This window comes from Bacillus sp. ISL-7, from assembly GCF_018613065.1.
The window spans coordinates 1-50,759 of the sequence record NZ_JAGGQW010000082.1; the positions used below are offsets into that span (position 1 = coordinate 1).

General features: G+C 39.5%; 44 protein-coding genes, 17 tRNA genes, 2 rRNA genes and 1 other annotated feature. Of the genes, 53 read left to right on the plus strand and 10 right to left on the minus strand.

Annotated features, from left to right (window positions below; all coding sequences use genetic code 11):
- The 22 genes from J7E66_RS28000 to J7E66_RS28105 form a co-directional block, all read left to right on the plus strand.
- Positions 1-141: ribosomal RNA gene (locus tag J7E66_RS28000) — 23S ribosomal RNA — on the plus strand; the annotation flags it as partial.
- Between the two features lie 125 nt (positions 142-266).
- A 5S ribosomal RNA gene (rrf, locus tag J7E66_RS28005) occupies positions 267-383 on the plus strand.
- Positions 384-397: 14 nt separating this feature from the next.
- Positions 398-472 (plus strand) — tRNA-Asn (locus J7E66_RS28010).
- 27 nt (positions 473-499) lie between these two features.
- Positions 500-572: transfer RNA gene (locus J7E66_RS28015), tRNA-Thr, on the plus strand.
- A 20-nt stretch (positions 573-592) separates the two neighbouring features.
- Positions 593-667 (plus strand) — tRNA-Glu (locus J7E66_RS28020).
- A 41-nt stretch (positions 668-708) separates the two neighbouring features.
- A tRNA-Val gene (locus tag J7E66_RS28025) sits at positions 709-784 on the plus strand.
- Between the two features lie 176 nt (positions 785-960).
- Positions 961-1,033 (plus strand) — tRNA-Thr (locus tag J7E66_RS28030).
- 22 nt (positions 1,034-1,055) lie between these two features.
- Positions 1,056-1,140: transfer RNA gene (locus J7E66_RS28035), tRNA-Tyr, on the plus strand.
- 49 nt (positions 1,141-1,189) lie between these two features.
- Positions 1,190-1,264, plus strand: a tRNA-Gln gene (locus tag J7E66_RS28040).
- A 2-nt stretch (positions 1,265-1,266) separates the two neighbouring features.
- Positions 1,267-1,339: transfer RNA gene (locus tag J7E66_RS28045), tRNA-Lys, on the plus strand.
- A gap of 620 nt (positions 1,340-1,959) precedes the next feature.
- On the plus strand, positions 1,960-2,856 hold the full coding sequence (rocF, locus tag J7E66_RS28050) for an arginase (RefSeq protein WP_215006353.1): 897 nt from the start codon (positions 1,960-1,962) through the stop codon (positions 2,854-2,856).
- A gap of 278 nt (positions 2,857-3,134) precedes the next feature.
- Positions 3,135-3,698 (plus strand): RNA polymerase sigma factor SigW, encoded by a 564-nt coding sequence (sigW, locus tag J7E66_RS28055; RefSeq protein WP_215006356.1) that lies wholly within the window; start codon positions 3,135-3,137, stop codon positions 3,696-3,698.
- Between the two features lie 18 nt (positions 3,699-3,716).
- Complete coding sequence (locus tag J7E66_RS28060; protein WP_215006359.1) at positions 3,717-4,343, plus strand: anti-sigma factor family protein; 627 nt, start codon at positions 3,717-3,719, stop codon at positions 4,341-4,343.
- 130 nt (positions 4,344-4,473) lie between these two features.
- The gene (cdaA, locus tag J7E66_RS28065) at positions 4,474-5,301 is read left to right on the plus strand and encodes a diadenylate cyclase CdaA (RefSeq protein ID WP_168241545.1); all 828 of its coding nucleotides are present in this window, start codon (positions 4,474-4,476) and stop codon (positions 5,299-5,301) included.
- The gene (locus J7E66_RS28070) at positions 5,294-6,523 is read left to right on the plus strand and encodes a CdaR family protein (RefSeq protein WP_215006362.1); all 1,230 of its coding nucleotides are present in this window, start codon (positions 5,294-5,296) and stop codon (positions 6,521-6,523) included. Before cdaA ends, J7E66_RS28070 begins: the two co-directional genes overlap by 8 nt.
- Positions 6,524-6,561: 38 nt before the next feature.
- Positions 6,562-7,914, plus strand: a complete 1,353-nt coding sequence (gene glmM / locus J7E66_RS28075; RefSeq protein ID WP_215006365.1) for a phosphoglucosamine mutase — start codon at positions 6,562-6,564, stop codon at positions 7,912-7,914.
- A 468-nt stretch (positions 7,915-8,382) separates the two neighbouring features.
- Complete coding sequence (glmS, locus tag J7E66_RS28080) at positions 8,383-10,185, plus strand: glutamine--fructose-6-phosphate transaminase (isomerizing) (protein WP_215006368.1); 1,803 nt, start codon at positions 8,383-8,385, stop codon at positions 10,183-10,185.
- A gap of 208 nt (positions 10,186-10,393) precedes the next feature.
- The gene (locus J7E66_RS28085; protein WP_215006371.1) at positions 10,394-11,809 is read left to right on the plus strand and encodes a PTS mannitol transporter subunit IIBC; all 1,416 of its coding nucleotides are present in this window, start codon (positions 10,394-10,396) and stop codon (positions 11,807-11,809) included.
- Between the two features lie 225 nt (positions 11,810-12,034).
- Positions 12,035-14,158 (plus strand): BglG family transcription antiterminator, encoded by a 2,124-nt coding sequence (locus J7E66_RS28090; protein ID WP_215006375.1) that lies wholly within the window; start codon positions 12,035-12,037, stop codon positions 14,156-14,158.
- A gap of 2 nt (positions 14,159-14,160) precedes the next feature.
- Positions 14,161-14,598 (plus strand): PTS mannitol transporter subunit IIA, encoded by a 438-nt coding sequence (locus tag J7E66_RS28095; RefSeq protein WP_215006377.1) that lies wholly within the window; start codon positions 14,161-14,163, stop codon positions 14,596-14,598.
- Between the two features lies 1 nt (position 14,599).
- Positions 14,600-15,757, plus strand: a complete 1,158-nt coding sequence (locus J7E66_RS28100) for a mannitol-1-phosphate 5-dehydrogenase (protein WP_215006380.1) — start codon at positions 14,600-14,602, stop codon at positions 15,755-15,757.
- A 201-nt stretch (positions 15,758-15,958) separates the two neighbouring features.
- The gene (locus J7E66_RS28105) at positions 15,959-16,876 is read left to right on the plus strand and encodes a class I SAM-dependent methyltransferase (RefSeq protein ID WP_215006383.1); all 918 of its coding nucleotides are present in this window, start codon (positions 15,959-15,961) and stop codon (positions 16,874-16,876) included.
- Between the two features lie 61 nt (positions 16,877-16,937).
- Here J7E66_RS28105 and J7E66_RS28110 read toward each other — a convergent pair whose 3' ends face one another.
- The 3 genes from J7E66_RS28110 to J7E66_RS28120 all read right to left on the minus strand — a co-directional run bounded on the left by J7E66_RS28110 (position 16,938) and on the right by J7E66_RS28120 (position 20,374).
- Positions 16,938-18,188 carry an ATP-binding protein gene (locus tag J7E66_RS28110; protein WP_215006386.1) on the minus strand — a complete coding sequence of 417 codons (1,251 nt, stop codon included), beginning with the start codon at positions 18,186-18,188 and terminating at the stop codon, positions 16,938-16,940.
- 205 nt (positions 18,189-18,393) lie between these two features.
- Complete coding sequence (locus tag J7E66_RS28115) at positions 18,394-18,882, minus strand: CcdC protein domain-containing protein (RefSeq protein WP_215006457.1); 489 nt, start codon at positions 18,880-18,882, stop codon at positions 18,394-18,396.
- A 589-nt stretch (positions 18,883-19,471) separates the two neighbouring features.
- Positions 19,472-20,374, minus strand: a complete 903-nt coding sequence (locus J7E66_RS28120; protein ID WP_215006389.1) for a nuclease-related domain-containing protein — start codon at positions 20,372-20,374, stop codon at positions 19,472-19,474.
- A 190-nt stretch (positions 20,375-20,564) separates the two neighbouring features.
- Between J7E66_RS28120 and J7E66_RS28125 the strand changes: the two genes are divergently transcribed.
- The 4 genes from J7E66_RS28125 (at position 20,565) to J7E66_RS28140 (ending at position 23,832) form a co-directional block, all read left to right on the plus strand.
- Positions 20,565-21,542 carry an ABC transporter ATP-binding protein gene (locus J7E66_RS28125; protein WP_215006392.1) on the plus strand — a complete coding sequence of 326 codons (978 nt, stop codon included), beginning with the start codon at positions 20,565-20,567 and terminating at the stop codon, positions 21,540-21,542.
- Positions 21,539-22,342: an ABC transporter permease gene (locus J7E66_RS28130; protein WP_215006395.1), complete on the plus strand. Its 804-nt coding sequence runs from the start codon at positions 21,539-21,541 to the stop codon at positions 22,340-22,342. The genes J7E66_RS28125 and J7E66_RS28130 overlap by 4 nt, the downstream gene beginning before the upstream one ends.
- Positions 22,343-22,348: 6 nt before the next feature.
- Positions 22,349-23,131 carry an ABC transporter permease gene (locus tag J7E66_RS28135; protein WP_215006398.1) on the plus strand — a complete coding sequence of 261 codons (783 nt, stop codon included), beginning with the start codon at positions 22,349-22,351 and terminating at the stop codon, positions 23,129-23,131.
- Positions 23,132-23,259: 128 nt separating this feature from the next.
- Complete coding sequence (locus tag J7E66_RS28140) at positions 23,260-23,832, plus strand: TetR/AcrR family transcriptional regulator (RefSeq protein ID WP_215006401.1); 573 nt, start codon at positions 23,260-23,262, stop codon at positions 23,830-23,832.
- A gap of 72 nt (positions 23,833-23,904) precedes the next feature.
- Here J7E66_RS28140 and J7E66_RS28145 read toward each other — a convergent pair whose 3' ends face one another.
- On the minus strand, positions 23,905-24,180 hold the full coding sequence (locus J7E66_RS28145) for a hypothetical protein (RefSeq protein ID WP_215006403.1): 276 nt from the start codon (positions 24,178-24,180) through the stop codon (positions 23,905-23,907).
- Between the two features lie 186 nt (positions 24,181-24,366).
- Positions 24,367-24,624, minus strand: a complete 258-nt coding sequence (locus J7E66_RS28150; RefSeq protein WP_168241563.1) for an alpha/beta-type small acid-soluble spore protein — start codon at positions 24,622-24,624, stop codon at positions 24,367-24,369.
- Between the two features lie 103 nt (positions 24,625-24,727).
- Positions 24,728-24,939: a binding site (T-box leader), on the plus strand.
- 55 nt (positions 24,940-24,994) lie between these two features.
- On the opposite strand from J7E66_RS28150, the gene argS reads away from it, so the two are divergent.
- From argS to J7E66_RS28170, 4 genes are all read left to right on the plus strand, one after another.
- On the plus strand, positions 24,995-26,689 hold the full coding sequence (argS, locus tag J7E66_RS28155; RefSeq protein WP_215006406.1) for an arginine--tRNA ligase: 1,695 nt from the start codon (positions 24,995-24,997) through the stop codon (positions 26,687-26,689).
- Positions 26,690-26,752: 63 nt separating this feature from the next.
- Positions 26,753-27,217 carry a DinB family protein gene (locus J7E66_RS28160; RefSeq protein ID WP_215006409.1) on the plus strand — a complete coding sequence of 155 codons (465 nt, stop codon included), beginning with the start codon at positions 26,753-26,755 and terminating at the stop codon, positions 27,215-27,217.
- 275 nt (positions 27,218-27,492) lie between these two features.
- A complete protein-coding gene (locus J7E66_RS28165; protein WP_215006458.1) occupies positions 27,493-29,319 on the plus strand; it encodes an APC family permease in 1,827 nt (608 codons plus the stop codon).
- Between the two features lie 15 nt (positions 29,320-29,334).
- Positions 29,335-29,664, plus strand: coding sequence for a hypothetical protein (locus tag J7E66_RS28170; RefSeq protein WP_215006412.1), 330 nt, complete (start codon positions 29,335-29,337; stop codon positions 29,662-29,664).
- On the opposite strand, the gene uptA is transcribed toward J7E66_RS28170, so the two are convergent.
- Together uptA and mgtE are read right to left on the minus strand one after the other, a co-directional pair.
- Positions 29,661-30,254 (minus strand): undecaprenyl phosphate transporter UptA, encoded by a 594-nt coding sequence (gene uptA / locus J7E66_RS28175; RefSeq protein WP_251033179.1) that lies wholly within the window; start codon positions 30,252-30,254, stop codon positions 29,661-29,663. The two genes, J7E66_RS28170 and uptA, sit on opposite strands and share 4 nt — an antisense overlap.
- A 170-nt stretch (positions 30,255-30,424) precedes the next feature.
- A complete protein-coding gene (mgtE, locus tag J7E66_RS28180; RefSeq protein WP_215006415.1) occupies positions 30,425-31,783 on the minus strand; it encodes a magnesium transporter in 1,359 nt (452 codons plus the stop codon).
- A 229-nt stretch (positions 31,784-32,012) separates the two neighbouring features.
- On the opposite strand from mgtE, the gene J7E66_RS28185 reads away from it, so the two are divergent.
- Positions 32,013-32,789 carry a hypothetical protein gene (locus tag J7E66_RS28185; RefSeq protein ID WP_215006418.1) on the plus strand — a complete coding sequence of 259 codons (777 nt, stop codon included), beginning with the start codon at positions 32,013-32,015 and terminating at the stop codon, positions 32,787-32,789.
- Between the two features lie 70 nt (positions 32,790-32,859).
- Here the strand turns inward: J7E66_RS28185 and J7E66_RS28190 are convergent, their stop codons facing one another.
- Positions 32,860-33,528 carry a sulfite exporter TauE/SafE family protein gene (locus tag J7E66_RS28190; protein WP_215006420.1) on the minus strand — a complete coding sequence of 223 codons (669 nt, stop codon included), beginning with the start codon at positions 33,526-33,528 and terminating at the stop codon, positions 32,860-32,862.
- A 224-nt stretch (positions 33,529-33,752) separates the two neighbouring features.
- Between J7E66_RS28190 and J7E66_RS28195 the strand changes: the two genes are divergently transcribed.
- The 6 genes from J7E66_RS28195 (at position 33,753) to J7E66_RS28220 (ending at position 41,456) form a co-directional block, all read left to right on the plus strand.
- Positions 33,753-34,826 carry a D-alanine--D-alanine ligase gene (locus J7E66_RS28195; RefSeq protein ID WP_215006424.1) on the plus strand — a complete coding sequence of 358 codons (1,074 nt, stop codon included), beginning with the start codon at positions 33,753-33,755 and terminating at the stop codon, positions 34,824-34,826.
- A 103-nt stretch (positions 34,827-34,929) separates the two neighbouring features.
- Positions 34,930-36,309, plus strand: a complete 1,380-nt coding sequence (locus J7E66_RS28200) for a UDP-N-acetylmuramoyl-tripeptide--D-alanyl-D-alanine ligase (RefSeq protein WP_215006427.1) — start codon at positions 34,930-34,932, stop codon at positions 36,307-36,309.
- A 591-nt stretch (positions 36,310-36,900) separates the two neighbouring features.
- Entirely contained in the window at positions 36,901-38,397 is a 1,497-nt protein-coding gene (gene cshA, locus J7E66_RS28205) for a degradosome RNA helicase CshA (protein WP_215006430.1), read from the plus strand.
- A gap of 91 nt (positions 38,398-38,488) precedes the next feature.
- The gene (uvsE, locus tag J7E66_RS28210; protein WP_215006433.1) at positions 38,489-39,454 is read left to right on the plus strand and encodes a UV DNA damage repair endonuclease UvsE; all 966 of its coding nucleotides are present in this window, start codon (positions 38,489-38,491) and stop codon (positions 39,452-39,454) included.
- Between the two features lie 72 nt (positions 39,455-39,526).
- Positions 39,527-40,003, plus strand: coding sequence for a PH domain-containing protein (locus J7E66_RS28215; protein WP_215006436.1), 477 nt, complete (start codon positions 39,527-39,529; stop codon positions 40,001-40,003).
- Positions 39,993-41,456, plus strand: coding sequence for a PH domain-containing protein (locus J7E66_RS28220; protein ID WP_251033181.1), 1,464 nt, complete (start codon positions 39,993-39,995; stop codon positions 41,454-41,456). Before J7E66_RS28215 ends, J7E66_RS28220 begins: the two co-directional genes overlap by 11 nt.
- Positions 41,457-41,667: 211 nt before the next feature.
- Here J7E66_RS28220 and J7E66_RS28225 read toward each other — a convergent pair whose 3' ends face one another.
- Positions 41,668-42,393, minus strand: a complete 726-nt coding sequence (locus tag J7E66_RS28225) for a rhomboid family intramembrane serine protease (RefSeq protein WP_215006439.1) — start codon at positions 42,391-42,393, stop codon at positions 41,668-41,670.
- A gap of 104 nt (positions 42,394-42,497) precedes the next feature.
- Here J7E66_RS28225 and acpS point away from each other — a divergent pair, with 104 nt between their 5' ends.
- From acpS to J7E66_RS28255, 6 genes are all read left to right on the plus strand, one after another.
- Positions 42,498-42,848, plus strand: coding sequence for a holo-ACP synthase (gene acpS / locus J7E66_RS28230; protein ID WP_215006442.1), 351 nt, complete (start codon positions 42,498-42,500; stop codon positions 42,846-42,848).
- A gap of 194 nt (positions 42,849-43,042) precedes the next feature.
- Positions 43,043-44,056, plus strand: a complete 1,014-nt coding sequence (locus J7E66_RS28235) for a LolA family protein (protein ID WP_215006445.1) — start codon at positions 43,043-43,045, stop codon at positions 44,054-44,056.
- 123 nt (positions 44,057-44,179) lie between these two features.
- Entirely contained in the window at positions 44,180-45,343 is a 1,164-nt protein-coding gene (gene alr / locus J7E66_RS28240) for an alanine racemase (RefSeq protein WP_215006448.1), read from the plus strand.
- 271 nt (positions 45,344-45,614) lie between these two features.
- Complete coding sequence (locus J7E66_RS28245; protein WP_066097189.1) at positions 45,615-45,896, plus strand: CopG family ribbon-helix-helix protein; 282 nt, start codon at positions 45,615-45,617, stop codon at positions 45,894-45,896.
- A gap of 4 nt (positions 45,897-45,900) precedes the next feature.
- Positions 45,901-46,251 carry a type II toxin-antitoxin system endoribonuclease NdoA gene (gene ndoA, locus J7E66_RS28250; protein WP_007083556.1) on the plus strand — a complete coding sequence of 117 codons (351 nt, stop codon included), beginning with the start codon at positions 45,901-45,903 and terminating at the stop codon, positions 46,249-46,251.
- 183 nt (positions 46,252-46,434) lie between these two features.
- Entirely contained in the window at positions 46,435-48,609 is a 2,175-nt protein-coding gene (locus J7E66_RS28255) for a Tex family protein (protein ID WP_308162617.1), read from the plus strand.
- Between the two features lie 249 nt (positions 48,610-48,858).
- On the opposite strand, the gene cmpA is transcribed toward J7E66_RS28255, so the two are convergent.
- Positions 48,859-48,972: a cortex morphogenetic protein CmpA gene (gene cmpA / locus J7E66_RS28260; RefSeq protein WP_088085061.1), complete on the minus strand. Its 114-nt coding sequence runs from the start codon at positions 48,970-48,972 to the stop codon at positions 48,859-48,861.
- A 95-nt stretch (positions 48,973-49,067) separates the two neighbouring features.
- Here cmpA and J7E66_RS28265 point away from each other — a divergent pair, with 95 nt between their 5' ends.
- The 10 genes from J7E66_RS28265 (at position 49,068) to J7E66_RS28310 (ending at position 50,614) form a co-directional block, all read left to right on the plus strand.
- Entirely contained in the window at positions 49,068-49,541 is a 474-nt protein-coding gene (locus J7E66_RS28265) for a SprT family protein (protein ID WP_215006455.1), read from the plus strand.
- Positions 49,542-49,663: 122 nt separating this feature from the next.
- Positions 49,664-49,738: transfer RNA gene (locus J7E66_RS28270), tRNA-Asn, on the plus strand.
- Positions 49,739-49,741: 3 nt separating this feature from the next.
- Positions 49,742-49,832: transfer RNA gene (locus J7E66_RS28275), tRNA-Ser, on the plus strand.
- Positions 49,833-49,843: 11 nt separating this feature from the next.
- Positions 49,844-49,915, plus strand: a tRNA-Glu gene (locus J7E66_RS28280).
- Positions 49,916-49,976: 61 nt separating this feature from the next.
- Positions 49,977-50,051 (plus strand) — tRNA-Gln (locus J7E66_RS28285).
- 24 nt (positions 50,052-50,075) lie between these two features.
- Positions 50,076-50,160: transfer RNA gene (locus tag J7E66_RS28290), tRNA-Leu, on the plus strand.
- 61 nt (positions 50,161-50,221) lie between these two features.
- Positions 50,222-50,307: transfer RNA gene (locus J7E66_RS28295), tRNA-Leu, on the plus strand.
- Between the two features lie 60 nt (positions 50,308-50,367).
- A tRNA-Arg gene (locus tag J7E66_RS28300) sits at positions 50,368-50,441 on the plus strand.
- A 6-nt stretch (positions 50,442-50,447) separates the two neighbouring features.
- A tRNA-Pro gene (locus tag J7E66_RS28305) sits at positions 50,448-50,524 on the plus strand.
- A 16-nt stretch (positions 50,525-50,540) separates the two neighbouring features.
- A tRNA-Gly gene (locus J7E66_RS28310) sits at positions 50,541-50,614 on the plus strand.
- The last annotated feature ends 145 nt before the right edge of the window (positions 50,615-50,759 follow it).

A 50,759-nucleotide genomic window follows, 5' to 3' on the forward strand; every position in this document is an offset into this window, starting at 1 on the left:
GCATGAAGCCCCCCTCAAGATGAGATTTCCCATAGCGCAAGCTAGTAAGAACCCTGAAAGATGATCAGGTTGATAGGTCAGAGGTGGAAGCGTGGTAACATGTGGAGCTGACTGATACTAATCGTTCGAGGACTTAACCAATTTTTAAGGCAACTCAGTTTTTACAAACTTCTTCTGCATTATCTAGTTTTGAGGGAATGAAAAAAATAATTTTCCTCTTGAAAAATTTCAAAAAGATATTATAATAAATAATGTCTTGAAAATAGTCTGGCAGTAATGGCGAGAAGGTCACACCCGTTCCCATACCGAACACGGAAGTTAAGCTTCTCAGCGCCGATGGTAGTTGGGACACGCGTCCCTGTGAGAGTAGGACGCTGCCAGGCTGAAATATTATTGTTCCGCAGTAGCTCAGTGGTAGAGCTATCGGCTGTTAACCGATCGGTCGTAGGTTCGAGTCCTACCTGCGGAGCCATTTTTATGTAAACTTATATATAGCTATGCTTCCATAGCTCAGTAGGTAGAGCACTTCCATGGTAAGGAAGAGGTCAGCGGTTCGAGCCCGCTTGGAAGCTTTCCTATTTTTTAATAGTATGGCCCCTTGGTCAAGCGGTTAAGACACCTCCCTTTCACGGAGGTAACACGGGTTCGAGTCCCGTAGGGGTCACCAAAGTTTTTTATGCACAAGCGTAAAATAACTTTCATTGCTGTGGAGGATTAGCTCAGCTGGGAGAGCATCTGCCTTACAAGCAGAGGGTCGGCGGTTCGAGCCCGTCATCCTCCACCATAATATAATTATGTTAACTACATGCCGGGGTAGCTCAATTGGTAGAGCACGACCGAATAAACTCCTTGAATAAACTTCAGCATACTGACCGAGTTGCTGCTTGCATAAGCTTTCTGAGGTCAGGATGACGGCAACGAAGTCATCGTGTTCAAATTTAATATTTTTTCAAACTACATGCCGGGGTAGCTCAATTGGTAGAGCAACTGACTTGTAATCAGTAGGTTGGGGGTTCAAGTCCTCTCGCCGGCACTGCTTTTTTAAATTTTAATATGGAGGGGTAGCGAAGTGGCTAAACGCGGCGGACTGTAAATCCGCTCCCTCCGGGTTCGGCGGTTCGAATCCGTCCCCCTCCACCATTAATATTTTTAAAAAAGTTGGACATACTAGATAATATTACATCTCTATTGGGCTATAGCCAAGCGGTAAGGCATCGCACTTTGACTGCGACATGCGTTGGTTCAAATCCAGCTAGCCCAGCCAGAGAGCCATTAGCTCAGTTGGTAGAGCATCTGACTTTTAATCAGAGGGTCGAAGGTTCGAGTCCTTCATGGCTCATATAGTAACAGCCAGGAACTTTGGAGAAATCTCCAAGGTTCTTTTTTTATGGAAAAGAAAAAAGTGTCGTGATTGGCGGCAAAAATTTATGAAATAAGTATCAAAGTGTCGTCAATAGGGGCGATTGGCGGCAAAAATTTATGAAAAAAGCAATAAAGTGTCGCCAATAAGGGCTATTGGCGGCAAAAATTTATGAAATAAGCATCAAAGTGTCGCCAATAAGGGCTATTGGCGGCAAAAATTTATGAAATAAGCATCAAAGTGTCGCCAATAAGGGCGATTGGCACCAAAAATTGATGAAAAAAGCAATAAAGTGTCGTCAATAAGGGCTATTGGCGGCAAAAATGCATGAAAAAAGCAATAAAGTATCGCCAATAAGGGCTATTGGCGACAAAAATTCATGAAATAACAATCAAACTCTCGCCAATCATATCTGCGAAGTTTGAATTCGATAGTCAAAATGGAACCGAACTTACATTTTTTCTTAAATGTAAATCCCTGCCTTAAACCAACCAATGGTCTAAGGTTTTTTATCGTATATATATACATAATTTTGTCGAGTTGAGTCATTGGTATGAAAGCGGTTAAAATAGATACATAAAAGGGTAGGAGGAATTAATATGAGTAAGCTTTCAATTATTGGAATGCCGATGGATTTAGGTCAAATGCGACGAGGGGTAGATATGGGGCCAAGTGCTATCCGTTATGCTGGGATGGTTGAACGACTTAAGCCACTATTTGATGAAATACATGATCTAGGTGATATTCCAATTGGCAGACCTGAAGTTGTGGTGGATAAAGAATCTAATTTGCGGAATCTTGATTTAGTTGCTGAGAAAAGTGCTTTGTTAGCTGAAAAAGTAGATGCTGCTGTCGAGTCAGGTGCGTTTCCGCTTGTCCTTGGCGGGGATCATAGTATTGCTATTGGTACTTTAGCAGGTGTCTCTAAACATTATAAAAATCTTGGTGTCATTTGGTATGACGCACATGGCGATCTAAATACGGCTGAGACAAGCCCTACTGGTAATATCCATGGAATGCCACTAGCCGTAAGTATCGGGTTAGGGCACAGCTTGTTAACCGAGATAGGTGGATATGGTCCTAAAGTTAAACCTGAAAATGTAGTCATTATTGGTGCAAGAGCGCTGGATGATGGAGAAAAAGATTTAATAAAGGAAATAGGAATCAAAGTTTACACAATGCATGAAATTGACCGGATGGGGATGGCCAAAGTAATGGAAGAAACCATCGCATACCTGAAAGAAAAGACAGATGGTGTCCACCTTTCACTTGATTTAGATGGCCTAGACCCAAATGATGCTCCTGGCGTTGGAACACCAGTTATGGGTGGAATCAGCTACCGGGAAAGTCATCTTGCTATGGAGATGTTAGAAGAAGCAAAAATCATTACATCAGCAGAATTTGTAGAAGTAAATCCCATTTTAGATGAAAAAAATAAAACTGCTAAAGTGGCAGTTGAATTGATGGGCTCATTATTCGGAGAAAAATTATTATAATAAATAAATAAATAAATAAATAAGTAAAGCTGCATTTCGTAAGGAAACGGGCCAACCTGTTCTTCTAGCGTGATGCAGCTTTTTTCTATTTTCTTCTTGTCAAAGAATTAAAACCGTGTCAATTTATCTCCTTCATAAAATCTTTAAACTAATTAGTAAGCTCTTTTAGTATATTTTTGTTAATATTAAAGGTATTGAGAAGTTTTTTCGTGTAAAACGAAACTTTTTTGCTAACGATTCGTATTATCGGATAGCAGCAATGGAGCTGAGGTAACGTAATGGATGCAATTGTAAAAAAGAGAATAAAACAAGTAATCAAAGGGGACCAAGATGCCTTTGGTGAAATCGTTGAAATATATAAAAACAGTATTTATCAACTATGTTTCCGGATGCTTGGAAATCGTCATGAAGCTGAGGATATGGCACAGGAAGCTTTTATTCGTGCTTATGTGAATATCAAAACCTTTAATCAAGACTTGAAATTTTCAACTTGGCTTTTTCGGATAGCAACCAATCTGTGTATTGACCGAATGCGAAAAAAGAAACCGGATCATTATTTAGATGCAGAGGTTGCAGGGGCAGAAGGATTAACAATGTATTCGCAGATCCCTTCGAACACACCGCTGCCAGAGTCAGAAGTAGAAAGCTTAGAGCTGCAGGATACGGTCCAGAAAGAGATATTAAAACTTCCCGATAAATATCGGACAGCCATCGTATTAAAATATATTGAAGAGTTTTCCTTAAATGAAATTAGCGAAATTCTTGATTTACCACTTGGAACGGTTAAAACAAGGATTCACCGTGGCCGGGAAGCGTTAAGACAACAATTAAGATATGTGTGATAAGAGGTGAAACTGTTAATGTGTCCAGAACAAATCATCGAACTAATGCATGAATACTTAGATGAAGAAATTACACCTGATCAAGAACGAATATTAAGAGAACACCTCCAAAACTGCAAAGAATGCGAGGCTATATTTAATGAGCTAAATAAGACGATCGCTTTTGTAAAGAGTGTGTCACATATGCAGGTACCGGATGACTTTACAGCCAAAGTGTTGTCTCGTTTACCAAAAGAGAAACGAAAGATTTGGATGCAGCGTTGGTTGAAAAACCATCCTTTGCTTGCAGCTGCCTCTTTATTTCTCATATTAATGATGGGAAGCGTATTTTCTACTTGGAATCAAGATCGAGAATTTTCTGTATCAAAGCAAAAAAACTTAATAGTTAAAAATAATACGGTTATTGTACCTAAAGGTGAGACGGTCAAGGGCGATGTCATTGTTCGAAATGGGACATTAGAAATTGAAGGTGAAGTCCAAGGTGATGTGACAGTTATCAATGGTGAAAAATATTTGGCCTCTGCAGGACATGTAACAGGGCAGATTGAAGAGGTAAATGAAGTGTTCGATTGGATTTGGTATCATATTAAAAAGACCGTACAAGATGTGGTTCAAATATTGGAAGACCAACCAGAAACCAAATAAAAAAACAAATCACTCTGACCGGGTGATTTGTTTTTTTACCCAGATACATATAATAGATACAAGTGGTATTTATGGTATAATAAATAGGTTGTAATTTATTTGTGCTAAAGAAAATTACGGAGGAAGAACAATGCCGTTTGCTGATTTCGAACTATGGAAGTATTTAGCTAGTATTGTTGATATTGTCCTCGTATGGTATGTCATTTACAAGCTGATCAATGTGATTAGAGGAACGAAGGCCGTTCAATTACTAAAAGGCATTCTCGTTATTCTTCTAGTCAGAGTTGTCAGTGAGTTTCTAGGCTTCCAAACATTAAGTTGGATGATGGAACAGGCGATAACATACGGGTTTCTTGCGATTATTATTATATTTCAGCCAGAACTTAGAAGAGCCCTTGAGCAATTAGGCAGGGGGAAGTTCTTTTCAAGAAGCAGTAATCTGGATGATGAAGATCCGGAAAAAACAGTTGAGGCAATTGTTAAGGCAACTGATTATATGGCAAAGCGCCGTATTGGGGCGTTAATCTCGATCGAGAGAGAAACGGGAATGGGCGATTACATAGAAACGGGGATCCAGCTAAATTCCAATATTTCTTCTGAATTGTTGATTAATATTTTTATCCCAAATACACCGCTCCATGATGGTGCGGTAATCATCCAAAAAAATAATGTCGCAGCAGCCGCATGCTATCTGCCGTTATCCGAAAGCCCATTTATTTCTAAGGAGCTGGGAACCAGACATCGGGCTGCATTAGGAATAAGTGAAGTGACAGATAGTGTCACTGTCATCGTTTCTGAAGAGACAGGTCATATTTCCCTTACAAAGAACGGGGAGCTTCACCGAGCGATTAATACAGAGCAACTGAAAGAATTACTTACGAGTGAATTGTTCATTCATTTGAAAACAAAACAAGCTTCTTCAGCTCGTTGGAACTGGAGGGGGAAAAATAATGGATAAATTGATGGATAATCCTTGGTTTATTAAAATTCTTGCCTTGTTGTTAGCGGTACTTTTATATTCTTCTGTACCACATACAGGTAAAAAAATAACGGATGTGAATGTGCCAGGAGAGCAATCAACAGAAACCATTACCAATATTCCTGTAAAGGTTTATTATGATACGGAAAATCTAGTGGTGTCAGGAATTCCAGCCACGGTTGATATCACTTTAAAAGGACCTATAACGCACATTCAGTCTGCCAAAGCGTTGAAAAATTTTGAGGTTTACGTAGATTTATCAAAAGCCAAAATTGGGAAACAGAAAGTAAAATTAAAAGTAAGAGACCTGTCGGATAAATTGAGTGCGACTGTGAAACCAGCTAGTGTAACTGTATCTGTTCAGGAAAAAATCACAAAGGAATTTAAAGTTGAGGCAGAATTTAATGCGAGTCAAATAGAAGCGGGTTATTCTGCAGGACAACCCGTTGTCGAGCCAAATAAAGTGAAGATTACAGGTGCCAAAAGTGTCATCGATCGGATTACGTATGTAAAGGCTGCCCTTGAGGAAAAAGGTCAACTGAAAGAAACCATTTCAGAAGAGGCTCATGTCCAGGTTCTTGATAAAGATCTAAATAAGTTGAATGTAGTGGTGGATCCGGAAACGGTAGAAATCACGATACCAATAAAAAGCAACAGTAAGACTGTACCGATAAAAATTGTTAGAAATGGTACTGCCCCAGAAGGTGTGACGATTGAATCGATTGATATCGATGAAAAAGAGGCAACAATCACAGGGGATGAAGATGTTCTTAAAAAAACGGATAATGTCCGTGTTGAGGTTGATCTCAGTAAAATTACCGATAACACCACCCTTACATTGCCTGTCATTATTTCTAATGGAATTACAAAGGTTACCCCGCAAATCGTAAAAGCAACCGTTGTGGTCAAAAAACAAGAAGAAAAAACAGTTTCGGATGTACCGTTAAACATTCAAGGATTATCCGAAGAATATAAGGCCACGATTAACGATCCAGGAAATCAAATGATAAATATACTTATTAATGGTCCCTCTTCGGCAGTTAGCAGCATTAGGCCTGAGGACTTCAAAGTCTTTATTGATTTGTCTGGCCTTGTAGAAGGGGATCATATAGTGGACATTCACGTGGAAGGACCTTCGGCTGTAAAGTGGAAACCTACTAAATCATCAGCGAAAATTACGATCGAAAAAAATAATGCCTAATATCTAGCAATACACAAGTTGAAGGAGAGATTTTTAAAATGGGAAAATATTTCGGGACCGACGGGGTACGTGGAGTAGCAAATAGCGAATTAACACCTGAGTTGGCCTTTAAATTAGGCCGTTATGGCGGATATGTTTTAACAAAGGATAAAGATCGTCCCAAAGTACTCATCGGACGGGATACGCGTATATCTGGCCATATGTTAGAAGGAGCCCTTGTGGCTGGGTTATTATCCATTGGAGCCGAAGTTATGCGTTTAGGAGTTATATCTACTCCAGGTGTTTCATATTTAACCAAAGCTTTAGGTGCCCAAGCAGGGGTCATGATTTCTGCTTCTCATAATCCAGTGGCTGATAACGGCATTAAATTTTTTGGTCCCGATGGCTTTAAGCTTTCCGATGAGCAGGAATTAGAAATCGAGACGCTCATCGATTTACCAGAAGATCAACTGCCTCGACCAGTGGGTTCGGAACTTGGTCAAGTCATGGATTATTTCGAGGGCGGTCAGAAGTATCTCCAATATTTGAAAAATAGTGTGGATGAAGATTTTACAGGAATCCATATTGCCTTAGATTGTGCACACGGGGCAACGTCGTCTCTAGCGGCACACTTATTTGCCGATTTAGATGCGGACCTATCAACAATGGGCGCCTCTCCCAATGGCTTAAATATCAATGCAGGAGTGGGCTCAACTCATCCTGAAGCACTAGCAGCCTTAGTCAAAGAAAAAGGTGCCGATGTAGGTCTCTCCTTTGACGGTGATGGCGACCGTTTGATTGCGATTGATGAAAATGGAACAATTGTTGATGGGGACCAAATCATGTACATTTGCGGCAAATATATGAAAGAGCAAGGCCGCTTAAAGCATGGGACGATCGTGTCAACCGTTATGAGTAATCTCGGCTTCTATAAAGCACTTGAGGCACATGGGATCCATAGTGTACCGACAGCGGTAGGTGACCGTTATGTTGTTGAAGAAATGAAGAAAAATGGGTTTAATCTGGGCGGCGAACAATCAGGCCATATTATTTTCTTAGACTATAACACCACAGGTGACGGTTTATTATCAGGCCTGCAATTAGTCAATATTATGAAGGCAACTGGGAAGCCTCTTTCTGAGTTGGCTGGTGAAATGAAAAAATTCCCGCAAAAGCTTGTCAATGTGAGAGTAACCGATAAACATCATGTAACCGATAATGCAAAGGTAAAAGAGGTTATTGAGCAAGTTGAAGCTAAAATGGCAGGAAACGGAAGAATTCTTGTCCGACCATCAGGAACGGAACCGCTTGTTCGCGTCATGGCAGAGGCACCGACAGAAGAGCTTTGTGAATCTTATGTGAACAGGATTGTAGCAGTTGTCAAAGAAGAAATGGAATTAAAGGAAGAATAAAACCCATATATATGCATAAAGGAACGATCTGCTTCCTTTATGCATATTTTATTATGTATTGTTTAGTAATATATATATTCCAGGTATTAGTTGACGTAACATACCTAATCGTGTAGTATAAAGTTGCTTTGTTTCATAAAGCACTTTTTTACCAATTTTATCTAGAAAGGTGGGCTGAAGAGAGAGTTACTTTTTTTAAAAAAGCGCCTGAACTACCCAATGTGGTTGGGTTAGTTGACGAGGAGGAGGTTTATCGAATGTTCGGCGGATACCTCCCGGTTGAACGTGCACAACCGAAAATTTCTTCTTTAAAACACAGAGGCAACTCTGTGCACAAAGAGACGAAAATGCACATACTAATTAGTAATGTTTCAACAGGTATAGACAGATACCTAAAAAAACAGAGATAAGGGGGCAAGCATAAGCCTCCAAAGCATTCTTGCCCCCTATATCAGGGAGGAATAGAAAATGTGTGGAATTGTTGGATATATTGGAAATAATGATACAAAAGAAATCTTATTAAAAGGCTTAGAAAAGCTTGAATATAGAGGCTATGATTCTGCCGGAATCGCTGTTAAGAATGAAAATGGGGTTCATGTTTTTAAAGAAAAAGGCCGGATTGCTGATTTACGTAGCATTGTTGATATGGGCGTCTTAGCTAACATCGGGATTGGTCATACGCGTTGGGCGACACACGGAGTACCAAGCAAGATAAATTCCCATCCACATCAAAGTACGTCAGGCCGGTTCACACTTGTTCATAATGGGGTAATCGAGAACTATGACCTTTTAAAGCGTGAATATTTAGCAGATGTCAAATTCACCAGTGAAACTGACACTGAAGTCATTGTTCAGATGATTGAGTTGTTTGTCAATGAAGGATTAGTGGTTTTAGAAGCATTCCGTAAAACACTAAGTTTATTACATGGGTCATATGCTCTTGCCTTATTAGATGCACAAGACAATGAAACCATTTATGTTGCGAAAAACAAAAGCCCCCTTTTAGTTGGATTAGGCAGCGACTTTAATGTTGTTGCAAGTGATGCAATGGCTATGCTTCAAGTAACGAATCAGTACCTAGAATTAATGGACAAAGAAATCGTCCTTGTTTCAAAGGATGAAGTCATTATTCAAAATCTTAACGGGGAAATCATTACCCGGAAGCCATATACAGCGGAACTTGATGCAAGTGACATCGAAAAGGGCACATATCCTTACTATATGTTAAAAGAAATCGATGAACAGCCGCTTGTATTACGGAAGATTATCCAAACCTATCAAAATGAACAAGGGGAATTAACAATTGACCCTGAAATCATTTCTGCGATGAATGCTTCTGATCGTGTCTATATTATTGCAGCTGGAACTTCTTATCATGCCGGTCTTGTTGGAAAGCAGTTCATTGAAACGATTGCAAAAGTTCCTGTGGAAGTTCATATTGCTAGTGAATTTGTCTACAATATGCCGCTTCTAACAAAGAATCCGTTGTTCATTTTCATTTCTCAAAGTGGGGAAACGGCTGACAGTCGTGCGGTTCTCGTAAAAGTAAAAGAAATGGGTTATCCAACGTTAACGATCACCAATGTTCCGGGTTCAACACTTTCTCGTGAAGCAGATTATACACTTTTGCTGCATGCTGGTCCTGAAATTGCTGTTGCTTCTTCCAAAGCATATACAGCACAACTTGCTGTGTTAGCCATTTTAGCTGAAGTTACAGCAAAGAGCCAAAAAATCAGTGTTGATTTTGATTTAGTCCATGAACTTGGAATTATTGCGAACGCGATGGAAGTTCTTTGTGACTCAAAAGAATTAATTGAGCACATTTCAAGAGAATTTTTATCAGTTACACGTAATGCTTTCTTTATTGGCCGTGGTGTCGACTATTATGTAGTCTTAGAAGGTGCCTTGAAGCTGAAGGAAATTTCTTACATTCAAGCAGAAGGTTTTGCTGGTGGGGAATTAAAGCACGGCACCATTGCATTAATTGAAGAAGGAACGCCAGTATTCGCACTTGCAACCCAAGGAAGTGTAAACTTAAGTATCCGTGGAAATGTGAAAGAGGTTGCTGCTCGTGGAGCAAACACTTGTATCATTTCAATGAAGGGATTAGAAATGGACGAAGATAGCTTCGTCATTCCGGAAGTACATGAATTATTAACACCACTTATCTCTGTCATACCTATGCAATTAATTGCTTATTACGCAGCTCTGCACCGTGATTGCGACGTTGATAAACCGCGTAATCTAGCTAAATCAGTAACGGTTGAGTAATCGTAAATAAGTATTTCAAAATCGAAGAGAGATCAGGCATCTGGCCCTGGTTCTACTTCGATTTTTTTTGTTTTTTAAAGGATTATCAATGTTGTCAACAATCACAATGACAAATTGTATTTTTGTAAAAATAGAAATGTTCCTGTAAACGCTTTATTCTTAAGATAGAAAGTTCAACAATATTAGATAAAGAGGGGGACAAAAGATAATGAATGAAAAAGTTAACGATAAATCAGATGTTAAAGTTAAAATACAAAAGTTCGGTAGTTATTTAAGTGGTATGGTCATGCCGAATATAGGTGCCTTTATTGCTTGGGGGCTAATCACTGCGTTATTTATTCCAACTGGTTGGTTGCCAAATGAAGATTTGGCAAAATTAGTAGGGCCAATGATCACGTTCTTACTGCCACTATTAATTGGTTTCACCGGTGGTAAAATGGTTTATGACATCCGTGGTGGAGTCGTTGGTGCGACTGCAACAATGGGGGTCATCGTTGGTACGGATATCCCAATGTTCCTAGGAGCCATGATTATGGGGCCGATCGGGGGATACCTAATTAAGAAATTTGATCAGCTGCTTCATGGAAAAATCAAATCAGGTTTTGAAATGTTAGTAAATAACTTCTCTGCTGGTATTCTAGGTGGCCTTTTAACATTAGTGGCATACAAAGGTGTTGGACCAGTTGTTGAAGCATTGAGTAAGGTTTTAGCTTCAGGTGTTCAATTTATTGTCGAACATAACATGTTACCATTAGCAAACATCTTTATTGAACCAGCAAAAGTACTATTTTTAAATAATGCAATTAACCATGGTATTTTAAGCCCATTAGGGATTGAACAAGCTACTAAAGCAGGAAAATCTATTCTTTTCTTACTAGAATCAAACCCTGGCCCGGGCTTAGGGATCCTATTAGCCTTTATGATCTTTGGTAAAGGCTCAGCGAAACAAACAGCTCCAGGTGCGGTAATCATCCACTTCTTAGGTGGTATTCATGAAATTTACTTCCCATACATTTTAATGAAGCCGATGCTTCTTCTAGCTGCTATGGCTGGAGGTGTAAGTGGAGTATTTACATTTAACATTTTCAATGCGGGTCTTGTAGCAGCCCCGTCACCAGGTAGTATCTTCGCTCTTATGGCGATGACACCGAGAGGAAATTACTTCGGAGTATTAGCAGGTGTGTTAGTAGCAACAGCCGTTTCCTTCGCGGTTGCAGCATTAATCTTGAAAACTAGTAAGGCAACTGATGAGGATTTAACATCTGCAACAGCAAAGATGGAAGAAATAAAAGGCAAGAAAAGCGCTGTTTCTTCAGTGCTAGCTAGTCAAAAACCTATTAATTCAGAATCAGTTAATAAAGTTGTCTTTGCTTGTGATGCTGGAATGGGATCAAGTGCGATGGGTGCATCTATTTTAAGGAACAAAATGAAGAAAGCCGGTATCGATGTCACTGTAATAAATACAGCGATTAATAATTTACCAAGTGATGCAGATGTAGTCGTAACCCATAAGGATTTAACGGATCGTGCAAAAGCGAAGCTTCCAAATGCAAACCATATTTCAGTAGAAAATTTCTTAAATAGTCCACGGTATGATGAATTAGCTGAAGCTTTAAAGAAATAACACGACAAATGCCTAGCCGAAGTGCTAGGTTTTTGTTTGTTTAAAGATAAACGGGCACTTCCGCTTTTAAATTTTGTCAACAATCCATATGACTAACTTGGATTATCCTCTTGTTGTATAAAGGTTATTGTCGGATTAATATTAAATTGTGAGTATTAATTATAATTTTGGCAACAACCTATGATTGGGGGACGAGGATTAAAATACTTTACACGGAGTGAGATCATGTATATTTCCGTAAGAGAAAGACAAATTCTTGAAATCTTGTTAACTGAAACAGACGAGATGACCGTGAAAGAACTCGCAGATCAAATTGGGGTGAGCGGCAGAACCGTTCATCGCGATTTAAAGAATATAGAAGATATTTTAAAAGATTATGAACTTTCCTTGCAAAAAAAGTCAGGTGTGGGCGTTCAAATTAGGGGAAGCAAAGATAAAATAAGCGAGCTTGAATTATTTTTATTTAATCTTTTTCATACAGAATATACACCAGATGAAAGACAAACGATAATTTTGTGTGCATTATTGGAATCGAATGGACCGGTAAAGCTTTTAGGTCTAGCCAATGATTTAAATGTGACTATAGCTACGATAAGTGCTGATTTAACGAAATTAGAAGAGAGGTTACAAACGTTTGGATTAGCGCTGATTCGCAGAAGAGGTTATGGGGTTGAGATTGAAGGCCACGAAGGTGCGAAAAGAAGAGCGATGAGTAATCTGATTACTGAGTATCTCGATGAGTCAGAAATCCTTTCACTAGCAAGAGAAAATATTCAAAAGCGGTCCAATCAGCAAATCAATACGATTTCTGAGAGGCTTCTTGGACTGGTAGAAAAGAAAAAGCTGCTCACCGTTGAAAAAATTGTTGAATCGACTATTCAGGATTTACCTTTTAAAATGGCTGATAGTGCCTATATCGGTTTGGTCGTTCATTTGGCCTTAGCGGTAGAACGGATCCAAAAAGGTGAAGGGATTAAGAGAAACCAGTCCTATCTGGAGAATCAACAATCATCTAAGGAATATAAATATGCTGAAAAAATTGTGGCCCAATTGGAGCAAGTGTTTCAAATTAAAATTCCAGAGGCAGAAGTGGCGTATATTACTATGCACTTAAAGGGTGCTAAGCTCAGACATGATAATGAATATTTAATCGAGGATTCGAGTTTACAGGTAGCCATTAAAACAAGGAATTTAATTGAAATGGTTGGGAAACGTGTAGGGATAGAGCTAACAGGTAATCGTTCGCTATTTGAAGGATTGGTTGTTCATTTGAAACCAGCCCTCTATCGAATTAAACAAAAGATGGGGATAAGTAATCCATTATTAGATAAAATAAAGCGGGATTATGCGGAGTTATTTTCTATTATCAAACAAGCGGTTGAACAAGTGTTTCACGAGTTTTATGTTCCTGATGAGGAGATTGGTTATCTCGTCATGCACTTTGGTGCGGCGATCTTAGCCAACAAGGAGATTGTTCAATTAAAAACACTGGTTATTTGTTCAAGCGGCATTGGCACCTCAAAGATGCTGGCGACGAGATTACAGCAGGAGTTCTCAGAGCTTAAGCTAATTGAAAATGTTTCGGTCATGGAATTCAAAAAAATGAAAACGGATAACTATCAATTAATTATCTCGACGATCCCGATTCCTGATTATCATTTGGATTATATCTTAGTAAGCCCGATCTTAAATAAAGATGAAATTGAAAAGATCCGCTCTTTTATTAATAAACAGATTATTATTAATGGATCAGAACAGAATTTTTCGATCCCTTCTATTGATAATTTAAGTAAGAAAAAGGCAAATGTGTTAATCGAAGAGATGCAAAGCATTCAAGGGTATGCCCAGACGATCGCGGCAATCTTGGAAGGATTTGAATTAAAGAAAATAAATGATAGTGAAACTGATGCTGAGATTATAAAACTAGCTAGCAAAGAATTATTTGCTAACCAAAAGATTAATAATATTGAAGCGGTTGTTGATGCAATCCTCGAGAGAGAAAAACTCGGGGGCTTAGGTATTCCAGATACATCAATGGCATTATTCCATGCACGGTCACCGCATGTAATGACACCAACCTTCACAATCTATTTGACTCAAAAACCGATTGAAGTTGTTGGAATGGATCAAAAGGTAATGGAAATAAAGTCAATTTTATTAATGCTATCACCCCAGGAAACAGCTGAGAGCTCATTAGAAGTCTTGAGTTACCTGAGCTCGTTGTTAATTGAGAGTGAAGAAAGTATTTCCTTGTTTCAATCGGATCAACAGGAAGAAATACTAGCCTATTTAACAGCAAGATTTGATCAATTTATGACGGAGAAATTAAACAATATAAGGAGTGTTTAAATATGTCAAAAGCAATCTTAGCAAAAGAAAATATACTATTAAATGTATCGGTTGGGTCAAAGGAACAAGCGATTAGATTAACTGGAAGCATTCTTGTGGAAAAAGGGTATGTAGCTGCAGACTATATTGAAAAAATGCTTGAAAGAGAAGCGCTAACTTCTACGTATATGGGGAATTTTGTCGCCATTCCCCATGGCACCGAAGATTCGAAGTCATTTGTGAAGGAATCAGGTATTTCTTTCATTCAGGTTCCGCAAGGTGTTGACTTTGGAAATGGAAATATCGTTAAGCTGTTAATTGGAATTGCCGGTAAGAACAATGAACATCTTGATATTTTATCTAGTATAGCGATTGTTTGCTCGGAAGAAGAGAATATCGAAAAACTAGTTGCTGCAAAATCCGCCGAAGAGATTTTATCGATTTTTGAAGAGGTGAATTAATATGCTCGCTATTCACTTTGGCGCCGGAAATATTGGCCGTGGCTTTATTGGAAATCTATTATATCATTCAGGCTATGAAACGTGCTTTGTTGATGTAAATCGTGAAATTGTCGACTTACTTAATGAAAAGAACGAATACCGTGTGGTTCTTGCGGAACCGTCGCAAGAGGAAGTTGTGATCAAAAACGTAAGGGCGATAAATAGTGCGCTTAACCCTGAACTAGTCATCGAGGCAATTGCGGAAGCAGATCTTGTAACGACGGCAATCGGACCAAACATTTTACCGTTTATAGCGAATTTGTTGGCAGATGGTCTACGGAAGCGGTTGGAACGAACCGATAAGCCGCTTAATATTATCGCTTGTGAAAACATGATTGGCGGCACGTCGTTTTTAAAAGAAAAGATTTATGAAACGTTATCAGCCGATGAAATTTCTCTATTTGATATATGCTTTGGATTCCCTGATTCTGCTGTTGACCGAATTGTTCCGAATCAAGTTAATGAAGATAGGCTAATGGTTAAGGTTGAGCCCTTTTATGAGTGGGTGGTCGAAGAGCCAAAAATTATTGGCGAGAAGCCGCCTGTTAACGGAATAACGTATGTTCAGGAATTAGTTCCCTTTATTGAACGCAAGCTTTTCACCGTGAATACAGGTCATGCCCTAGCTGCTTACTTTGGCTATCATTTTGGCGTGGAAACGATTAATAGTGCGATGGCAAATACGCAAATCAAAGAGTTAGTGGAAGGTGCGCTAAAAGAGAGCGGAGCGTTTTTAGTAAAGAAATACGGTTTTAACGAAGAAGATCATCACACATACATTCAAAAGATTATTGGGCGCTTCTCAAATGATTATATTGTAGATGAAGTCACACGAGTAGGACGTTCGCCAATTCGCAAGCTAGGGCCCAATGATCGTCTCGTTAGCCCTGCTAGACAATATGCAGAAGTGTTCGCGACAGAACCGATATTTCTTCTGAAGGGAATTGCAGCGGCACTTCTTTACGATGTTCAAAGTGATGAGGAAGCAGTACAAGTCCAATCGACCATCCGTGAACAAAGCTTAGAAGCGGCGATTGAGAAGTACACCGAGCTTGATTCAACATCTATTTTGTTTAAAGGGATAGTGGAGCAATATCAACGATTGAATGCTGAAAACTAAGTTTTGTAAAACGAACGGTGCCTAACACTGTTCTTTTTTTATTTTTTTTATTAATGAAATAAAAATTTATTGACTTTTTATTAGAAGTATGATAAAATATTTATTTATTGACACATACATATATCTATCATAAAATAAACTCCTAGCAGACACTGCCAGGAGTTTTTCTGTTTTAAAAAGAATTTTGAAGGGGGAACTTATTTGGAAACTAGGAAGGAAAGTTTAACTGCGTTAGTTAGTTCTTTTGCAAGAGGATATCATTCATCCGCCAGCAGAGAGCCGATTTTCAATGATTTTGTCGCACATTCGCTTTTAAAAGAAGAAGAAAAACAGTTAATCGCCACTAATTGGGCTAACGCGATTGCCTTCTTTGATCAGGAAAAAAGCGAAACATTGGAAACGTTTGATGATAAACTGCACTGGGTGATGAGCAACCAGACCATTCCACAATTAGTCAGTCGGGCAAGGTATACAGAAGATGGACTCAAGGCAGCAATCCAGCGTGGTTTTAAACAATATGTCATCCTCGGTGCAGGTTTCGATACCTTTGCTTTAAGGCAAGATAGGCTGCCGGAAGACTTTGTTATTTACGAAGTCGATCACCCTGCAACTCAAGCTTTTAAAATAAATCGGCTAGAGGAATTAGGCATTGAAATCCCCAAAAATATAAGGTTTGTTCCGGTAGATTTTAAAAATGACTCCCTTCATGATGGATTGAAGAAAAGCGGCTATGATGAACAAAAATATACTTACTTTAGTTTGTTGGGCGTTGTAATGTACCTAGATAAAAAGGATTTCTATCAACTTCTATCTTCTGTTTCGGAAATGTCTGTAAACGGAAGCTCATTCATCTTTGACTACCTCGATGATACTGCTTTTGATGACAGTATTGCCTCTAAGAATCTAACCCAAAAGCGACAAATTACTGCACATACAGGTGAACCAATGGTTACGGGCTTTGACCCATTTGAACTCGATAGGGAGCTGCAGGATTGTAATATGTTACTCTATGAAAATCTTTCTCCTGCTAATATCGAGGATATGTATTTTAAGGGAAGAGAAGATGGATTACACGCCTTCGACCATTTTCATTTTGCGCATTTAGTTGTTCATAAATAACAGGAATCTTTAGACACCGTTCATTTGTTATGAACGGTGTCTTTTTACTTTGGCTCATATGTTATTCATTTCTTAAAGGGAGAACAATTTTCACAGTGGTACCTTTATTAGTTTCACTTCCATACTCAATTGCCCCGTTCAATTCCCGGATGATTTTGTTGGTAACCATGCTCCCTAATCCGGTCCCTTTCGTTTTTGTGGTATAAAAGGGCAATCCAATCTGCTTTAACTGTTCTGGTGTCATTCCGCTTCCGTTGTCTTTGATTCGGATTTCAACAGTATTTTTGAAGTGGTTAGCATGTAACTCAATCTTAATTCTTCCCCGATTGGATATCGATTCTATCCCATTTTTGATCACATTCATGATCGCTTGCTTTAAATGGGCCTCATCTCCATTTACATAAAATGGTTCAATATTTTCATAGTCGATGATGACATTTGAATAGGAGGCAAGAGGCCTCATTAATTGAACGCAGTCACTCATCACATCATTGATGGGGATAATTGCCAACTGAAAAGGTTCAGGCTTGGCAACTTTCAAATAGTTTGTAATTATACTGTTGGTCCGATCTAGTTCTTCCATAATTAGAGGCGAAAATTTTTTTAATTGCTCATCGTTCGTATCTCTACTTATAAATTGGATAAATCCTCTAATGGTTGCGAGAGGGTTTCTAATTTCATGCGCAATTGAGGCGGTAAGTTGGCCCACCATCGTCAATTTATCAACATAAACCATTTCCTCAAATTGCTTATTAATTTTTATCAAGTTTTCAATCACAAAGATCAGGGCCATAACCGTAATATATAAGGCAATAAAGTAAATCAAATAAAAAGATAGACTTAAAAAATTGATTCTAAAATATAGAATCGTAATATAAATAATAAGATAGCAAACAACGACCATTGTTCCTGCCACAAGCTTAGAAGGTGATTTATGAAAAAATCTCCGAAAAGCAAGGGCACATAAGAAGGCGACAATGGATACCAAGATGCCGATCGCTAGGAATTTTCCACCGATAAAATAGCGGACAAGGCATGCACTTACTAAAACGATGCCCCCGGGTAACCAACCCCCATACAGAGTGAGGATCAGAATGGAGCACATCCTTAAATCAAAATGGGTTGCCCCCAAGGTTTCAATCGGATAAAACATACAAAAAAGCGTTCCTAAGGAACCAATCAAACCATAAATCACTTTTTGTTTTAAAGCATTAGGAACTTTCGTTTGAAAGGGAAAAAATAAGTTGGCATTAAATGTAAAAGATAATAAGATCGTGATGTTAACTAACAGTGGTTTGATTAGAGTAATCAAGAAACTTCCTCCAAAATCATAAATGATATGTTTCCACATTTATCCTTCCCTGCGGACTGATAAACTTTCCGCACAAAAACATCTACTATGAATAATACCTCAAATCTGTAAGGCATGTAACCCACTTAACCGATAATGAAGTGCTCGTACAAAAAAAAGCCCCTCTCTCTGTAAAAAAGTAGAAAGAAGAGCTTTTATATTATAATCATCTATTTTCCGCTGGTCGATTGCCTGCATGTAATTTGCGAAATTTAATATAGCTTCCAATTCGCCAAACGCAGATATATAGAAAAGCAATTGTCATCGTTAGCACTGTAAACTCGATGTAATCCATACTTTTGAAATACTGACTTAACGCGATGCGAATGACAATGATGGCGATGATTACATACTTAAACGTTTTATTTGGCTTTGAATAAATCAATCCATCTTCGCGAATCTCATATGATGTTTGAGTTAGCATAATCGCTCCAAACAATGTGCCGAGTAGACCAGCAATCAGCATTTCCCAATAGGCGGGCAGATGAAAGGGCTCACCTGGAATGTGCAGCAACTGACTGATACTAAACGAAAACATGACCAATACAAATAAAACAGGAGAGATAATACCGAAACCGCCCCTTTTGATTGGACCCTTTCTTCCCTTCATTTTGAAAAAAAGAACAAGACCAATCATGACGAGGACAATTACCATAATTATAATTATTTTCAATTTGCTTCAATCCCTTTCGGAAGACATATAAATAATATTTTTATTGTATTGTTATCATAAGGGAAAAAGACCTATGTTCGGTAGTGGGAAATTTCATGCTTTTTAGTATGAGATTGTTCATGATTCTATGAAGAGCCTCGTGTTAGGTAAACAGAGAAGGGATGAGGACATGGATTGGCGACAAAAATCGGTGAGGGGAAGGGAAAAAAGAATCCAATAAAGGCTATTGGCTACAAAAATCGGTGAGGGGAAGGGAAAAAAGAATCCAATAAAGGCCTTTGGCGACAAAAATCGATGAGAAGAAGGGAAAAAAGAATCCAATAGAGGCTATTGGCTACAAAGATCGGTGAGGAGAAAGGAAAAAAGAATCCAATAGAGGCTATTGGCGACAAAAATCGGTGGGAAGAAGGGAAAAAGAATCCAATAGAGTTATTGACCATAAAATACAAATAGGAAAAGGATACTATTCGGCCAATTCAACCAAAATCTTTGATCAATGAAAAGGCGTAAAATATTCTCCACCTGGCTGAAAGATTGCGATTATTTTACGCTTAAATTTAATTAATATACTTTACTCGTAATAAGTCCATTGACCATACCCTTTAGCAGCAAAACTTTTATTTAAAATCCTGCTGATCTTCGTTCTAGATTCATTTACGTTACACCATTCGTAAACAAGATTAGTCGTAATTTTCTTCATTGGAAAAAGAAGCTTTAATTCCTTTACAATCCTTAATACGGCTGATTCCAAACCTTCTTGGCATCCACAATCACCACACACTAATTTCTTTCCTTCCGCAGTTATGAAAAATGAGTTGCAAACTTTACAAGTGTTCCCCTTTTTTAATTGATCATAATTGTAAGGCGGCACCTGAGTAAATGAAGACTTACTAATATGCAGTGAAACTAATAATTCTGCCAGCTTTTTGTGTTTACTATTCAATTTTGAATGAGTGCTATCAAAATTTTTCAAAAAACTATTAAGTTGTGTTGGGTAAATAATAGGTTTGTTTTTAGGTGCTTGATATAGAGTGAATTCGGGATTGATAAAAACCACCCGTGATTCAGTGGGAAAGTTGAACCCTTTTTTTTGGAGCAATTGGCGGAGGAGGGATTCACATCGTTTTAGTTGGTCCAGTGGATTGAGAATTTCAGTACCAGACTTCGGGTAGAAATTGTCTGCTTCATAATAATAATCGCCCTTATAATTTTTTACATCAAAAACGTGAAGAGAGTCCTTGATTATCAATGTATCTATTTGGAACGTGGTATTGTTAACCTTAAGCAACAAATCATTCAGTATTAAACAATCACACTGGAGTTTTTCGGTTAACAAGTCAAACATCACTTCCCCTTCAAACCCCTTTTTAAGGTTTAAAAAGTACTTCTTGTCATTCTCGGGTAAATTCATACGCGTGTTTAAGTAAGACAGAATCTTTAATTCATCTGATTTGGTGCGGGATTTAAATAGCATCTGCCACTTCCTTTCTAACTTTATAGATTCCCAAGTTCATTTTATAAAATTTATAGGTCTAAATGAGTGTATATTTTGTTAACATTATAAAGAATAGTTATTTTATTATTCAGAAAATTATTGACAACAATAAATATAAAATGTTATTATTTTCCTCTGTGACTCAGAATAGATTTGGAGGGGATAACGGTTGATTCATCTACAAGAGATAAGCAAATCTTTTAAGGTGGCCCAGCGCCAGACTGGCTTACGGCAGGCAGCGAAGTCCCTTTTTTATCGACAACATACGGTCGTTGACGCTCTGAAGGATCTCTCTTTTTCGATTAATCCAGGAGAAATTGTCGGTTATATTGGCCCGAATGGGGCGGGGAAATCGACGACGATAAAAATAATGAGCGGGATCCTGGTGCCTGACACCGGGAATTGCAAGATCATGGGTTACACACCGTGGAAAGACCGGGTGCATTATGTCCAAAATATCGGAGTTGTTTTCGGTCAGCGCTCACAGCTATGGTGGGATGTTCCTGTAATCGATTCCTTCGATCTTTTAAAAGACATCTACAAGGTTCCCCAGCAAGAATATCAAACTACGATTAAACTACTCATCGAAACGCTAGAACTGCAAAACATAATCAATTCACCCGTCCGACAATTAAGCTTAGGGCAGCGGATGCGCTGTGAAATAGCAGCTTCTCTCCTACATAATCCAAAAATCCTATTTTTAGACGAACCAACCATCGGCCTTGATGCTGCTTCTAAAATAGCTGTCCGCCAATTCATCAAAACAATCAACAAAGAAAAGGATGTCACCGTCATCCTGACCACGCACGATATGAATGATATCGAAGCGTTAGCTGACAGGGTTCTATTAATTGGAAAAGGCAGCTTATTGTACGACGGCGGTTTAGAGGAATTAAGAAGAAAATTTGGTTCCCAAAAAACGATCACCGCTGATTTCCGCAAAAATGAAAACCCAATCAAAGTCACACATGCCACCGTGCTTTCGAGATCGCCGGAACGGTTCATCCTCAGCATTGATACGGAGCAGGTTAACACTTCGGAAATCATTACTCAGTTGTCCGATAAGCTTGAGTTGATTGATATTTCGATTGAATCCCAACCGATTGAGGAAACGATTCTCCAGCTTTATAAGGAGTACAAAATATGAGGGTGTATCTATCTGTTTTGAAGCTGCGGTTAAACATTGGAATGCAGTATCGGACTGCTGCATTGGCAGGGGTAGTTACTCAATTTTTCTGGGGTTTTATAACGATTATGGTATTTGAGGCATTTTACGAATTTGCAACGAAAACTCCTCCTATTTCCTTAAAAGAATTAATTACCTACATCTGGCTTCAACAGGCCTTTCTTGTGTTCGTTACCATCTGGTTTCGCGATAACGAGCTATTTGATCTGATAACAAGTGGCAATCTTGCTTACGAACTATGCCGGCCATGTGAGCTCTTTGGTTATTGGTATGCCAAGCTCTTGGCGCAGCGGCTGTCCAGTGCCTTCTTGCGCTGCTTTCCCATTCTAATTGTTTCATTCTTCTTGCCAAGGCCGTACAACATGACTCTTCCACCCAGCCCAACAGCCTTTTTATTATTCTTAAGCGCCTTACTGTTAGGCCTGCTTCTCTTAGTAGCGATCTCGATGTTCTTATATATATCCGTATTTGTGACCTTGTCCCCGATGGGATCGCTATTAATATTTGGTGTCCTCGGCGAATTTTTTGCAGGATTAATCATTCCTGTACCGCTTATGCCAGCTTGGCTTCAAAAAATAGCTAATGTCCTGCCGTTTCGCTGGACGGCGGATTTCCCGTTCAGGGTTTACTCAGGACATATCCCACCGCATGACGCCATCATCGGTATCATCATCCAATTGATTTATCTTGCGGGTCTTGTCTGGCTAGGGAGGACAGCACTAAATGGAGTATTGAAGAAAGCTGTCGTCCAAGGAGGTTAACCAAAAATGAGAATATATTTTAAATACTTATTGATTCTCTTTAAATCACAAATGCAATACCGGACATCGTTTTGGCTATTATCGCTGGGCCAATTTTTTATTCCTTTTTCGATCTTTGCAGGTCTTTACTTTCTATTCGAACGGTTTGGCCAAATAAAAGGATGGCAATTCTTTGAAGTAGCACTTTGCTTCGGCATCATTCATATGGCGTTTGCGCTGAGTGAATGCTTTGCCCGCGGTTTTGATGCTTTTTCCAACTTGGTTCGGAATGGTGAATTTGATCGATTACTCGTTCGCCCTCGCAGTACGTTTATTCAAGTACTCGGGTCCAAATTCGAGTTTACGAGATTTGGCCGGCTCCTTCAAAGTGCAATTGTTTTAGTCTGGGCACTGACCAATCTCAACATTGAATGGAGTGTAGTAAAAGCAGCCACCCTCTTGTTGATGATCGCTAGCGGTGTACTTATTTTTACAGGCATCTACATCTTGGCGGCCACCCTGTGTTTTTGGACGATTGAAGGTCTTGAGGTGGTTAATATATTTACCGATGGCGGGAGAGAAATGGCGCAATACCCATTAAATATTTATCAAAAGTGGGTAGCCCGTTTTTTTACCTTTTTGATCCCGTTTGGAACCGTGAATTACTTGCCGCTTCTTTATATTCTTGGAAAGAACAGTGGGAACGACCTCCTATATATGCTGATCCCGGCAGCTGGCAGCTTGTTTATCCTCCCGTGTCTCCTTGTCTGGCAGTTTGGTGTAAAACATTATCGCTCCACAGGTTCCTAAATCAAAAGTCGAGTTCTTATCTAATCCGGAACTCGGCTTTTCTTTTGACCTATTTGGAAACGGAACCTATCTTATGGTATATTTAAGTAAATGACTGAAAAACTGAAATGGTCAGTAGGGGTGTGGACATGGCAACAGATAGAAGAAAGATGATTGTAGAAGCGGCAACAAAGTCTTTTTCATTATTTGGCTATAAAGCAACAACGATGGATCAAGTCGCAAAGCTGGCCAATGTTGGCAAAGGGACGATTTATACCTTTTTTAAAAATAAAGAAGAATTATTCGAAGAGATTATTTCCACTTTGGTCAGAGAAATGATTGCTGAGGCAGAATCCGTCATCAAACCAGAGTCACCCTTCACAGAAAACGTGCATCGGGCGCTTTATCGTTTATTAGAGTTTCGCGCTCAGCACCAACTGATGATTAAACTGGTCCAAGAGGAAGCGGAAATGGGGACTCTAGCGGTTTCGGAAATGCTGCAGCACGTTGAGGATGAAATCATTGCCTATTTGAAGCAGAAGATTGACACGGCTATCACGAAAGGGGCAATCCCACCGAACGACACCGAAATTACCAGCTTTCTTCTTTTAAAAATGTATATTGCCTTAGTTTCAGACTGGGAAAGAAATCATCAGCCGCTGAGCTCGGAACAAATCGCGGAAATCATGAAAGTATTTTTAGTAAAAGGCTTGTCCACATAGAAAAAGACTTGTGTGTACCTCAATACAAGTCTTTTAACTAATCGGTGCGTCACTAGGTGGCGCTCCGATTTCTTATTTTAAAAGATAAATATTTTTTGAAGCAGTGGAAATTTTCGGCCACTTCTTATTACGGCTTCCAGTGAGTTCTTCCATTAAACTTAAAAATGTTCCAAAAAGGTAATTAACGACGGAACCGGCAAGTATTCCAAATCCTAGTGCAGTTAAGAAATAAGTCGTATTGTAACCGTTTACAAATTGACCTAACAAAATAAGAATGAGCCCTAGACTGCTTCCAAAGATAGCTGTTTTCTTAAATGTAAAAATACTCTTTAAGTGTTTTTCCTGCATCACTATCAACTCCCTTGTAAGAATATTCTATCAATTGTCACAAAATTGTCAAACTTTTTTTAAAAAAATTACTTTTTTAAACTTGGCTATTGATTTCCGCTCCAACCAACTTGGCTATAAAAATTAACAATGACCTGTAACACAGCCTAAAAATTAAAGGAGACCTAACAAATTAGGCCCCGCGCATTACTTTTTCTTCGCTAAGTTTTCTTGTGCCATTTTGACCAACTCGCGGACCATGCTGCCGCCCAGCCTGCCGCCTACCTTTCCGGCTTGCTCAGATGTAAGCTGTCCGTTATATCCCTTGTTCAATGGAACACCCACTTCTTCTGCTGCTTCAAATTTTGCATCCTCAGGGTTCCCGGTATTCGCGACCTTTGCTTTCAACGCATCCAGGCCATTGCGCGCCTCGGGGACAAGGATTTTATTTCTTCTTCTCGCCATAAAAATCCCTCCTTTAGTTGTAGGATTACCTGAATGTAAAAAATAATCAACAATCACTGGAAAAATCCATTTTAATCCAGTATAATACGAGTAATAAATTTGGATAAAATCAATGATAAAGAGAGTAGTTATCTATGATGTACCAGCGATTCAGGGGTGGTGGGAGCCTGAAACAGAACAGATAATGAAGCGCACTTTTGAGATGTGTACCTGAACTTGAGTAGGGTATGCCGGAGGATCCTCCGTTACAAAGGAAAGCTGGTTCTTTTGGACAATTAGAGTGGTACCGCGGGATTATGAACTCTCGTCTCTTTTAATAGAGACGGGAGTTTTTTGTTTTTTTTTTTAGAGATAAAAGGAGGTATTAAAGATGAATTTTAAGCAGGAGCTTGCTGCCATTTTACATGAATTACTGGACCAAGAGATTTCACAAACAAATCTGGAACTGATGATTGAAAAACCTAAGAATCAGGAGCTCGGTGATTTAGCCTTTCCTTGTTTTACACTAGCGAAGCTAAAGAGAAAATCCCCCAATCTAATTGCTGAGGAGTTAAGTAAGAAGATTAACTCTCCCATTTTTGAAAAAGTAGAAGTGGTTGGAGCCTATCTTAATTTCTTCCTAAACAAAAAGACGGCTTCTGAAAAAGTAGTGAATGAAATCATCTCGCAAAAAGGGAAGTATGGTGCGCTTACGTTTGGGAATGGCGGTGCTGTCACCATGGACATGTCCTCCCCTAATATTGCTAAACCCTTTTCAATGGGGCATTTGCGCTCAACGGTGATTGGCAACTCGCTCGCATTAATTGTCGAGAAATGTGGTTACAAGCCGATTAAAATCAATCATCTCGGTGACTGGGGGACACAGTTCGGGAAGCTGATCACTGCCTATCAATTATGGGGAGATGCCGAAAAGGTCAAGCAGAATCCGATTAAAGAGCTATTAACCCTGTATATAAAATTTCACAAAGAAGCGGAGACGAATCCAAGCCTTGAAGACCAAGGGCGCAGCTGGTTTAAAAGGCTAGAAGAAGGAGACGAACAAGCATTAAAACTCTGGAAATGGTTTCGTGATGAGTCATTAAAAGAGTTTTCGCGAATATACCAGTTAATGAATGTTGAATTTGACTCTTTTGCCGGCGAAGCCTTTTATAATGACAAAATGGACCGTGTCGTCAAGCTTCTTGAAGAAAAACAGCTATTGGTCGAATCCGAGCAGGCACAGGTGGTCGAGCTCACCGAAGAACAGCTGCCGCCATGCCTGATCAAAAAATCTGATGGGGCAACGCTGTATGCGACCCGAGATTTAGCAGCGGCTCTTTATCGCCAGGAGGAATACCAATTTGTCCAATCCCTATATGTGGTTGGTCATGAACAAAGCCTCCACTTCAAACAGTTAATGGCTGTGTTAGCAAAGATGGGCTACGATTGGTCAAAACAAATGCATCATATTCCATTCGGATTGATGCTAAAAGATGGAAAGAAAATGTCCACACGCAAAGGCAAGGTTGTCTTATTAGAGGAAGTTTTAAATGAATCGATTGCGATGGCTAGGCATAATATTGAAGAGAAGAATCCTAACCTTCCAGACAAAGATAATGTGGCCAAACAAGTAGGCGTTGGAGCGGTAATTTTTCATGACTTAAAGAACAATCGAATGAACGATATTGAATTTTCGTTAGAGGAAATGCTTCGTTTTGAAGGAGAAACAGGCCCTTATGTGCAATATACTTATGCAAGGGCATGTTCTATTTTACGAAAGGCGAATGTAAATGCGGAGTTGGGTGCCTTATCCTACGAAAATACTTGGGAGAAGGAGTGGAAGGTAACCAGCCTCTTAATGGAATTTTCGCCAGCCATTAAAAGAGCCTGCATCAACTTCGACCCATCCCAGGTGGCTAAATATATTATTGACTTAGCACAAGCCTTCAATAAATATTATGCAGAGGTAAAAATCCTTGAAGACAATCCAGAACAGCAGGCACGGTTAGCGCTTGTCTATGCAGTAACGGAAGTTTTGAAAGAAGGATTACGTTTATTAGGATTAGAAGCTCCGGTTGAAATGTAGTTTCCAGACAAGGCAAAAATCAATTAAACTATAGCTATGTAATCGAATGGGAGGGAAAACAAAATGAGTGAATTATTATTTAAGCATTATGAGTTAGCAAGGGATAGGTTTGTTAAAAGTGTTGATGCACTAGAAGAGGGGATTGCTGATGTTCAGCCGGAAGGGTTTAACAATACTATCCACTGGCATGTTGGCCATGTCTTAACTGTTGCCGAGCAATTTATGTTTGGCTTCCCGAAAAAATCAACCCAACTGCCAGCAAACTATATGGAGCTATTTGCCTCGAGGACTAGTCCTGCTGCTTGGCAGGGAGATGTTCCTTCGGTACAGGAATTAGTTGTGCAGCTGCAAGAACAAGTGTCAAGGATTAAAGAAATTCCAGCGGAGAGTTTTAACCAAAGGCTAAAAACACCATTCCTTGGTCAGGAAACGTTTGGTGAACTAACAACTTTTGCGATTTTCCATGAGAGTATTCATTTAGGCCAAATACAGGCAATGAAACGTGTCATTAATGGAGCGGTAAAATAGTTTTTTGAAAAAAGCTACTGTAAAAGCATGGAGACTAATAATGTCTCCATGTTTTTTTGTTTGCAAATAGGTGGTAATAATAAATATTATATGCCCTCTACTAATAATTTTCTTCATAATCGTGCTATTTAGGATAAGACTAAGTAGTAATATTAATTTTAATCGACATTACATGAAAAATTTGGTACTTCGTCAAAAGAAAACACTTCATATTAACTAGTGTCTTGTGTTAAAATCAATCGGTAATTCTACTTCTAATGTGGTGGGTGAATCAGGTGCTCTCTTCTTTTAAGAGATTCTTAATCGGCCGGCCGTTAAAATCAACGGCACTAGGCGAACAAAAATTAAACATTTTGAAGGCTTTAGCGATTCTCTCTTCCGATGCCTTATCATCTGTAGCTTACGGAACTGAACAAATTCTAATTGTGTTAGCAACCGTAAGCATCATTGCCTATTGGTATTCGGTTCCGATTGCAGTTGGAGTATTATTTCTATTAGCGGCACTCATCCTTTCCTATCGACAAATTATCTATTCCTACCCTCATGGCGGTGGGGCTTATATTGTTTCGAAAGAGAACATCGGTGAGAAAGCAGGATTAATTGCCGGGGGATCCCTTTTAGTCGATTACATATTAACAGTGGCAGTAAGTGTTTCTGCTGGTACGGATGCGATAACATCAGCTTTTCCAGCCTTACATACGCATACCGTAGGGATTGCGTGTGTTCTGGTAGTTCTGATTACAATTCTCAATCTTCGCGGTTTAACAGAATCAGCGTCAATCTTAGCTTATCCGGTCTATTTGTTTGTTGTTGCCCTGTTCATTTTAATTGGTGTAGGTCTATTTAAAATCATGACTGGCCATGTATCACTGACTGTCCAGCATGCACCAATTGGGGCGCCTGTTCAAGGGATTACGCTTTTTTTGCTGTTACGCGCCTTTGCGTCGGGATGCTCGGCATTAACTGGGGTAGAAGCCATATCGAATGCAATCCCCAGTTTTAAAGATCCGGCACCAAAGAATGCGGCCAAAACATTAATATTAATGGGGACGCTTCTTGCGCTGTTATTTACGGGTATTACTTTCCTAGCTTATTATTACGGTATATCGCCAAAGCATGACGAAACGGTCGTCTCGCAAATTGCCAAAGAAACCTTCGGGCGTAATTATCTTTACTTTTTTGTCCAAGGAACGACCGCCCTCATTTTAGTTCTGGCAGCTAATACCGGATATTCTGCTTTTCCTTTATTAGCGTATGCACTTGCCAAGGATAAGTATATGCCAAGAATGTTTACGATTAGGGGGGACAGGCTCGGGTATTCGAACGGGATTGTATCCTTAGGAGTAGCCTCCATCTTGCTTATTATCTTCTCTAAAGGGCAAACAGAGCACTTAATCCCTCTTTATGCGGTTGGTGTATTTATTCCGTTCACCTTATCTCAAACGGGAATGATTATTAAATGGTTACGTGAAAAACCAGCCGGATGGGTTTCTAAACTTAGTGCCAATTTAATTGGCGCTCTCATCACCTTAGCCGTGTTAATCATTTTCTTCCTGACGAAATTTAGTCAAGTATGGTTTGTGGTGATCTTCTTACCAATAATCGTTTTTGCCTTCAAACGAATTAATTATCATTATGAAGCGGTGGGTGAACAATTGAGGATTCATCCCGACCATCCAGCGCAGCCAATTGAGGGAAATGTCATTATTGTACCTGTTGCAGGGATTACGAAAGTGGTTGAAAACTCAATTAATTATGCGAAATCACTAACTGATCAAATCTTTGCTGTTTATGTGTCGTTTGACCGTGAGGATGAAAAGCGTTTTGAAGAAAAATGGCAGCAATGGCAGCCGGATGTTAGGCTTGTTACCTTACAGTCACATTATCGAAGTGTGCTTATTCCCTTATCGAAATTTATTGATACTGTAGAACATAAGGCAGAGGAAAATAATTATCGTGTAACGGTTTTGATTCCGCAGTTTATTACCAAAAAGAGTTGGCATAATATCCTGCACAATCAATCAAGTTTATTAATTCGTACCTATCTTATTTTTAAAAAGAGGGTTATTGTGTCCACACTGCCATTTCATTTTAAAAAGTAATAGGTGGGGTGGGATATGGATTTTTTGGTCGAAAATAAATGGACCATATTAGTCAGTCTTGAAGTATTAGCGTGGTCATCGACATTCTTTATGTTATATGCCAGGTATGGTTTGAAATCAAGCTTCTGGTTTAAGATAGCGACGGTTTTATTTGCGCTAACGGGGGTTATTCCACAGGTGTTAATGGGGATCGTAAACTTTATAGCAACCAAGAAAGTCGACCTCTTCACGTTAATCATTGTTTTACTCATTTTATATGGATTTACGCTTGGGAGAAACCATGTGAAAAGGCTTGATGCATGGGCACAAAGGAAATTTTCAGCAAGGCAAAACCACCGGGATTAATCGGTGGTTTTCTTTGTTTTTTTGACTAAAAAGTAGATCGCCCCTAGAACAATGGCTCCGATGATGGCTGGCATCACATAGGGTTGTGCGTATTCTTTAATATGAGACCAGTTACTGCCTAGGACTTTACCCAGGTATAGAAACAGGATGGTCCATGGGATAATGGCTGCCACAGTGTAAAGGGTAAATTTAGTTGCTGACATTTTGGCAATGCCCGCCGGAATGGAAATCGCGTGTCTGACAACTGGAATGAATCTTGCCGAAAAAATCACTCCTGCGCCATATTTTTCAAACCATTGCTCAGCAATGTCAATATGGTTCTTTTTAATAAGGACATATTTTCCGTATTTTTCTAAGAAAGGTCTGCCCCCGTAATAACCCGCCCAATATAAAAATAACTGGGCGAGCGTTCCGCCGATCGTCCCGGCAATCACTGCCCCGATAAAATTGAGATGCCCCTGCGAAATCATATACCCGCCATAACCCAAGACGATTTCACTTGGAATAATCTCTATCATTAATCCTATGGCAATGCCGAAATATCCTAATTGTGATAAAAACTCCAAAATATTATTAATAAAGTCTGTCATAATCCACCTTCACTTATAAAAAAATAATCAGTCTAACTTAATAATTCTATAACAGTTTGTCTCATAATGATATAAATATGGTGTTTATCATTGAGACACGCTTAATTTATGAAAATTTTGAAACGTCTACATTACATAACGATTCACTTCAAGAAAGGTTTCATTTTTTCCTACATTAAATATTTTAAAAACATGGTTGCAATGCCAAAGTAGGTAAGCAATGAAAAAATGTCATTCAAGGTGGTGATCAGTGGTCCTGAGGCAACGGCAGGGTCAATTTTCAAACGAAAAAGAATAAGTGGAATAATCGTCCCGGCAAGTGTCCCAATGATTAACGTGAAAAATAGCGAGCAACCGACAACGGCACCTAAAATGAGACTTCCCTGCCATATATATGCGATGACCGCGATAAGGACAGAGCAGGTGATCCCGATCGTAATCCCAACACCAAGTTCCCTTGCGATTAAGCGAGTAATTACGCCCTTATCAATATCGTAAGAGATCAGCCCTCTTACTACGACCGCAAGGGATTGGGTTCCAGTGTTTCCCGTCATTCCTGCAATCATCGGCATAAAAAAGGCAAGTGCCACAACCTGCTTGAGGGTATCTTCAAAACTGCTGATAATTCTCCCAGAGATGACACCGATGAACAATAGCAGGATGAGCCAAGGGAGTCTTCTTGCAGCCGCAACTAATGTTTTGGTTTCAAAGTCGATTGATTTCCCAGTAGCGGACAATTTTTCGATATCTTCATTTGCTTCCTGAATGACGATGTCGATAATGTCATCGACCGTGACAATCCCAACGAGGACATTATTCTCATCCACAACCGGGATGGCTAGGAAATCATACCGCTCCACGATTTGCGCCACAACCTCTTGGTCTGTTGCCACCGTAACGGAAATAATCCTTTCATACATAATCGTCCGTATCTTTTCGTCTGGCTCTGCTAATAGTAAATCACGATAGGAAACTACGCCGACAAGTTTTCGGTCTTCATCAATCACATATAAATAGTTAATAGATTCGGCAAATTCTGCGAATACTTTAAACTTATCAACTGCTTCTCGAACCGTAAAATAGCTTCGGATCCAAACAAATCGGTTGGTCATGATTCTTCCTGCTGTTTCCGGAGGATATTTCATGATATCCTGGACGGCATTAGACTCCTCTGCTTTCATCCCAGATAGGAGGGAATCCTTTTTCTCCGGTGATAATTCATGCAGCAATAACGCCAAATCATCATTATCCATTAAATCAAGGACCTTACTTGATTTTTCAATTCCTAAAATATTTAATAAGTCGAGCTGGTCTTCTTTATCAAGCTCTTCCATTAGGTCAGCTAGAATATCAAATTTTAAAAACAGGAGAAATCGTCCTTTATGTTTTTCAGGTAGATCTTCATATATCTTTGCTATATCATAGGGCTGGAGTTCTTCGAGTATTTTTTCGAATTCAGTTTTTTTATTTTCTTTTAAGGTTTTAATAATATAAAGACTTAATTCATCTTGAGTCATATCTTTAATCATAGGTGATAGACCAACTCCTTATCTTGCTAATGCATAGATTCTAATTTGATAAAGAAATATAGATGAAAAAGGAAAGTTAACAAATAATAATCAATAGGCATAATTCTAGTATGTGTTAATCAAACTTATTATTTGTAAAAGAATTGAAATAAGCTATTTGGACTATTATTTGATAAAATAAGGAAGTATTGACTAAATCATTTCATGTGTTGATCGGAGGAGTTTTGCTTTGAAGAAGCATCATCAAGACATACAGGATCTCATCTATGTCCATTTGAACCAAACAGACCAGTATGTAATGTCTTCCGGTATCGAATTTGCTGAATTCGCTGCTGCTTTTTCAGGTTCATTAAATCACTTACTTTTACTAAAGCACCGCTTTGATGATGCTGATTTTAATATGCATACACAACTCGAATATTGCCCTGAAGAAAGAATTAAAAAGTTAGCGGCGGACAATGTTTATAGTTATGAAAACTTTTGCTGGATTGATTTTATTGAGGAAGATGTGTTGAATGAACTGACGGGACAGGAAATCGCTGAATTATTGTACTTAGGTCATCAAAAGCATCATTTGAAAATGCCTTTTTATAATAAATTAGGGAACCGTTTTGTTTATTTAGCACAAGATGATGGCTGGTATAACAAAACTTATTACCGCAGCTTCAAAGATTTTTTTCATGTGCTTAGCGAAGTAGTGGCCATAAAATTAGGAGATCTTAAGATTGAAAAATCGATCCTAGGATTCCGTAAGAAAAGATCGTATCCTCAGGTGAATAAAGAAATCCTGCTTTCATTAACACCCTTCATTAAAGAAGGAATTTGCATTTCATTACGGGCTGCAGATCACCAGCGGGGCAAAATTGAAATTCCCATCTGGGTAATTGGTGATTTCGCCAATATGGATGACATGGTGGAGGAATATGATCAAATATCATCTAAACCATATCACGCGAAAATTATTTTTGACAAGAAGACAAAAGAATGGAAATTAAATGTCATCTAAATCATTTGGCTTGATAAAAAAGTCCCACTCCATATGGGTGGGACTGTTTTTTATGGTGCTTTCGCTTTTCTTATGAAAACCATAGGTTAAATAATCCTTCGTTCACGCCTAAGTTATACATATAATAAATTCCGAATAATATGCTGATAATGCCCGAGAGATGATTCAAATACCTATTCAACTGTTTACCGGATGTCAAAACAAAGGGGATACCAATAACAGTTGAAAAGCTGAGCATACCAACAACGGTGCCGCAACCGAAAATAAGTATGTATAAAGCACCTTGCCACGCGGTCGAAACGGTACTCATTGTAAGTAGAACCATTGCTGCACTGCCGGCAAGCCCGTGAATGAGCCCGATGAAAAAGGATTTATAATGGGTACGGACTTTTTTTTCAATGGTCTGGCTACCGTCGGTGTGTGGGTGATGATGGCGATGTTTCATAAACGTTACAATACTATTTAAGCCGAGACTAACTAGCATAATTCCTACAATAAACTCAAGACTCAGGGCGACCGTATCTGTGATTGTGTTTTTGGCTACAATCAAAAACATTCCGACAATGAAAAGAGTAGCCGTGTGCCCGATACCCCAGTAGACACCGGCAAAGATTGAGCGCTTTAAATTTTTTGATTCGCTTGCGATGGTTGAAACTGCAATAACATGATCAGGCTCGATGGCATGCTTAATTCCCAGCAAAAAGCCTAATAATAATATGGATAAAAGTGAACCCGTCATTATGTGCCTCCAGATTAGCGTTTTAAACTAATTATACATGAAATATTAGGATAAACGAGAATGAGAAAATTGACAATTTAACCAGCGCTAGTTTTTAAGCAAGCTATGGCCATCATAAAATATTTAGTAGGAAAAAACATATAAAAAATTGGTGGACTACATTTCCTTTCTTTTTAAAATAAGTGTTAAAATATAACCGTGAATGAGAAAATGGAGGTTTTCGTATGAAAACAAAATTAGGTTTATTATATGGAGGAAAATCAGCCGAACACCAGGTGTCTCTGCAGACAGCACTGGCTGTCATTCGAGCGTTAGACCTTGAAAAATTTGAAATTCATCCTATTTACATAAATACAGAAGGAAAATGGATTAAAGGACCGCAGTTAAGTGAGCCGGTTGAAAACGTGAAGGCGCTTGAATTTGCAGAGGGAAATCAATTATCGCCTTTATCACTCGCGCCCGCACTTTTCCAAGCTGAGAAGCAGGAAACACTTGATGTCATCTTTCCGTTGCTGCACGGACCAAACGGGGAAGATGGAACCGTACAAGGTTTATTAGAACTATTAAACCTGCCATACGTCGGCAATGGAGTGCTAGCTTCAGCAGCAGGAATGGATAAGGTTATGATGAAAAATGTATTTGAACAGGCAGGGCTTGCTCAAGTAAACTATGTTGCCTTTATTAAAAGTGAATGGGAGAAAGCAAAAGCAGAGGCTTATAGCAAGGTCGAAACAGAACTTGGCTATCCTTGCTTTGTAAAGCCCGCAAACCTTGGTTCCAGTGTCGGAATCAGCAAATGTACAAATCGTGCGGAATTAGAAACTGCTTTTGCCGAAGCTTTTCAATTTGACCGCAAAGTCATCATTGAAGAAGGCGTCGTTGCTCGTGAAATCGAGGTGGCGGTTCTTGGGAATGATGAGCCTGAATGTTCGGTTGCCGGTGAAATTGTTCCGAAAAAGGATTTCTATGATTATAAAGCGAAATATGAGAGCGGGGATACAGCGCTGATCATCCCTGCTGACATAACAGACGAAGAATCACAACAAATTAAACAAATGGCAATCCAAGCTTTTAAATCTTTAGATTGTTCTGGTTTGGTCCGTGCCGATTTCTTCTTAACAAAAGATGGAAGAGCGCTAATTAATGAGGTAAATACGATGCCTGGCTTCACTCCATTTAGTATGTTCCCGCTCTTGTGGAAGCACACAGGCTTGGAGTATCCACAATTGATTGAGCGGCTTGTAAGTCTTGCGAAAGAAAGACATGCAGAGAAACAACAGATAAAGTTTACTTTCTAAAAAACGGAGACACGGCTGTAGCTGCCGTGTCAGTTTTTATTTAATAAAGCGGAATATCCGATTAGCGGAGTCCCAAGATTATTTTAGAAAAAGGAGGATATCAATGATAAAACGATCGTTAAAACAGATTGCTGAAATGTTTTCTGCTCAAAATGATATGAGTACGTTTGCTGAAACGAGAATCAAGGGTGTTTCCATTGATTCCCGTAAGATTGAAAATGGTAACCTGTTTATTCCTTTTAAAGGAGAGGTTTCAGACGGACATAAATATGTCGAAGAATCCATCAGTAAAGGTGCAGCTGCGGCCCTTTGGCAAAAGGATGTCCCGAACCCGCCCACCCATTTACCTATTTTGATTGTCGATAATTGCCTCGTGGCCTTACAGGAATTAGCAAGAAACTACCGGCAGCAATTAGACGTAAAAGTGGTCGGTATCACTGGAAGTAATGGGAAAACGACGACAAAGGATATGACTGCCGGCATTCTTGCCACAAATTATAAGGTTCAAAAGACAGAAGGAAATTATAATAATCATATTGGTCTTCCATTAACGGTTTTAGGATTACACGAAGACACTGAAATTGCCGTCCTTGAAATGGGAATGAGCGGCAGGGGTGAAATTGAATTCCTAACGAAGCTTGCCTGCCCGGATGCTGTAGTGATTACCAATATTGGTGAATCACATCTTCTCGACCTCGGTTCAAGGGAGGGAATCGCGGAAGCGAAACTTGAAATCCTCCAAGGGTTAAAAGAAGGGGGACTTGCTGTCCTCCATGGCGATGAACCACTGCTGATGGAACGAATTCAACAACATAAAGGCAATGTACAGGTTAAAACATTCGGCAGAAATGAAACGAATGATCTATATCCAACTGATATTACTCAGTTAGAGAATGGGAATCGTTTCAACATCAACACTTCAAAGACTACTTTCGAACTTCCTGTATTAGGAACGCATAATATTTTAAATGCACTTGCCTCGATGTTGATCGCTAACTATTTTTCAATCCCTTTCGAAAAAATGAATGAGGGGTTAGCTGGTATTAAGTTAACGAATATGCGTATGGAGTTAGTAGAAGGGGACCAAGGCGAAAAAATAATTAACGATGCTTATAATGCAAGTCCCACTTCCATGATGGCGGCGATCGAATTAGTTTCCAATCTTAAAGGGTATGATCGAAAAATCCTTGTCTTAGGGGACATGTTAGAGCTTGGTCCACAGCAAGAACAGTATCATCAGCAAATTGGAACTGCTTTAAACCGTGATAAAGTCGATCTTCTGTTTACCTATGGAAACTTAGGGGGGCATATTGCAAACTCAGCCCGAACTGTTTTGGGAGAAGAAAGAGTGTTTGCTTTTACAGAAAAAACACCACTTATTCAAGAATTAAAGCGGCATGTAAATAAAAATACTTTAATCCTTGTTAAAGCATCAAGAGGTATGAAATTAGAGGAAATCGTAACGGCTTTGCAAAAAAAATAAAAGAAATTAAAACTGACGAATTAATGAATGATTTAAGCTTGATAAAAGAAAAATAACTGAGACCCCCCTTGTGTGGAGAAGTTGCCCTTCTTATCGAGTATTGGACAATTTGATGAAGTAATAGGATCGGTTTGAACCTGTAACAAACTTGTCTTTATTGCAAAATACTAGCAACAGTGGTATGATATTCATCAACGTGTCTAAAGAACGATTATTAAAGGGCATACTCCTTGAGGGAGCATGTTTTTTTTTGGTAAAATAAAGATGTTACCTATTTACGGCATTTTGATGCGTGTCCGCTCAAGCGCCAAGGGAACCGAGCCGTTTCGGTCCTGCCTAAGATGAAGTATAAAAATCCACTGCCATCATGTGATAAAATTAAAATTTATTTTATCCGTGATGAACTTTAAACCTACTTGATCAAAGATGAAAGATAACCTATAGCATTTTTATTAATTCAAAATAGGACTTCACTTGGGCCCTCAAGCGCTTTTCGCCTCTAAGAGCAGGCGCTTCCGCTTTTCTGAGTATCAGGCGAAAATATTCAGCACTTAAAAAATATTTTCACATAGATGAAGGAGAATGAAAACATTGACAAAGTTTGAAGAATTAGGTCTAAGTCAGGCCACGTTACAATCCGTCCTCAAAATGGGTTTTGAGGAGGCAACACCAATTCAGTCAGAAACTATTCCATTGGGGCTAAAAGGTATTGATTTGATCGGGCAAGCTCAAACAGGAACTGGTAAAACAGCTGCATTTGGGATTCCATTGATTGAAAAAGTCGATATTAGTGCGGATGCAATCCAAGGTATCATTATTGCGCCAACTCGTGAACTTGCGATTCAAGTATCAGAAGAACTATATAAACTTGGTTCAGGCAAAAGAGTTCGCGTATTGCCAATATATGGCGGGCAGGATATCAGCCGTCAGATTCGCTCATTAAAGAAAGCACCACATATCATTGTTGGTACTCCAGGCCGTGTATTAGATCATATCAACAGAAAAACGATGCGCCTCGAAACGGTAAACACAGTGATTCTTGATGAAGCAGATGAAATGTTAAACATGGGCTTCATTGAAGACATTGAAACGATTCTTGCTTCGACACCAGCTGAACGTCAAACATTGCTTTTCTCTGCAACTATGCCAGGACCGATTCAAAGAATGGCAGAAAAGTTCATGAAGGATCCGCAAATTATTCGTGTCAAAACGAAAGAAATGACCGTTCCTTCAATTGAACAGTATTACCTTGAAGTAGTTGAAAGAAATAAGTTTGATGTATTAACAAGACTTCTTGATATTCAATCCCCTGAACTTGCGATTGTTTTTGGTCGTACGAAGCGCCGTGTCGATGAATTATCGGAAGCATTAACTTTAAGGGGTTATACCGCAGAAGGTATTCACGGTGATTTAACTCAGGCAAAGCGTATGTCAGTTCTTCGTAAATTTAAAGAAGGAACAATTGATGTGCTTGTTGCAACGGACGTAGCAGCAAGGGGACTTGATATCTCCGGAGTAACTCACGTATACAATTTTGATATTCCTCAAGATCCTGAGAGCTACGTTCACCGTATTGGACGTACAGGTCGTGCGGGTAAAAAGGGTGTGGCTTTAACATTTATTACACCACGTGAAAAATCATATCTTGCTGTCGTGGAAAGAACGACTAAAAGCAAGATGGAAAAAATGAAAGCTCCTACGCTTGATGAAGCATTAGAAGGTCAACAAAAAGCAGTTGTAGAAAAAATCGTAGCAACGATTGAATCAAACAACTTACATTATTATAAAGCAGCAGCTCAAGAATTGTTGGAAGAAAATGATGCAGCAACTGTTGTCGCAGCTGTGTTGAAAATGTTAACAAAAGAACCGGATACAACACCGGTTAAGCTGACAGAAGAACAGCTTCCACAAAGACGGGAAAGAAAACCCCAAGATCGTGACCGTAGAAGAAGAGATGATTCTAGAGGTTCAGGTTCATACGGCGGGGACCGTAACAGAAAAAAAGCACCAACAAAGCCACGCAGTGGTGAAAAAAGAACTGGCGGTGGCGGTAAGTCAACTTCAAAGCCAAGAACTTTTAACCACTAAAATACAAGAGCATGGACGATATCGTTCATGCTTTTTTTATTTGACCAAAAGGGGAACAGTAAACATAACGCATTCTAGTTGGGGTGATTTTATGACGATTGTAAAACTTGGATATGTAGCAATGAGTGTAGAGCTTCAGAATGCTTCCCCCTCACAAACGATGACATTTGCTCAATTTGAAAAAATAAAAGACCGGGACGCAGCGATTCGGAAATTAGAGAGAATCGCTATATCGAACTTAGAAAATTGCTTGCGGTTATTAAAGCACAATGAGGGTAACCAAATTCATTTTTTCAGGCTAAGTTCGCGGGTCATTCCCCTGGCTAATCATGAGGAATTACTGGACTGGGACTACATCAAACCATTGAAAGAACCACTCAAAAAACTAGCCAATTATATAAAAGGGCACCCTTCTAGGATTGACTTCCATCCAGATCATTTTGTGGTGCTTAATTCACCGAATAAGGATATTTTGATTAATTCCTTAAAGACGCTTGCAATGCATGAAAGACTCCTAAAAGGAATGGAAATAGATACGGAACACCGTTGTGTACTTCATGTCGGTGGAGGGTATAACGATAAGGAGAAAGCCCTGGAATACTTTATTCATAATTGGGCCTATGTTTCCCCTGCAATCCAAAAAATGATTATGCTCGAAAATGATGATACGACATTTACAATAAAGGAGACACTATACCTTTGTGAAAAGTTGGGTCTGCCGATGGTGTTTGATTATCATCATCATCTTGCTAATCATGAAGAGGAAGACTGGACTGCTGATTGGGAGCGGATTGTTGCGACTTGGGCACAGTCTCCTCTGCCAATAAAGATACATATATCCAGTCCGCGCTCCGAAAAGGATTTTAGAGCCCATGCGGACACAATTGACCCGCAAATGTTTCTTCGATTTTTAAATCAAGTTAAGGGAACGGTTCCAGAGATCCACTGTATGATTGAAGCGAAGCAAAAAGATGCGGCGCTTTTTCAGCTGGTAAAGGATTTTCAAGAGTGTGAAGGAGCTACGTGGATCGACCAGTCCAGTTTTATTATCGAATAAGTAGTAGTGCCGTACTCCCCAACCATGTATACTTAAACTGATTTTGAGATTGTAAAGCAGGGGGAGAGATGAATGGTTGAACCGCAAAATCGACTTTCGGAAAAGGCCTTAAAGGTATGGAGAATCTCTGCGGTAATCAAGGTTGTCATAGAATGGTCGATTACAGCTGTTATTGTTTTACTATTAGATATTTTCGATGGTCCCTTCTGGATGTCGCTTACCCTCATCATATTAGGAGTTATTTTTACATTTTTACATATTTTTCTGTTTCCTGCACTCAGATGGAAATGGTGGAGGTATGAAGTTCGTGAGGAAGAAATAGAACTGCAGGAGGGTTTCTTTATCCGAAGTCGTACCTTAATACCAATGGTTCGCGTCCAGCATGTAGATACCGTCCAAGGACCTATCTTAAGGAAGTACAAATTAGCCTCAGTGATTGTTCATACAGCGGCCACAGCCCATCAAATTCCTGCTTTGGAAGAAACAGAAGCAGAACAATTAAGGTTCAATATATCGAAACTAGCAAGGGTTGCTGAAGATGATGTCTAAACCAAAACGACTTCATCCCATAGCCATTTTGGGATATATGGATAAAAGAATAAAAAACTTTATTTTTCCAATTGCTGCTTTTACATTTTCGGTTACTCGTGATAGTGGGCGCCCGTTATTATTCGCCTTAGGTGTATCCTTTATATCAATTATTATTATTTTTATCACCAGTCTCCTCTCGTGGTTACGGTATACATATAATTTGGAACAGGATGAACTCCGGATTAAAGATGGGATTTTCATTCGGAAGAAAAGATACATTCCATATGAACGAATTCAAAGTATCGATCTTTCCGAAGGTATTTTACAACGATTGTTCGGGTTGGTAAAACTCCAAATTGAAACGGCTGGCGGAGTGGGAGCAGAAGAAGCGGAAGCCGTCCTTTCTGGGATATCGAAAGAGGAGGCTCTGGTAATCCAGGAATTTACGGCAGCAGCTAAAGGGAACTGGCCAATCGAAGGAAAAGATCTACCTGAGGGTCAATCCGTTTATAAAATATCCACCGGACAATTATTGATTCTTTCCCTAACCTCAGGTGGTGTTGGGGTGGTCATCTCAGCTGTCCTTGCGTTATTAAGTCAAGTGGATGACCTGATACCCTTTCGAAGATTAGCCAGCGGTATTGAAAAATGGACGGCCCCTAGTCTAATCCTGCTTACGATCCTTGTGATTATTGGATTTTTCCTGGCATGGGTAATCGCGCTCATTGGTACGATGCTAAAGTATGCTAATTTTACTGTGATCAAAAAAGACAATGATTTAGTTATTACTCAGGGTCTGTTGGAGAGAAGACAAATAACAATTCCGTTGAAGCGGATCCAAGCGATTCGCATCAGTGAAAATATTGTCAGACAACCCCTCGGTTATGCGACCGTATATGCGGAAAGTGCTGGCGGGTCATCGGCCAATCAAGAAGGTTCTAAAGTGACCCTTTTGCCAATCGTCAAGCTAGATCAGATTGCTTCAATCCTTGACCCGGCCATTACAGATTACCTTGTCCCGACCACCTTTACCCTACTACCGAAACGGTCGATGTGGCGCTATATATTCAGGCACTGGTACATTGCTACTCCGATCGTGATTGTGTCGCTGCTATTTTTGAAGACTTGGGGCCTTCTTTCCATCATCCTGCTTGGTGCGATGACGCTTGGGGCTGTTTTAAAATATAAGGCAGCTGGTTGGACTCTTGCTGAACAGCAGCTAACGCTAAGATACCGGACGTTAATGATGATTCGAACGACGGTTATAATGAAGAAAAATAAGATTCAAAGCTTGGAAATAAGAGAAAGTTATTTTCAGCAGAAACAAGAATTAGGAACATTCGAAGCCTTTGTGAAATCGGGCGTCGGTGATGCAGGCGGCACTGTTGTTGATATGGAAAAGGGCGATCTAAAGAAAATTTATGATTGGTATTCTAGCGGCAAAGAAAAAAGGATTTGCAGTGAAAGGTAGTTTCGACTGCAAATCCCTGTTATTTCAAAATAAGAAAGTATAAATTTCGACTTTGAAAATTGTCCAGCCCCAGCGCCCTAGCGGCTAGTGTCCTTCGCTCTCCGCCCTACGATAAGTCAAGCACGAATGCACCTTCGGCTCTTCGTGTTTCCTTTATCTCAGTTGGAGCGCTCCAGGCCATACGCCGCTGAACAGGGCGCTTGCGCTTTTCTTATTGTGCTAGTAATCCGAGAATAGCAATGATAATAATCGAGGCCCAAATGATCACTTTTAATGGAGATTGATAGGAGATGCTGCTTTTCTTACTGCTGGCCCAGTTCGCGGTGCCTCGAATCGAATCAGATAAATCTTTTTTATTAAAATAAGGAATCGCCCCTATTAAAAAACCACCAAGTAATCCAAAAAGATGGGCGGTAATATTAATATTTGGCTGTAAGAATGTCATAATAAGACTGACAACACAAAGAGTAAGAATTATTTGCGAGTTTTGCTTGGAAAGCATATGTTTTCGAAACATAATAACCGCCAGGTAATAACCAAACAAACCAAATATCGCCCCACTTGAGCCAACGTGGGTATAGGTGAGCGGCTGGAGCAGCAGTGTGGCGACATTTGCAATAAAACCTGACAGCAGATAGACAAATAAAAATCTGCCGCTTCCAAGCATGCGCTCCAGTGCCGGTCCAAATAACACAAGTGAAAAGCTATTAAACAGCATGTGCGAAAAACCACTATGAACAAAGGTCGGTGTAATCAGCCGCCAATATTCCCCTTCCTTAATATAAAGATTAACTCCAGAAAGATTTTCAAAGAACCAAGAGTTAGGAAAGATGGTTATACTCGTTAAAAGATATAATCCTACATGAATGGTAATAATAATAGAAACAACCGGATAAAGGCGGATAAAATCGCGAAAACTTTCCGTTCTCGTAAACATGATAAAAACCTCCTGAGTTTCACATTAACTATTAATAAACTAATTTCCGTCCTCGTACATTATTACTTATGCTCATTGTATATTAAATAGAAGGAAGATGAACGATGATTAAAGGGATTGGGATCGATATTATTGAACTTTCAAGGATTGAGGACATCCTCAATCGACAAAAGAAGTTTGTGGACCGCGTGTTAACTCCGAATGAGCGGCTAAAATTTGAAGGTTTATCGGCTGTCAGAAAAGTAGAATTTTTAGCAGGGCGCTTTGCAGCGAAAGAAGCGTATTCTAAAGCGAATGGCACAGGTATTGGAGAGGAACTGTCATTTTTAGATATTGAAATAGAAAATGATAGATCCGGAAAACCCTTTTTTGCAAAGCCAGAGAGGCATGCTCATTTATCTATTTCACATAGTAGAGATTACGCCGTAGCGCATGTAATTATTGAAGAAATTTAGAGCATATAAATTTTTATAAAAATAAATAGCTTGGCAACTCCTTATCATATTCCTTTAGGTTGTCTCATATATTCATAGGGAAACAGGAGAGACAAGGTCAGCTATGGTCATTTTGGAAAGCAAGCTCCATTGCCTGACCCCTGCCTTTCTCTTCTCTATAATCATATGAAATGAGACAAGAAGGGGTTGAAGGAATGAGGAAAAAGTTATTGCTGCTAATCACGGGGCTCATGGTCATTTTTGTACTAGCGGCCTGCGGTTCTAAATCACAAGGTGATGTGGTAAAAGAGCTAACGGGAAAACTAGATGACTTAAGTGGCTATAAGGTGAATGCAAAAATGACGTTGAAAATGGGATCTGATTCACAAATTTATAAGGTTGAAATTTGGCATAAAGATCCTACCTTTTATCGCGTGAATTTGAAAAATGCTCAAAAAGACCAAAGTCAGATGATATTAAGGAATAACGAAGGCGTATTTGTTCTTACACCTGCTCTAAATAAGAGCTTCCGCTTCCAAAGCGATTGGCCGCAAAACAGCAGCCAGGCCTACTTGTATGAATCGCTGATTAAGGATATTGTTGCCGATAAAAGTGCAAAATTCTCCACCACTAAAGAATATTATGTATTCGAAACGAAGACCCGCTATCAAAACAATACAATGCTGCCATTCCAAGAAATCAAATTGAATAAAAGTGATTTATCGCCTGCTGTGGTAAAAGTAATGGATCCGGATCGAAATGCCCTTGTAACTGTTGAGTTTTCCAAAGTGAAATTTAATGCCAGCTTTGACAAGGATGATTTCGATATGAAGAAAAACATGACACGTGCGCAGCTTAATTTGCCTGCTATGGCAGATGGCGGCGATGATGCCTTTACCGTTATGTATCCAACTACAGAACTTAAAGGGACAAAATTGATTGAGGAAAAAGAAGTGGCGCTAGAAGATGGCAAGAGGGTTGTCCTCACCTATGATGGCAAAAAATCGTTCACGCTTGTCCAGGAAAAGGTAACAGCAAAAACAGCGTCTGCGAATCCAACCTATATTGAAGGTGATATTGTCGACTTAGGTATGACGATCGGAGCAGTTTCGGAACACTCCCTCTCTTGGTCGCATAATGGTGTGGATTATATGATTGCATCGAAAAACCTATCGAAGAAAGAAATGATTGAAGTTGCAGCATCTGTCCAAGGTGAAGCAGTAAAATAAATATTGATACTAGCAGGCTCTTACAGGGCCTGTTTTTATTTGTAAATGAAAGTAAACAGCAGTATGATAATTTTTGTGATAAAATGGAATGATATTTAATTAAAGCTATTAGGAAGTGGAAACATGGAAGAGCAAGGTTTTTTTTATAGAGATACATGGGCGGAAATAGATTTAGATAGTATTCTTGCCAATGTTGCCTCCGTCAAAAAGCATTTGCCTCAAGACGTGAATATGATCGCAGTTGTCAAAGCAAATGCATATGGCCACGGGGATATTCAAGTGGCAGAAACAGCCCTTGAAGCAGGTGCAGCCTATTTAGCAGTTGCTTTTATGGATGAAGCGATAGCCTTAAGAAAGAAAGGAATTACTGCTCCTATTCTTGTCTTGGGTGCTGCACGTCCTGAAGATGTTCAAGTGGCAGCGAAATTTAATATTACCCTTACCGTTTTCCAGAAGGAATGGCTGCAAGATGCCATAAAACATCTAAAGACAGAAGATCGAATTTCTTTTCATATCAAAGTAGATACAGGGATGGGGAGGATTGGTGTTCGCAGCTTACCAGAGTTAACTGCAATCGAACAAATCATCTCCGAAAATGACCAATTTATATTGGAAGGGATTTATACACACTTTGCTACGGCTGATGAACTGGATGGAACCTATTTTCGTCAGCAATTAGCGTTATTTGACAGTATGGCCAATGGGCTAAAAGAACAACCGAAGTATATCCACTCAAGCAATAGTGCTGCTGCACTAAGATATCCTAGCGCTTATTTTAATGCCGTTCGGATTGGCATTGCAATGTATGGCCTGACACCTTCACTTGAAATGGAAAGTGAAATTCCTTTTCCGCTCCGGGAAGCATTTTCACTCAGGTCACGACTTGTCCATGTAAAGAAGTTGCAAAAGGGTGAAAAAGTGAGCTATGGGGCAACGTATGAAACCGGTGAAGAAGAGTGGATTGGGACCATTCCGATTGGTTATGCAGACGGCTGGATTCGCAAACTGCAAGGCCAAGAGGTGCTTGTTAAGGGAACGAGGTTGCCGATTGTCGGTCGAATCTGTATGGATCAATGTATGATTCGTCTCCCATATCATGTTCCAATTGGGACCACCGTAACATTAATCGGCGGGGACGAGGATCAGTTTATTTCCGTTAATGAAGTCGCCCAAAAGCTTGACACAATTAATTATGAAGTTCCATGTATCATTGCAAATCGAGTTCCACGCCTTTATAAAAAGGGTGGGAAAATTGTCGATTTAAAAAATTACCTTCTTGAAGATTAATGGGCTAAATGAAGTTTTCTAGTCATATTTATGATATTGCGGTAATTTGTGCATAAAAGAGTGTTTTATTGGCTTATAATACAGTAGTATTATAAATAGTCTATGCAATAAGTTCGATAAGTGTTATTATTGTATATGGTACAGATAGATAAGTGAAACTCACTGTATGAAACCGACTCTGGGTCCACTCATATAGTGTGTTGAATTTATGCGTCAGAAGGAATTCTGGTTAGATAAAAATGGTGTGTAGTGATGGTGGAGGTGTATGTTTGTGGCTGAGTCAGGCGCAACTACGGAAATCTTAGTGAAGTTACCGCAACATCTTTTAACGGAATTAGATGGTTTTGTTAAACAAGAAAATGTAAACCGCAGCGAGTTTATCTACCAAGCAACAAAAATGTATTTACGCGAACGAAAAAAGAGACAAATTCGCGAGTCGATGAGACGTGGATACATGGAAATGGCAAAGATAAATCTTAGAATTGCATCAGAAGCATTTTTAGCAGAATATGAGGCAGAACACACAGTTGAACGTCTTGTAAGCGGAGGATAATCCTTTGATAGTCAAACGTGGTGACGTTTATTTCGCGGACCTATCCCCAGTTGTTGGTTCTGAACAAGGCGGCGTCCGACCTGTACTTGTCATCCAAAACGACATCGGGAATCGGTTTAGTCCCACAGTGATTGTTGCAGCGATTACAGCTCAAATTCAAAAAGCCAAGCTTCCTACTCATGTAGAAATTGATGCGAAGCGCTACGGATTTGAACGAGACTCGGTCATTCTGTTAGAGCAAATTCGTACAATTGATAAGCAGCGGTTAACCGATAAAATCACCCATCTCGATGACGAAATGATGGAAAAAGTGGATGAAGCCTTGCAGGTTAGCCTGGGTCTCATCGAATTTTAATTTAAAGCACGCTCTTTTTAGGAAGAGCGTTTTTTCATACATATCCTGACCTCATTTTCTACATCTGCTTAGGCGAGCTCATATGCTCGCCTATTTTTTTTAGAATAAATAGCGGAAGGCACTTTAATGAAACGGTCTAATGATTCTGATACAATAGAATGAAAAGGAATGGAGGATTGTTTTGTGAATGATACAATCGTAAAAGATGATCAATTGTTAAAGAAAATTGCAGCTGAACTGACAATATCTCATAAACAAGTAAAAAGTGTTATTTCATTATTAGATGAAGGCAATACAGTTCCTTTTATTGCTCGATATCGGAAAGAAATGACAGGAGCGCTTGATGAAGTACAGATTCGCAATATTTTAGAACGCTGGCAGTATATCCAAAACCTTGAGCATAGAAAAGAAGAGGTTATTCGAATCATTGCTGAACAAGGGAAACTAACAGATGAACTTAACCAGGCGATTACCAAAGCCGAAAAGCTTCAAGAGGTTGAAGACTTATACAGGCCATATAAACAAAAAAGACGGACAAAAGCGACGATTGCAAAAGAAAAAGGCTTGGAACCTTTAGCAGAGTGGCTGCTGACTTTTACAAAAGAAAGTGTGGAAGAAAAAGCAAAACAATTTTTATCAGAAGAAAAAGAAGTCATTACGGTTGAGGATGCGATTGCAGGCGCGAAAGACATTATTGCGGAATGGGTTTCTGATGATGCTGAAAGCCGTAAATGGATTCGTAAAGAAACGTTTAAATCCGGTGCAGTTGTATCGGTGGTCAAAGAAGCGGAAAAAGACGAGAAAAACGTTTACGAAATGTACTATGAATATGAAGAACCTGTAAATAAAATTGTTCCGCATCGAATTCTCGCTTTAAATCGCGGTGAAAAAGAGGACATTTTAAGAGTTTCGATTAAAATGAATGCCGATTTAATCCTGTCATATTTGTCGAGAAAATGGATCCGTGTCCAGCACTCACCATCAGCACCCATTGTGTTAGAAGCAATGGAAGATAGCTACAAAAGATTAATTCAGCCTTCCATTGAGCGGGAAATCCGCAATGAATTAACGGATAAGGGTGAAGAGCAAGCCATACATATATTCTCTGAAAACCTTCGTAACTTACTTTTACAGCCACCGTTGAAAGGCAAAGTCGTCATCGGTGTCGACCCTGCCTACAGGACAGGCTGTAAATTAGCAGTCGTAGATGAAACAGGTAAGGTGCTGAAGATAGATGTGATCTATCCCCACCCACCGGTTAACAAAGCCAAGGAAGCGCGTGAAAAGTTTATTCACATCCTCCGCGAGTATAAAGTTGAAATGGCGGCCATCGGAAATGGCACAGCCTCAAGGGAAACAGAACAGTTTGTCGCAGATATCTTAAAAGAAATGGATGAAGAGATTTTCTATTTAATTGTCAATGAAGCAGGGGCCAGTGTCTATTCTGCTTCGGAATTAGCCAGAGAAGAGTTTCCGAATCTGCAGGTAGAAGAAAGAAGTGCAGCCTCTATTGCACGCCGGTTGCAGGATCCATTAGCGGAATTGGTTAAAATTGACCCAAAATCGGTTGGTGTTGGTCAATACCAGCATGATGTTTCCCAGAAACGTCTGTCAGAATCGTTGCATTTTGTGGTCGAAACAGCCGTTAACCGGGTCGGTGTAAATGTGAATACTGCTTCTCCATCACTTTTACAGTATGTAGCGGGGCTTAACAAGACTGCTGCAAATAATATTGTCAAAAAGCGTGAAGAGGAAGGGAAATTTACGAGCAGGGTTCAATTAAAGAAAGTACCTCGTCTTGGTGCAAAAACCTATGAGCAGGCGATAGGGTTCTTGCGCGTATTAGATGGCAAGCAGCCGCTTGACCGAACAGGGATTCATCCGGAAAATTACGACGAAGTGAAGAAATTATTAGCGAGTCTAGGATTTACAACTGATGACCTTGGTTCGGATGAGTTAATAACTGCTCTTAATGGGATTGATTTAAAAGCTGTTTCAGAAGAACTTGCTATCGGGGAATTAACCCTAAAGGATATTATTGATGCGTTGGTAAGGCCGGAACGCGATCCGCGCGATGATTTACCACGCCCTCTTTTGAAAAAAGATGTCCTTAAGTTAGAAGATTTACAAGCAGGTATGGAGCTGCAAGGTACGGTTCGGAATGTTGTGGACTTCGGTGCATTTGTTGATATCGGCGTTAAGCAGGACGGGCTTGTGCATATTTCCAAACTATGCAATAGATTTGTAAAGCATCCATTGGACATTGTGTCAGTAGGGGATGTAGTCACTGTATGGGTGGATTCCGTTGATATGAAAAAAGGCAGGGTTGCGTTAACAATGCTGGCGCCTTCGAACTAGTTGGAAGTAACGGGTTCCTGTAATAATATTATCACCATAAAAGAAGACCATTTCGCAAAGCGAGTTGGTCTTCTTTTATATTTTTGTCCCTATCAATTAACTCTTAGAAATAATTATTAGATGTGAAGGGAAAGGGTCTCAAAAATGTTCGTGAGGACAGAAATAGGAAGGGAATGGTGTAAGTTGTCCTCATGAGGTTTTCATGAGGACAAAAATAGGAAGAGAAGTGCATAAATTGCCCTCATGAACTTAAGAGAAGTGTTTTTTTCTGTAAAAGAACCAGCACTGGTTTAGCATCTTGATCTGATAGCGATCCTTCTCATAGAAAGCTCTTTTCATTTGGTTTTGCAACCAAGTTGGCATAATAAAACCTCCCGAAAAGTACATCATTATTAAAGGTATATACAATATATGCTATAATAGGTTGTCATGTTCGCAAAGAAAGTGAGGGTCCCAAAATGGAACAACAAGAACTTCAATCATTAGTTGAAAAGATATCTGTTGAATCATTTGGGAAGCAGTTTCGACACATAGCGTCTTTCAATCCAAGACTAAGGTCAACAGGCGGCAGATACCTTCTTGGCACACATAATATTGAAATAAATAAAAAATATTACGAGCAGCTAGGTGTAAAGGAATTAGTAGGGATCATTAAACATGAGCTATGCCATTATCATCTTCACCTTGAAGGGAAGGGGTATCAGCATAGAGACCAAGAGTTTAAGCAATTATTAAAAAAAGTAGGAGCACCGCGATTTTGTGCACAATTACCCGATAGACCAGTAAAACGAACATCCAAAAGAATCCTTCTATATCAATGCTCGAAATGTCAGCTATCATACAGGCGAAAAAGAAGCATTGATACAAGCAGATATGTTTGTGGAAAATGTAGGGGAAAGTTGACGAAAATAAAAGAAATAATTTTAGAATGACTTAAGAATTTGGAAAAAATCTTTATCTAAAAACTATATTGACTTTCTATTATAACGTCATTATAATGTAAAGAGTCGATAAGGTGATTGCCTAATTGATTTAAGGTTTTTAATAGTATTATTCCGCAGTAGCTCAGTGGTAGAGCTATCGGCTGTTAACCGATCGGTCGTAGGTTCGAGTCCTACCTGCGGAGCCATATGGGGAAGTACTCAAGAGGCTGAAGAGGCGCCCCTGCTAAGGGTGTAGGTCGGGTGACCGGCGCGAGGGTTCAAATCCCTCCTTCTCCGCCATATAATTTTTTGGCCCCTTGGTCAAGCGGTTAAGACACCTCCCTTTCACGGAGGTAACACGGGTTCGAGTCCCGTAGGGGTCATCTGGGACGGGGAGTGACATTGATTCATTTCCTGTTTCTTAATCTTTATAAACATCAATATTGGGCTATAGCCAAGCGGTAAGGCATCGCACTTTGACTGCGACATGCGTTGGTTCAAATCCAGCTAGCCCAGCCATTTTTTTATAAATCAATATTAAATGCGGGTGTGGCGGAATTGGCAGACGCACCAGACTTAGGATCTGGCGCCGCAAGGCGTGGGGGTTCGACTCCCTTCACCCGCACCAAATGTTTTACTTGAATTAATTTAGTTAGTATGTTATGATTATTTTTGTCGCTAAATATCGTGCGGTCGTGGCGGAATGGCAGACGCGCTAGGTTGAGGGCCTAGTGGGGGCAACCCCGTGGAGGTTCAAGTCCTCTCGGCCGCACCAAATAAATTGTTGACAAACAATACTGAGTCTGGTATACTTTAAAAGTTGACTTCAATACATGCGCCCTTAGCTCAGCTGGATAGAGTGTTTGACTACGAATCAAAAGGTCGGGAGTTCGAATCTCTCAGGGCGCACTTTAACGGGAAGTAGCTCAGCTTGGTAGAGCACTTGGTTTGGGACCAAGGGGTCGCAGGTTCGAATCCTGTCTTCCCGACCATTCGAATAAATTTTACGCGGGTGTAGTTTAGTGGTAAAACCTCAGCCTTCCAAGCTGATGATGAGAGTTCGATTCTCTTCACCCGCTCCAAATTACCTTTAATAATTGTTCTTTGAAAACTAAACAAACAAAATCGTGCAAACAAACAAAATTTTTAGTTTCAATTAAGAAACTAAGCCAACGTAACAAAATGAGCTAATCAACTTTCTTGGAGAGTTTGATCCTGGCTCAGGAC

What these genes read in the sequence shown, in the direction of transcription:
- J7E66_RS28085 (WP_215006371.1), top strand. Translation starts at nt 10,394, where the DNA reads ATGAATGAAAAAGTTAACGATAAATCAGATGTTAAAGTTAAAATACAA.
- J7E66_RS28190 (WP_215006420.1), bottom strand. Translation starts at nt 33,528, where the DNA reads ATGACGGGTTCACTTTTATCCATATTATTATTAGGCTTTTTGCTGGGA.
- uvsE (WP_215006433.1), top strand. Translation starts at nt 38,489, where the DNA reads ATGACGATTGTAAAACTTGGATATGTAGCAATGAGTGTAGAGCTTCAG.
- J7E66_RS28060 (WP_215006359.1), top strand. Translation starts at nt 3,717, where the DNA reads ATGTGTCCAGAACAAATCATCGAACTAATGCATGAATACTTAGATGAA.
- J7E66_RS28150 (WP_168241563.1), bottom strand. Translation starts at nt 24,624, where the DNA reads ATGGCGAGAAGAAGAAATAAAATCCTTGTCCCCGAGGCGCGCAATGGC.
- argS (WP_215006406.1), top strand. Translation starts at nt 24,995, where the DNA reads ATGAATTTTAAGCAGGAGCTTGCTGCCATTTTACATGAATTACTGGAC.
- glmM (WP_215006365.1), top strand. Translation starts at nt 6,562, where the DNA reads ATGGGAAAATATTTCGGGACCGACGGGGTACGTGGAGTAGCAAATAGC.
- J7E66_RS28215 (WP_215006436.1), top strand. Translation starts at nt 39,527, where the DNA reads ATGGTTGAACCGCAAAATCGACTTTCGGAAAAGGCCTTAAAGGTATGG.
- J7E66_RS28265 (WP_215006455.1), top strand. Translation starts at nt 49,068, where the DNA reads ATGGAACAACAAGAACTTCAATCATTAGTTGAAAAGATATCTGTTGAA.
- J7E66_RS28200 (WP_215006427.1), top strand. Translation starts at nt 34,930, where the DNA reads ATGATAAAACGATCGTTAAAACAGATTGCTGAAATGTTTTCTGCTCAA.
- cdaA (WP_168241545.1), top strand. Translation starts at nt 4,474, where the DNA reads ATGCCGTTTGCTGATTTCGAACTATGGAAGTATTTAGCTAGTATTGTT.
- J7E66_RS28070 (WP_215006362.1), top strand. Translation starts at nt 5,294, where the DNA reads ATGGATAAATTGATGGATAATCCTTGGTTTATTAAAATTCTTGCCTTG.
- rocF (WP_215006353.1), top strand. Translation starts at nt 1,960, where the DNA reads ATGAGTAAGCTTTCAATTATTGGAATGCCGATGGATTTAGGTCAAATG.
- J7E66_RS28115 (WP_215006457.1), bottom strand. Translation starts at nt 18,882, where the DNA reads ATGGTAATTGTCCTCGTCATGATTGGTCTTGTTCTTTTTTTCAAAATG.
- J7E66_RS28140 (WP_215006401.1), top strand. Translation starts at nt 23,260, where the DNA reads ATGGCAACAGATAGAAGAAAGATGATTGTAGAAGCGGCAACAAAGTCT.
- J7E66_RS28120 (WP_215006389.1), bottom strand. Translation starts at nt 20,374, where the DNA reads ATGCTATTTAAATCCCGCACCAAATCAGATGAATTAAAGATTCTGTCT.
- J7E66_RS28090 (WP_215006375.1), top strand. Translation starts at nt 12,035, where the DNA reads ATGTATATTTCCGTAAGAGAAAGACAAATTCTTGAAATCTTGTTAACT.
- J7E66_RS28170 (WP_215006412.1), top strand. Translation starts at nt 29,335, where the DNA reads ATGGATTTTTTGGTCGAAAATAAATGGACCATATTAGTCAGTCTTGAA.
- uptA (WP_251033179.1), bottom strand. Translation starts at nt 30,254, where the DNA reads ATGACAGACTTTATTAATAATATTTTGGAGTTTTTATCACAATTAGGA.
- J7E66_RS28225 (WP_215006439.1), bottom strand. Translation starts at nt 42,393, where the DNA reads ATGTTTACGAGAACGGAAAGTTTTCGCGATTTTATCCGCCTTTATCCG.
- J7E66_RS28130 (WP_215006395.1), top strand. Translation starts at nt 21,539, where the DNA reads ATGAGGGTGTATCTATCTGTTTTGAAGCTGCGGTTAAACATTGGAATG.
- J7E66_RS28235 (WP_215006445.1), top strand. Translation starts at nt 43,043, where the DNA reads ATGAGGAAAAAGTTATTGCTGCTAATCACGGGGCTCATGGTCATTTTT.
- J7E66_RS28220 (WP_251033181.1), top strand. Translation starts at nt 39,993, where the DNA reads ATGATGTCTAAACCAAAACGACTTCATCCCATAGCCATTTTGGGATAT.
- J7E66_RS28160 (WP_215006409.1), top strand. Translation starts at nt 26,753, where the DNA reads ATGAGTGAATTATTATTTAAGCATTATGAGTTAGCAAGGGATAGGTTT.
- J7E66_RS28095 (WP_215006377.1), top strand. Translation starts at nt 14,161, where the DNA reads ATGTCAAAAGCAATCTTAGCAAAAGAAAATATACTATTAAATGTATCG.
- J7E66_RS28100 (WP_215006380.1), top strand. Translation starts at nt 14,600, where the DNA reads ATGCTCGCTATTCACTTTGGCGCCGGAAATATTGGCCGTGGCTTTATT.
- acpS (WP_215006442.1), top strand. Translation starts at nt 42,498, where the DNA reads ATGATTAAAGGGATTGGGATCGATATTATTGAACTTTCAAGGATTGAG.
- mgtE (WP_215006415.1), bottom strand. Translation starts at nt 31,783, where the DNA reads ATGATTAAAGATATGACTCAAGATGAATTAAGTCTTTATATTATTAAA.
- J7E66_RS28145 (WP_215006403.1), bottom strand. Translation starts at nt 24,180, where the DNA reads ATGCAGGAAAAACACTTAAAGAGTATTTTTACATTTAAGAAAACAGCT.
- cmpA (WP_088085061.1), bottom strand. Translation starts at nt 48,972, where the DNA reads ATGCCAACTTGGTTGCAAAACCAAATGAAAAGAGCTTTCTATGAGAAG.
- glmS (WP_215006368.1), top strand. Translation starts at nt 8,383, where the DNA reads ATGTGTGGAATTGTTGGATATATTGGAAATAATGATACAAAAGAAATC.
- alr (WP_215006448.1), top strand. Translation starts at nt 44,180, where the DNA reads ATGGAAGAGCAAGGTTTTTTTTATAGAGATACATGGGCGGAAATAGAT.
- J7E66_RS28135 (WP_215006398.1), top strand. Translation starts at nt 22,349, where the DNA reads ATGAGAATATATTTTAAATACTTATTGATTCTCTTTAAATCACAAATG.
- sigW (WP_215006356.1), top strand. Translation starts at nt 3,135, where the DNA reads ATGGATGCAATTGTAAAAAAGAGAATAAAACAAGTAATCAAAGGGGAC.
- J7E66_RS28195 (WP_215006424.1), top strand. Translation starts at nt 33,753, where the DNA reads ATGAAAACAAAATTAGGTTTATTATATGGAGGAAAATCAGCCGAACAC.